At 70.5% G+C, this 56,376-nt stretch carries 48 protein-coding genes and 1 pseudogene (1 of these 49 only partly in view); 25 read left to right on the forward strand and 24 right to left on the reverse strand.

Annotated elements, in window-relative coordinates; translation table 11 throughout:
- Positions 1–136 precede the first annotated feature (136 nt).
- Positions 137–604: an RDD family protein gene (locus ABZ441_RS01680; protein ID WP_358966795.1), complete on the reverse strand. Its 468-nt coding sequence runs from the start codon at positions 602–604 to the stop codon at positions 137–139.
- Between the two features lie 221 nt (positions 605–825).
- Here ABZ441_RS01680 and glnA point away from each other — a divergent pair, with 221 nt between their 5' ends.
- Entirely contained in the window at positions 826–2,235 is a 1,410-nt protein-coding gene (gene glnA / locus ABZ441_RS01685; RefSeq protein ID WP_205019707.1) for a type I glutamate--ammonia ligase, read from the forward strand.
- Positions 2,236–2,322: 87 nt separating this feature from the next.
- Here glnA and ABZ441_RS01690 read toward each other — a convergent pair whose 3' ends face one another.
- From ABZ441_RS01690 to ABZ441_RS01710, 5 genes are all read right to left on the reverse strand, one after another.
- On the reverse strand, positions 2,323–4,134 hold the full coding sequence (locus ABZ441_RS01690) for a choline/carnitine O-acyltransferase (protein ID WP_358966798.1): 1,812 nt from the start codon (positions 4,132–4,134) through the stop codon (positions 2,323–2,325).
- A gap of 37 nt (positions 4,135–4,171) precedes the next feature.
- The gene (locus tag ABZ441_RS01695) at positions 4,172–4,978 is read right to left on the reverse strand and encodes a class I SAM-dependent methyltransferase (RefSeq protein WP_358966801.1); all 807 of its coding nucleotides are present in this window, start codon (positions 4,976–4,978) and stop codon (positions 4,172–4,174) included.
- Positions 4,979–5,036: 58 nt separating this feature from the next.
- Entirely contained in the window at positions 5,037–5,900 is an 864-nt protein-coding gene (locus tag ABZ441_RS01700; protein ID WP_358966804.1) for an arpA protein, read from the reverse strand.
- A gap of 142 nt (positions 5,901–6,042) precedes the next feature.
- Positions 6,043–6,849 carry a hypothetical protein gene (locus tag ABZ441_RS01705; protein WP_358966806.1) on the reverse strand — a complete coding sequence of 269 codons (807 nt, stop codon included), beginning with the start codon at positions 6,847–6,849 and terminating at the stop codon, positions 6,043–6,045.
- Positions 6,850–7,044: 195 nt separating this feature from the next.
- Positions 7,045–7,314 carry a hypothetical protein gene (locus ABZ441_RS01710; protein ID WP_358966809.1) on the reverse strand — a complete coding sequence of 90 codons (270 nt, stop codon included), beginning with the start codon at positions 7,312–7,314 and terminating at the stop codon, positions 7,045–7,047.
- Positions 7,315–7,433: 119 nt separating this feature from the next.
- On the opposite strand from ABZ441_RS01710, the gene ABZ441_RS01715 reads away from it, so the two are divergent.
- Positions 7,434–7,793 carry an arsenate reductase family protein gene (locus ABZ441_RS01715; RefSeq protein ID WP_358966812.1) on the forward strand — a complete coding sequence of 120 codons (360 nt, stop codon included), beginning with the start codon at positions 7,434–7,436 and terminating at the stop codon, positions 7,791–7,793.
- Between the two features lie 136 nt (positions 7,794–7,929).
- On the opposite strand, the gene ABZ441_RS01720 is transcribed toward ABZ441_RS01715, so the two are convergent.
- Positions 7,930–8,853: a Gfo/Idh/MocA family oxidoreductase gene (locus ABZ441_RS01720; protein WP_358966815.1), complete on the reverse strand. Its 924-nt coding sequence runs from the start codon at positions 8,851–8,853 to the stop codon at positions 7,930–7,932.
- Between the two features lie 225 nt (positions 8,854–9,078).
- Between ABZ441_RS01720 and glnII the strand changes: the two genes are divergently transcribed.
- The 4 genes from glnII (at position 9,079) to ABZ441_RS01740 (ending at position 13,196) form a co-directional block, all read left to right on the forward strand.
- The gene (glnII, locus tag ABZ441_RS01725) at positions 9,079–10,113 is read left to right on the forward strand and encodes a glutamine synthetase (protein WP_358966818.1); all 1,035 of its coding nucleotides are present in this window, start codon (positions 9,079–9,081) and stop codon (positions 10,111–10,113) included.
- A gap of 382 nt (positions 10,114–10,495) precedes the next feature.
- Complete coding sequence (locus ABZ441_RS01730) at positions 10,496–11,119, forward strand: winged helix-turn-helix domain-containing protein (RefSeq protein ID WP_358966821.1); 624 nt, start codon at positions 10,496–10,498, stop codon at positions 11,117–11,119.
- Positions 11,120–11,298: 179 nt separating this feature from the next.
- Positions 11,299–12,564 carry a histidine kinase gene (locus tag ABZ441_RS01735; protein ID WP_358966824.1) on the forward strand — a complete coding sequence of 422 codons (1,266 nt, stop codon included), beginning with the start codon at positions 11,299–11,301 and terminating at the stop codon, positions 12,562–12,564.
- Entirely contained in the window at positions 12,549–13,196 is a 648-nt protein-coding gene (locus ABZ441_RS01740) for a response regulator transcription factor (protein WP_358966827.1), read from the forward strand. Before ABZ441_RS01735 ends, ABZ441_RS01740 begins: the two co-directional genes overlap by 16 nt.
- 49 nt (positions 13,197–13,245) lie before the next feature.
- Here the strand turns inward: ABZ441_RS01740 and ABZ441_RS01745 are convergent, their stop codons facing one another.
- Positions 13,246–13,728: a MarR family transcriptional regulator gene (locus tag ABZ441_RS01745; protein WP_358966830.1), complete on the reverse strand. Its 483-nt coding sequence runs from the start codon at positions 13,726–13,728 to the stop codon at positions 13,246–13,248.
- 69 nt (positions 13,729–13,797) lie between these two features.
- On the opposite strand from ABZ441_RS01745, the gene ABZ441_RS01750 reads away from it, so the two are divergent.
- The 4 genes and pseudogenes from ABZ441_RS01750 (at position 13,798) to ABZ441_RS01765 (ending at position 17,772) form a co-directional block, all read left to right on the forward strand.
- Positions 13,798–14,343 carry a carboxymuconolactone decarboxylase family protein gene (locus tag ABZ441_RS01750; protein WP_358966833.1) on the forward strand — a complete coding sequence of 182 codons (546 nt, stop codon included), beginning with the start codon at positions 13,798–13,800 and terminating at the stop codon, positions 14,341–14,343.
- A gap of 112 nt (positions 14,344–14,455) precedes the next feature.
- A pseudogene (locus ABZ441_RS01755) lies at positions 14,456–14,749 on the forward strand (hypothetical protein); the annotation flags it as partial.
- A gap of 305 nt (positions 14,750–15,054) precedes the next feature.
- The gene (locus tag ABZ441_RS01760) at positions 15,055–16,983 is read left to right on the forward strand and encodes a hypothetical protein (protein WP_358966836.1); all 1,929 of its coding nucleotides are present in this window, start codon (positions 15,055–15,057) and stop codon (positions 16,981–16,983) included.
- Between the two features lie 54 nt (positions 16,984–17,037).
- Positions 17,038–17,772, forward strand: a complete 735-nt coding sequence (locus ABZ441_RS01765; protein ID WP_358966839.1) for a TetR/AcrR family transcriptional regulator — start codon at positions 17,038–17,040, stop codon at positions 17,770–17,772.
- Here the strand turns inward: ABZ441_RS01765 and ABZ441_RS01770 are convergent.
- The 3 genes from ABZ441_RS01770 to ABZ441_RS01780 all read right to left on the reverse strand — a co-directional run bounded on the left by ABZ441_RS01770 (position 17,757) and on the right by ABZ441_RS01780 (position 25,402).
- On the reverse strand, positions 17,757–18,107 hold the full coding sequence (locus tag ABZ441_RS01770; RefSeq protein ID WP_358966842.1) for an isomerase: 351 nt from the start codon (positions 18,105–18,107) through the stop codon (positions 17,757–17,759). The genes ABZ441_RS01765 and ABZ441_RS01770 overlap by 16 nt on opposite strands.
- A 167-nt stretch (positions 18,108–18,274) precedes the next feature.
- Complete coding sequence (gene pulA, locus ABZ441_RS01775) at positions 18,275–23,581, reverse strand: pullulanase-type alpha-1,6-glucosidase (RefSeq protein ID WP_358966845.1); 5,307 nt, start codon at positions 23,579–23,581, stop codon at positions 18,275–18,277.
- 96 nt (positions 23,582–23,677) lie between these two features.
- Positions 23,678–25,402, reverse strand: a complete 1,725-nt coding sequence (locus ABZ441_RS01780) for a carbohydrate-binding module family 20 domain-containing protein (RefSeq protein ID WP_358966848.1) — start codon at positions 25,400–25,402, stop codon at positions 23,678–23,680.
- Positions 25,403–26,062: 660 nt separating this feature from the next.
- Between ABZ441_RS01780 and ABZ441_RS01785 the strand changes: the two genes are divergently transcribed.
- Positions 26,063–26,875, forward strand: a complete 813-nt coding sequence (locus ABZ441_RS01785; protein ID WP_358967521.1) for a hypothetical protein — start codon at positions 26,063–26,065, stop codon at positions 26,873–26,875.
- Positions 26,876–26,972: 97 nt separating this feature from the next.
- Positions 26,973–27,746 (forward strand): alpha/beta hydrolase, encoded by a 774-nt coding sequence (locus ABZ441_RS01790; protein WP_358966850.1) that lies wholly within the window; start codon positions 26,973–26,975, stop codon positions 27,744–27,746.
- Between the two features lie 3 nt (positions 27,747–27,749).
- Here the strand turns inward: ABZ441_RS01790 and ABZ441_RS01795 are convergent, their stop codons facing one another.
- From ABZ441_RS01795 to ABZ441_RS01810, 4 genes are all read right to left on the reverse strand, one after another.
- Positions 27,750–28,019, reverse strand: a complete 270-nt coding sequence (locus ABZ441_RS01795) for a hypothetical protein (protein ID WP_358966853.1) — start codon at positions 28,017–28,019, stop codon at positions 27,750–27,752.
- 73 nt (positions 28,020–28,092) lie between these two features.
- Positions 28,093–28,992 carry a hypothetical protein gene (locus ABZ441_RS01800; protein ID WP_358966856.1) on the reverse strand — a complete coding sequence of 300 codons (900 nt, stop codon included), beginning with the start codon at positions 28,990–28,992 and terminating at the stop codon, positions 28,093–28,095.
- A 16-nt stretch (positions 28,993–29,008) separates the two neighbouring features.
- Positions 29,009–29,914, reverse strand: a complete 906-nt coding sequence (locus ABZ441_RS01805) for a helix-turn-helix domain-containing protein (protein WP_358966859.1) — start codon at positions 29,912–29,914, stop codon at positions 29,009–29,011.
- Between the two features lie 281 nt (positions 29,915–30,195).
- Positions 30,196–30,633 carry an ATP-binding protein gene (locus ABZ441_RS01810; RefSeq protein ID WP_358966862.1) on the reverse strand — a complete coding sequence of 146 codons (438 nt, stop codon included), beginning with the start codon at positions 30,631–30,633 and terminating at the stop codon, positions 30,196–30,198.
- Positions 30,634–30,797: 164 nt separating this feature from the next.
- On the opposite strand from ABZ441_RS01810, the gene ABZ441_RS01815 reads away from it, so the two are divergent.
- The 4 genes from ABZ441_RS01815 (at position 30,798) to ABZ441_RS01830 (ending at position 33,845) form a co-directional block, all read left to right on the forward strand.
- Positions 30,798–31,676, forward strand: a complete 879-nt coding sequence (locus ABZ441_RS01815; protein WP_358966864.1) for a helix-turn-helix transcriptional regulator — start codon at positions 30,798–30,800, stop codon at positions 31,674–31,676.
- Complete coding sequence (locus tag ABZ441_RS01820) at positions 31,673–31,882, forward strand: DUF397 domain-containing protein (protein WP_358966866.1); 210 nt, start codon at positions 31,673–31,675, stop codon at positions 31,880–31,882. The genes ABZ441_RS01815 and ABZ441_RS01820 overlap by 4 nt, the downstream gene beginning before the upstream one ends.
- A gap of 137 nt (positions 31,883–32,019) precedes the next feature.
- Positions 32,020–32,403, forward strand: coding sequence for a hypothetical protein (locus ABZ441_RS01825; protein ID WP_358966869.1), 384 nt, complete (start codon positions 32,020–32,022; stop codon positions 32,401–32,403).
- Between the two features lie 164 nt (positions 32,404–32,567).
- Positions 32,568–33,845, forward strand: a complete 1,278-nt coding sequence (locus ABZ441_RS01830) for an MFS transporter (RefSeq protein WP_358966872.1) — start codon at positions 32,568–32,570, stop codon at positions 33,843–33,845.
- A gap of 107 nt (positions 33,846–33,952) precedes the next feature.
- Here the strand turns inward: ABZ441_RS01830 and ABZ441_RS01835 are convergent, their stop codons facing one another.
- Positions 33,953–35,170, reverse strand: a complete 1,218-nt coding sequence (locus ABZ441_RS01835; RefSeq protein ID WP_358966874.1) for a transposase — start codon at positions 35,168–35,170, stop codon at positions 33,953–33,955.
- A 46-nt stretch (positions 35,171–35,216) separates the two neighbouring features.
- On the opposite strand from ABZ441_RS01835, the gene tnpA reads away from it, so the two are divergent.
- Together tnpA and ABZ441_RS01845 are read left to right on the forward strand one after the other, a co-directional pair.
- Positions 35,217–35,645 (forward strand): IS200/IS605 family transposase, encoded by a 429-nt coding sequence (tnpA, locus tag ABZ441_RS01840; protein WP_358966877.1) that lies wholly within the window; start codon positions 35,217–35,219, stop codon positions 35,643–35,645.
- 75 nt (positions 35,646–35,720) lie between these two features.
- Positions 35,721–36,035, forward strand: coding sequence for a hypothetical protein (locus ABZ441_RS01845; RefSeq protein ID WP_358966880.1), 315 nt, complete (start codon positions 35,721–35,723; stop codon positions 36,033–36,035).
- 147 nt (positions 36,036–36,182) lie between these two features.
- Here ABZ441_RS01845 and ABZ441_RS01850 read toward each other — a convergent pair whose 3' ends face one another.
- The 5 genes from ABZ441_RS01850 to ABZ441_RS01870 form a co-directional block, all read right to left on the reverse strand.
- Positions 36,183–37,241 carry a LacI family DNA-binding transcriptional regulator gene (locus tag ABZ441_RS01850; protein ID WP_358966883.1) on the reverse strand — a complete coding sequence of 353 codons (1,059 nt, stop codon included), beginning with the start codon at positions 37,239–37,241 and terminating at the stop codon, positions 36,183–36,185.
- On the reverse strand, positions 37,226–38,899 hold the full coding sequence (locus tag ABZ441_RS01855) for a glycoside hydrolase family 13 protein (protein WP_358966886.1): 1,674 nt from the start codon (positions 38,897–38,899) through the stop codon (positions 37,226–37,228). The genes ABZ441_RS01850 and ABZ441_RS01855 overlap by 16 nt, the downstream gene beginning before the upstream one ends.
- A 101-nt stretch (positions 38,900–39,000) precedes the next feature.
- Entirely contained in the window at positions 39,001–39,891 is an 891-nt protein-coding gene (locus ABZ441_RS01860; RefSeq protein ID WP_358966889.1) for a carbohydrate ABC transporter permease, read from the reverse strand.
- A complete protein-coding gene (locus ABZ441_RS01865; RefSeq protein WP_358966892.1) occupies positions 39,888–40,904 on the reverse strand; it encodes a sugar ABC transporter permease in 1,017 nt (338 codons plus the stop codon). The genes ABZ441_RS01860 and ABZ441_RS01865 overlap by 4 nt, the downstream gene beginning before the upstream one ends.
- A gap of 21 nt (positions 40,905–40,925) precedes the next feature.
- Positions 40,926–42,197 (reverse strand): extracellular solute-binding protein, encoded by a 1,272-nt coding sequence (locus ABZ441_RS01870; RefSeq protein WP_358966895.1) that lies wholly within the window; start codon positions 42,195–42,197, stop codon positions 40,926–40,928.
- A 360-nt stretch (positions 42,198–42,557) separates the two neighbouring features.
- Between ABZ441_RS01870 and ABZ441_RS01875 the strand changes: the two genes are divergently transcribed.
- Together ABZ441_RS01875 and ABZ441_RS01880 are read left to right on the forward strand one after the other, a co-directional pair.
- On the forward strand, positions 42,558–43,595 hold the full coding sequence (locus ABZ441_RS01875; protein ID WP_358966898.1) for a LacI family DNA-binding transcriptional regulator: 1,038 nt from the start codon (positions 42,558–42,560) through the stop codon (positions 43,593–43,595).
- A gap of 76 nt (positions 43,596–43,671) precedes the next feature.
- Positions 43,672–44,679 carry a phosphatase PAP2 family protein gene (locus ABZ441_RS01880; protein ID WP_358966901.1) on the forward strand — a complete coding sequence of 336 codons (1,008 nt, stop codon included), beginning with the start codon at positions 43,672–43,674 and terminating at the stop codon, positions 44,677–44,679.
- Positions 44,680–44,704: 25 nt separating this feature from the next.
- Here the strand turns inward: ABZ441_RS01880 and ABZ441_RS01885 are convergent, their stop codons facing one another.
- Positions 44,705–47,701 carry a bifunctional [glutamine synthetase] adenylyltransferase/[glutamine synthetase]-adenylyl-L-tyrosine phosphorylase gene (locus ABZ441_RS01885; protein ID WP_358966904.1) on the reverse strand — a complete coding sequence of 999 codons (2,997 nt, stop codon included), beginning with the start codon at positions 47,699–47,701 and terminating at the stop codon, positions 44,705–44,707.
- 146 nt (positions 47,702–47,847) lie between these two features.
- Here ABZ441_RS01885 and ABZ441_RS01890 point away from each other — a divergent pair, with 146 nt between their 5' ends.
- Positions 47,848–48,381, forward strand: coding sequence for a pyridoxamine 5'-phosphate oxidase family protein (locus tag ABZ441_RS01890; protein WP_358966907.1), 534 nt, complete (start codon positions 47,848–47,850; stop codon positions 48,379–48,381).
- Between the two features lie 19 nt (positions 48,382–48,400).
- Here ABZ441_RS01890 and ABZ441_RS01895 read toward each other — a convergent pair whose 3' ends face one another.
- Together ABZ441_RS01895 and ABZ441_RS01900 are read right to left on the reverse strand one after the other, a co-directional pair.
- Positions 48,401–49,189, reverse strand: a complete 789-nt coding sequence (locus ABZ441_RS01895; RefSeq protein WP_358966910.1) for a putative protein N(5)-glutamine methyltransferase — start codon at positions 49,187–49,189, stop codon at positions 48,401–48,403.
- A 224-nt stretch (positions 49,190–49,413) separates the two neighbouring features.
- Positions 49,414–50,151: a metallophosphoesterase gene (locus ABZ441_RS01900; protein WP_358967524.1), complete on the reverse strand. Its 738-nt coding sequence runs from the start codon at positions 50,149–50,151 to the stop codon at positions 49,414–49,416.
- 98 nt (positions 50,152–50,249) lie between these two features.
- Here ABZ441_RS01900 and ABZ441_RS01905 point away from each other — a divergent pair, with 98 nt between their 5' ends.
- The 4 genes from ABZ441_RS01905 to ABZ441_RS01920 all read left to right on the forward strand — a co-directional run.
- A complete protein-coding gene (locus ABZ441_RS01905; protein WP_358966912.1) occupies positions 50,250–50,858 on the forward strand; it encodes a CGNR zinc finger domain-containing protein in 609 nt (202 codons plus the stop codon).
- A gap of 143 nt (positions 50,859–51,001) precedes the next feature.
- Positions 51,002–52,252, forward strand: a complete 1,251-nt coding sequence (locus ABZ441_RS01910; RefSeq protein ID WP_358966915.1) for an MFS transporter — start codon at positions 51,002–51,004, stop codon at positions 52,250–52,252.
- Positions 52,253–52,397: 145 nt separating this feature from the next.
- The gene (locus tag ABZ441_RS01915; protein ID WP_358966918.1) at positions 52,398–52,703 is read left to right on the forward strand and encodes a trypco2 family protein; all 306 of its coding nucleotides are present in this window, start codon (positions 52,398–52,400) and stop codon (positions 52,701–52,703) included.
- A gap of 7 nt (positions 52,704–52,710) precedes the next feature.
- On the forward strand, positions 52,711–56,376 hold the 5' portion of the coding sequence (locus ABZ441_RS01920) for a hypothetical protein (RefSeq protein WP_358966921.1). Its footprint extends 798 nt past the window's final position; the window shows 3,666 of its 4,464 coding nt (coding positions 1–3,666); the start codon lies at positions 52,711–52,713; its stop codon lies off the right edge, out of view.

Genomic DNA, 56,376 nt, shown 5'->3' on the forward strand with positions numbered 1-56,376 from the left:
GGACGAATCCGGCCTCGGCGGCGACGGTGTGCTGCCCGAGCCAGGTCAGTGCCGAGGAGACCGCCTGCCGTGCCCGGACGGTGTACTCGTCCGGGGCCGCTCCTCTGCTCGTGTCCGCCGTCTGTGGGTCGTGGCCTCAGATACGGACCTGGACGGCGCGTGGCAGTCGGTCGTGGAGGCCGCGGCTGTCGCGGTCCCAGACGAGGGCCGGGATCACCAGGAGGAGGAGCACGCTCCGCAGGACGACCCGCACGACGCCGAGCCGTCCGCCGTCCTCGGCGATGACCCGCAGGCCCAGGATCCGCTTGCCCGGGGTGGAACCCACGGTGGTGACCGTCAGGAGGCTCATGACGAGGAAGACGGCGAGCGCCCAGTTGCCGGCCGCCTGCTGGTCACCGCGAGCGAGCAGCCCGTATGCGATGACCATGCACACGGCCCAGTCGATGAAGAGTGCCCCGAAGCGCCGGCCGAGCGGGGCGACGGACCCCGGGCCCTCCTGGGGCAGACCGAGGCGTTCGCCCCGGTAACCGAAGTCGGCGCCCATCTGCTCGGCGGCCGCGCGCGGCCCCGAGAGCCACGATCCGATTGCTTGCCTGTTGTCCACCCGTCCACGGTACTGCGCCCACGTTTGCACCTGGCCGGGCGGGGCACGGAACACGTCGCTGAGGTGCCGCCCGCAACCGGGCTGGTTAACTTGTGCGAAACAAATGGGTCATGCTGGAGAAATGCCGTCTGCCTATGGTCGGTCCAGCGTGTGCCACCGCACTGGCCACACAGACGAGCTGCAACCCCGCCCTTTCCCGGGTCGGGAGTAGGAGGAGTTGGATGTTCCAGAACGCCGACGAAGTCCAGAAGTACATCGCCGACAACGACGTCAAGTTCGTCGACGTCCGGTTCTGCGACCTGCCGGGTGTGATGCAGCACTTCACGATCCCGGCAGCGACCTTCGACCCGGCCGAGGAACTGGCTTTCGACGGCTCGTCGATCCGCGGCTTCCAGGCCATCCACGAGTCGGACATGGCGCTCCGCGCGGACCTGTCCACGGCCCGTGTCGACCCGTTCCGCCGTGACAAGACGGTGAACGTCAACTTCTTCATCCACGACCCGATCACCGGCGAGCAGTACAGCCGTGACCCGCGGAACGTGGCCAAGAAGGCCGAGGCCTACCTCGCCTCGACCGGCATCGCCGACACGGCGTACTTCGGTCCCGAGGCCGAGTTCTACGTCTTCGACAACGTCCGCTTCCAGACGTCGGCGAACGAGAGCTTCTACCACATCGACTCCGAGGCCGGCGCCTGGAACACCGGTGCGGTCGAGAACAACCGGGGTTACAAGGTCCGCTACAAGGGCGGCTACTTCCCGACCCCGCCGGTCGACCACTTCGCCGACCTGCGTGCCGAGATCTCCATGGAGCTGGACAAGAACGGCCTCCAGGTCGAGCGCCAGCACCACGAGGTCGGCACGGCCGGCCAGGCCGAGATCAACTACAAGTTCAACACGCTGCTCGCCGCGGCCGACGACCTGATGCTCTTCAAGTACATCGTGAAGAACGTCGCGTGGCGCAACGGCAAGACCGCGACCTTCATGCCGAAGCCCATCTTCGGTGACAACGGTTCGGGCATGCACGTCCACCAGTCCCTGTGGTCCGGCGGCTCCCCGCTGTTCTACGACGAGCAGGGCTACGCGGGCCTCTCGGACATGGCGCGCTACTACATCGGCGGCATCCTGAAGCACGCCCCGTCGCTGCTGGCGTTCACCAACCCGACGGTGAACTCCTACCACCGCCTGGTCCCGGGCTTCGAGGCCCCGGTCAACATGGTGTACTCGCAGCGCAACCGCTCCGCCGCGATGCGTATCCCGATCACGGGCTCCAACCCGAAGGCCAAGCGCGTCGAGTTCCGCGCCCCCGACCCGTCCTCGAACCCGTACCTGGCGTTCTCGGCCCTGCTGATGGCCGGCCTGGACGGCGTCAAGAACAAGATCGAGCCGCCGGAGCCGATCGACAAGGACCTCTACGAGCTGGCTCCCGAGGAGCACGCGGGCGTCCAGCAGGTCCCGACCTCGCTCCCGGCGGTCCTCGACGCGCTCGAGGCCGACCACGAGTACCTCCAGGCCGGCGGCGTCTTCACGCCCGACCTGATCGAGACGTGGATCGACTACAAGCGCACCCACGAGATCGCCCCGATCCAGCTGCGCCCGCACCCGCACGAGTTCGAGCTGTACTTCGACCTCTAGGGATCACGAGCCCACAGCACGCCGAAGGCCGCCGTCCCGTGTGGGGCGTCGGCCTTCGGCGTGCCCGGGGCTGCGGGCCGGTCCCGGTCAGTCCGCCAGCAGTGCGCGCAGTTCGGCGACCGCCTCGCGGAGGTGTTCCGCGAAGGCGTGCATCTGGTCCGCGACCGTGCGCGGGGTGCTCAGGTAGAGGTTGAAGCGGTCCGGCAGCAGGACGTAGGCGACGCCGATGCACTTGCTGCTCGTCGAGCCGAAGCCGAAGTACTGGATGTTCTCGGACGGGGCCGAGCTGGTGCTCAGGTAGTCGTCCCGCATGGTGAGCCAGCCCGGGGAGCGGTAGAGGGCGGGCTGTTCGGTGATGCCGAGCTCGGGGCCGCGGCGGCGCTGGATGAGCTCCAGCTCCCAGAGGTGCTGCTCGGGGGCCTCACCCGTCTGGCATTCCTTCGCGCGGGTCACGTGGGCGGACGCGGCGGCCCGGAAGGCGGCGCGGCGGGTGTCGCGGTCGGCGGCGGGATCGTCCATCGCCGCGACGAAGGCGGGCATCTCGGGGGTGATGACGCGCATCGCCTCGGTACGTCCGTAGCGGTACTGGCGGGTGGCGATGGACTCGTAGGTGGCGCCCAGGTGGCCCTTGGCCCGCTGGTGGGCCAGCTGGTAGGCGGCCTGGACGAAGGCGTCCGGGGACACTCCGAGCGCCTTGGCCGCCGAGCTGCCGAAATCGCCGAACGACACGGTGCGGGTGGCGGTGTCGTTCCCGTACGCGGCGAAGGCCTCGGCGGCGGAGCGCACCTGCGCCCGGAGGGACGCGTCCAGGCCGAAGGCCAGGGGGTGCGGCACCGGCACGCCCTGGGTACGCGCCCCGGACCGGAGGGAGTGCTCGTCGGGCGGGGTGCCGAGCAGGGCGTCGGTGAAGCTGAGGACGGTCGTCCCGTCCAGCTCGCAGTGCTCGACGTTGATGCCGGCCCGGCCGTCGGCGTAGACCACGAAGGAGACGGCCTTGTCGAACCAGCGGTTGCCGCGGTCCCCGTGGAGCAGTTCGTCGCAGGCGGCCTGGGTGTCGCCGGGTGCGAAGTCCTCCAGGCAGACGCAGAAGAGGGCGGTCTCGATGTCGTCCAGGGTCCGGGCGTTGGCGGGGTGGCCGTCGACGAGGGCCGCCCGGGCTGCTGCCCACTCCGCCCTCGCCATGGTGGTGAGGTGTCCCGCCCGGTCCTCCTCCGCCGTGTGGACGTCGGCCTTGGTGACGGCGCGCAGCCCGGCCTCGATCTCGTCGAGACTGTGCGGGACACCGTCCGGGCCGATCACGTCGAGCCGGAACATGGTGCCCCGGAAGAACACCACGATGTGCCGGGCCGTGGACGGTCCGGGCGCCTGCTCGCTGTACGGGGCGCGCACGGTGTCCAGCGGCACACCGGGAATGCGGGTCGTGGAGAAGAGGTACGTGTTCTGCACCATCGACTGGGGTACGCCGCGCTGCTCGACCGGCGCGATCAGCCCCTCGTCGAGCTGTCGCTTGTAGTGCAGCGCGCCCGCGACGAGGCCGGCCGCCCGGTCGAGCTGTCCCTGGCCGGTGTCCTGGAACAGGAAGAAGAAGTTGGCGTTGAGCGCGATGCGGTCCCGGCGGCCGAGGTAGCGGTACGGCCAGAAGGTGTCGAGCCAGCTGTGCACGCCCTCCGTCGCGTCGTACTCCTCCAGCGCCGTGTGCAGGGTCCGGCCGGGGCCGCCGGGCCGCAGGAAGGCGGCGACCTCGGCCTCCGTCGCCGCCAGCTCCTCGGCGTTCAGCAGCGGCGCGCACCAGGCGAGGAACCTCTCGCAGCTCGCTTCCAGCGTGGGCAGCGGCACGCGCGGGAGGCCGCCTTCACGGGCGAAGGTCGCTTCGGCTGCTGCTTCCTGACTGACGTTCAATGCGGCTCTCTTCTCGGTGAGTGGGGATGGGAGGGGGCTACCTGTGCTGCGGCCTGGAGAGATGGAGCTGAGCGTAGAGCCAGCCGTCCTCCTCGAGGCCGCACGCGTCCACACCGGCTGCGGCCAGGCTGTCCAGGACGCCCCGCTGTTCCTGTGGGCCCGCGAACCGCCGCTGCTTGAAGACCTCGTCGACCCGGACCGTCCGGTAGCCCAGCTCGTCCAGGGCGGCCTCGACGGGCTCGAAGGGGAACATCCGCAGCACGAAGTGCGCCATCCAGGGGAGGCGGCCGTCCTGCGCGCGGACGACGCGCGTGAGGGTGCGTTCGGTGACGTAGCCGATGCATCCCGTGGAGACGACCAGGTCCGTCCCGGCGAGCAGGTCCCGCTGCGCGGGGGTGGGGTCGTCCGACTCCAGGTCGGCGTTGACGGTGTCGTCGAGGAATCCGGCTTCGTGCGCGTAGGCCAGGGCGCCGGTGGAGGCGTCCAGGCCGGTGAAGCGGAGCCCGTGCGCGGGGCTGCGGGAGCGGGAGAGGTCCTGGTCGCGTGCCAGCAGTCCGGCACGGGAGGCGGGGCCGGTGCCGTCGTAGCGCGCGTACAGCTCGTCCATGGTGAGGTCGTACTTCAGCAGGGCGGCGTTGATCCCGTAGGAGCAGCCGATGTCCAGCACGCGCGGGACCGGGACCTGTTCGGTCTCCCGGTACTCCTTGATGAGTTTCTCGAAGTAGGGCTTGGCCAGTTGGGGGACGCGGTAGCCGAGCGGGCGGAGCACCTGGAAGTACGTACGCGGGTCGGGCGCGGTGTAGATGTGGTCCAGCGAGACTTTTCCGGACGCGTCGTGACGCAAGGGGGCTGCTCCTTGGTGGGTGGCGTGCGGTGCGGGATCTGTCTGCGCGTGGCCGTCGTCAGTCCAGCAGCCGGTCGCTCCGCACGGCCCGTCCCTCGGCTGCCAGGTGTTCGGGCAGGACACGGCCGAAGAGCTGCCGTGTCCGTGCCACGCTCCCGATGACACCGGGGCGCTCGCTGTAGGCGAAGATCGCGGAGTGGCGTGCGACATCGCCCTGGACGGGGCTGACGCGGTGCAGCGAGTAGCGGCCCTTGAACAGCTGGAGGTCGCCCGGCCTCAGTGGCAGCCGGTCGCCCCGGGTCCTGCCGTCCAGTACGTCGCGGACGTCGTCGAAACGCTCGTCCTCGGCGGACCTGATGTTCGGGCAGTACTCGAACTCGCCGCCCGCCTGTGCCTGCTGGGTGAGCATGCTGACGGTGTACTCGTTGGTGTCGAAGTGCCAGGGGTGTTCCATGCCGGGCCGTACGACGTTGAGCACGAGCCCGGACAGCGGGTCGGCGAGCTCGTGCAGCTGCGGCAGTCCGAAGCACTCGGCGACGAGCCGCTGGAACATCGTGTGCCCGTAGAGCCGGGCGATGAGGGCCCCCTGGGGGATGCGGTCGCGTGCGACGAACGCGTTGCCGCGCTGGAGGGTGCGGCGGCCGGGGTGGTTCTGGGGGAGGTCCGCGTCCACGGGGATGTTGTAGACGTTGACCGTCTCGACGTCGTAGTACGCCTGGGGCGCGAGGGCGGCGCACTCCTCACGCAGCGTCTCGTGGAGCGACGGGCGGACGAAGTCCGGCAGTACGGTGCAGCCGACCGTGGCGAGTTCGTGTCTCGCACGTGCCACCACCGACCGGACGTCGGCGCTTTCGGGGTCCGACAAGGGGTAGCGGTCAGTGTCGACCACCTGGTCGAGCGTGATGGCTTGCAGAGTGCTCATACGACCCTCTCCACGCGCACGTCGGTAACTCAACTGACGAGTAACAGAGTTGAAGTTCCCACAGCGCCGCTGCGTTGTCTGTGACTCGTCACACTTCCGGACCGCTGGGGCGGTGGTCAGGGCCGTTTCCGGCCGCGTCCGGTCAGTCCAGGTCGATGACGGGACGCACGTTGAAGTCCTCGAACATGTCCTCCCCCTCGGGGCCTTCGAGGAACTCGGCGGTGGAGGGATTGCGGTTGGCGGTGGCCAGCGGCAGCCATTCGAGCAGCGTGCCGTAGCCGCCGCAGGCCGCCTCTCCCCCGTCACCGCCGTATACGGAGCCCGGGTCCGAGGTCATCTCGGCGCTGTCGTAGACGTCGAAACCGAGGTGCAGTCCGAAGGCGGTCGGCAGCTGGTGGGGGCCCTTTCCGCCGCCGTAGGGGGACACGTCGGCCGGGAAGGCGTCGCCCCAGCGGAACAGCGTGCGGGCGCCGGCTCCGCAGGCGTGCTCCCACTCGTCGGGGCGGGGCAGGCGCAGGCCGTCCCCTGCGAGCAACTCCGGTACGAGCGCCGGGGCTTCGGGGAGCTTCCTGGGCTCCACCGCCATCAGCACGGCGGGCAGGACCACCGTGCGCGGCGGGGTCATCACCCGCGCGAGATGCGCGCGCGGGTCCGTCTCGAAGCCGAAACCGCCCGCGAGGCTCTCCTCACGGTAGGAGACGAGCTGCTCGGGCAGAGGCTGCCAGGCGTCGACGTCGAAGCCGACGACCACCTCGCCCCCGGGGACCAGGGCGTACAGCTCACCGTTCCGCTCGATGACCGCGGTGTGGCCGACACCGCCGGGGTACGCGGTGGTGTCCAACCGCAGGAGGCGGCCGCCCGCCCGCCGGGCGGCTTCCTCGGCGTGACGCCCGGCGGCGGCGGTGTCCAGGGCGCGCCAGCGGGCGAGGGTCAGGTCGGCGAGAGACATGGCGTGCAGTCTCGCAGGCGTCGCCGACACCCTGGGCGGGAGGGCCGTGCGGTGGCGGACCCGGCCGGAGGGAAACCGGCGCCGGGTGCTACAAGCGAACATCCTCCGGACGGAGGCCCCCGGGCGGGGCGACCGGGCGGGGCGGAGAGGCCGTACCCGTGCCCCCGGGTTTCACCGGGAGCACGGGCGGTCGTGTCAGCGGCCGTGACGGATCAGGGCGCGGACCAGGCGGCAGGTGGTGTCGGACGGCGGGTGGATGGCGAGGCGGTCCGCCGTCGCACGGATACGGCGGTTGTCGGCGCTCGACGGCTGGTACACGCCGGTGTCGAGCAGGGCGATCGCCAGGCGCATGGCCTTCAGGCGGCGGTTGTGGGAGACGTACCACTCGCGGGGCCGGCCCGCGGGGAGCGGCTTCTTCCGCAGCGGCTTGTGGAGCGGCTCGGTCGTGACTGTGGCAACGGCCATCGGCAACCTCCTGGCACGGTGGTGGAACCCTCACGAACTCCCCCTATTCTACTGCCCACCACTGACAATCACCCCTGGCCAGAGGCTATTTCGAGGTTCCCTCCCGTACCCTGGGCCCCATGGAGATCTGGATCAATCCCGCCTGTTCCAAGTGCCGCAGCGCGGTGAGTCTGCTCGACGCCGAGGGCGCCGAATACACCGTCCGCCGTTACCTGGAGGACGTGCCGGCCCCCGCGGAGATCCGGGCCGTGCTCGACCGTCTCGGGCTGGAGCCGTGGGACATCACCCGCACCCAGGAGTCGGAGGCCGGGGAACTCGGGGTCAGGGGCTGGCCGAAGGACGCCGCTTCGCGCGAGCGGTGGATCACGGCGCTGGCGGAGCACCCGAAGCTGATCCAGCGGCCGATCATCACCGCGCAGGACGGTTCGGCGGTGGTGGCGAGGTCGGACGAGGCCGTACGGGACGCGCTGGGGCGCTGAGGCGCGGGGCGGGCTCTGACCGGGCCGTGCCCTGCCGTCGGGGCTCTTCCGCCGACTGGGGCCCCCTCCTCTCCCTGCTCCGGTCGTCGACACCCCTCCGGCTGTTCAGGGGCTGCTCGGCGTGGCTACGTGCGGGTCAGGCCCGCCCGAGCTCGGCCTCGGCCCGCGCGAGCACCTCCGTGAGCCGCAGTCCGAACCGTACGTCGCAGGGGTGCGCCACCCCCGTGCGCGCGGCCTCGGAAAGCGCGTCCACGGCCGCCCGGAACGCGCCGAGCGCGTCACCGCCTCCCTCCGGCAGGGCGGAGACTCCCCGCTCGCCCCGGAACTCGACCTCGGTGCCGACGGCACCCGCCGGTGCGTCCAGGGCGAGCGTCACCGTGCTCGACGCGCCGGAGGTGTGACGCAGCAGCAGTTGTGCGGTGTCGGCGGGGCCGCGCGCCGCCACCACCTCCGTCACGTCGCCGAGCACCGGGATCAGCACCGAGAGCGCGTGCGGGCCCACGTCCCACAGGCCGCCCTTCTCACGGCGCCAGGCCGAGGCGGCGAACTCGTTGTCCGTTCCCGGGGCGAAGAGGGCGCCCATCCACAGCGCACGTGCCGTGAACCAGCCGCCCGCGGCGGCCTGCTCGGCGATCCACCCGGCCCTGCCCTCGGCGAACCGGAGGGTGCAGAAGACCACGGAGGCGACCCGGGCCCTCTCGGCCGCGTCGGCGACCTCGCGCGCCGCCGCCACCGTGGTGGCGACCGGCTTGTCCAGCAGGAGGTGGCATCCGGCTTCCGCGGCTCGCACCGCCAGGGGTGCCTGGACGTCCGGCGGTACGGCGAACGCCACCGCGTCGCTCCCGGCCAGAAGGGCGTCGATGCCCTCCTCCCCCGTCCAGGCGTCGGTGTCGTGGGCGGCGGCGAGTGCCCGCGCGGCTTCGGGACGACGGCCCCACACGCCGCTCAGTACGACGCCGGGGTGAGCGGCGAGGGCGGGGGCGTGGGTGAGGCGGGCCCAGGGGCCGGCGCCGACGAGGCCGACCCGCAGCGGCGCGGCGGGGGCGGGGTGTGTGGTCATGCCACCAGTCTGCCCGGACCGTCACCGTCGCCGGGCCGGGCGCGGGCCGGGCCGGAACGTATCCGGTGCGCCGCAGGGTGAGACGCCCCGGAGCGGCGGGGGCCTGCCGTGCGACATCCTCGGGAAACCTCGGTAACACCGGGTTCACATCCGGGCAACGGTCGGGAAATCGCGTCTTGCGAAGCTGCGCACCATAGACCGCAGCACCCGCAAAGGATGGCGTCCGTGACCTTCAAGGCTGAGTACATCTGGATCGACGGCACCGAGCCGACCGCCAAGCTTCGCTCCAAGACGAAGATCATGGCCGGCAGCCCCTCGCAGCGTGCGGCGGATCTGCCCATCTGGGGCTTCGACGGTTCGAGCACCAACCAGGCCGAGGGTCACGCGTCCGACCGGGTCCTGAAGCCGGTCTTCGCGTGTCCGGACCCGATCCGCGGCGGTGACGACATCCTCGTCCTGTGCGAGGTCTTCAACATCGACATGACTCCGCACGAGTCCAACACCCGTGCCTCGCTGCGCCCGGTCGCCGGGCAGTTCGCGGGCCAGGAGCCGATCTTCGGCATCGAGCAGGAGTACACGTTCTTCGACGGGCACCGTCCGCTCGGCTTCCCCGAGGGCGGCTTCCCCGCCGCGCAGGGCGGCTACTACTGCGGTGTGGGCTCCGACGAGATCTTCGGCCGTGACATCGTCGAGAAGCACCTGGACAACTGCCTCGAGGCGGGCCTCGCCATCTCCGGCATCAACGCCGAGGTCATGCCCGGCCAGTGGGAGTTCCAGGTCGGCCCGGTCTCGCCGCTGGAGGTCTCCGACCACCTGTGGATCGCCCGCTGGCTGCTCTACCGCACCGCCGAGGACTTCAACGTCTCCGCGACCCTGGACCCGAAGCCGGTCAAGGGCGACTGGAACGGCGCGGGCGCGCACACCAACTTCTCCACCAAGGCGATGCGCGAGGGTTACGAGGCGATCATCACCGCGTGCGAGTCCCTCGGCGAGGGCTCGAAGCCGATGGACCACGTCAAGCACTACGGCGCGGGCATCGACGAGCGCCTGACCGGTCTGCACGAGACCGCCCCGTGGAACGAGTACAGCTACGGGGTCTCCGACCGCGGCGCCTCGGTCCGCATCCCGTGGCAGGTGGAGCAGGACCGCAAGGGCTACATCGAGGACCGTCGCCCGAACGCCAACGTCGACCCGTACGTGGTCACGCGGCTGATCGTCGACACCTGCTGCGCCGCGCTGGAGAAGGCCGGCCAGGTCTGATCAGCGGCCGGCTCGTACCGGCCTCGCCGAAGGGGCGTCCGTATCCGGGCGCCCCTTCTGCGTACCCGGCGGGCGCCCCAGGGGCAGGTGCGGGAGGGGACCGTGAGGAACCTGGGGCGGTGGTCCGTATCGACGGGTGAGAGGACCCTGCTGCGCGGCGTCGAACTCTGCTTCAATAGGGACATGGCCAGCTACCAGTACACCGCGTCGGGTCGCAGCGACCTCGAGCCGTTCTGGCCCTCCCGTCAGCATCATGACTTCGACCGGGTGTGTCGCCGCGCGTGGAACGCGCAGGCCCTCTAAAGCCGCCTCACCCCGGCCTTCGGCCCGCGCGTACGACGTACGTCCTCGACGACTCCTCGCGCGAAAGAGCTGACCTCTCATGGCGAACACCCGTTCCTTCTCCACCGCGACCTCCGCCACCGCGGCGACCGCGGTGTCCGCTGCGGCCACCACCACCGCCCGCAACACCCTGTCCCCCAACCGCCACCGGCTGCGTGCCGTCGACCGTGACGAGGTCGTCGCGCTCACGGACGTGGCCGGCTTCCTGCCGCCGGGCGCCACATGGCTTCCCGCACCCCCGCACACGCTGCCCGCCCTGCCGGGCCACCCGCCGATGGTCGGTTACCTGGTCCTCGTGCCCGCCGACCAGCAGCCGGCGGGGGCGGTGGCGTCCGGCCAGCACCGCGCGTTCGTGCCTGAGCCCCTGGCCGACGCCCCGGCGAGCGGTCCCGTGCGGATCGACTCCACCCGGCGCACCGCCGCCGTGGACGGTGTCACCCTCGACCTCACCTACCTCGAATTCGAGCTCCTGGCGCACCTGGTGGCGCACCCACACCGGGTGCACACCCGCGATCAGCTGGTGACGACGGTCTGGGGGTACGGGCATGTGGGCGACGGGCGCACCGTCGACGTCCATGTGGCCCGGCTCCGCCGCAAGCTGGGCGCCGAGCACCGCCGGTCGATCCAGACCGTGCGGCGCGTGGGCTACAAGTACGCGCCCTGATCGCGCACCGCGCACAGGAGGCCCCGGGTCCGGATCCGGGGCCTGCCGGCGTTGCCCGGGGGGGTGGTGCCAGGTACACCCCCGTCGGGTGGTGGAACGGCTGACCACGGCCCTCGTGCGCGGGAGAGACTGGGTGCCGAACGGGATCCACGTGGGGCCCGGTGAGGGGAGTCACCATCATGAGTTCGGCCGAGAGCCGGGTACGGACCGCGCTGCGGAGCGGTGGGCGGGCGTTCGTCCTCTCCTTCGAGGCCCTCGCAGGCTCGGCCACCCTCTTCATCCTGTGGCTGCTCTCCTTCACCCTCATCCCGCTGGGCACGGGCCTGGTCACGACACCGTGGCTCACGGAGGCGGTGCGCAATCACGCGAACCGGCGCCGACTGCTCGCGGCCCAGTGGTCGGACATCCGCATCCCGGTCCCCTACCGGCCGCTCCCGAAGGGCGTGGGCGACGGCTTCACCGGGCAGATCGAGCGCACCACGCACATCCTGAAGGACCCGGCGACCTGGCGGGACCTGCGGTGGCTGCTGCTCGACATGACCGCGGGCTACGTGCTGCTGGCCTTCTGCTGGGGGCTGCTGGTGTATCCGGTGGAAGGGCTCGTCCTGGCGGCGGGGCTGTGGCGGGTGTTCGAGGACAACACGTACTGGTACGCGTTCGTGCCGGTCGACAGCCAGCTGACGGGGCTGGCCGCGGCGGCCCTCGGAGTCGTCCTCTTCCATGTGGGTGTGCGGGTGAGCCGGCCCCTGCTGCGCCTGCACTTCGTGCTCGCCCGGTCGGCGCTGGCGCCCGCCCCGGAGGAACTCGCGCAGCGCATCGACCGGCTCACCGAGACCCGGCACGAGGCTGTGGACACGGCCGCCTCCGAACTGCGGCGCATCGAAAGGGATCTGCACGACGGGGCGCAGGCCCGGCTGGTGGCGATGGGCATGAACCTCGGCACCATCGAGGCGCTCATCGAGAAGGATCCTGCGCAGGCGAAGAAGATGCTGGCGATGGCGCGTACCTCCTCCGCTGAGGCACTGACCGAACTGCGTGATCTCGTACGGGGCATCCACCCGCCGGTGCTCGCCGAACGCGGTCTCGGCGACGCGGTGAAGGCACTGGCCCTTCGGCTGCCGGTCCCCTCGGAGGTGACCGTGGAGCTCTCCGGCCGCGCCGAGGCCCCGGTCGAGTCGGCGGCGTACTTCGCCGTCAGTGAGGCGCTGACGAACACGGTGAAGCACGCGGGCGCGGACCGTGTGTGGGTGGACGTCCACCACAGCGAGCGCATGCTGCGGATCTCGGTCACGGACAACGGCAAGGGCGGCGCGGCGATCGGCGCGGGCTCGGGGCTCAGCGGAATCGAACGCCGGCTGGGTACATTCGACGGCGTACTGGCCGTCAGCAGTCCTGCGGGCGGCCCCACCATGGTGACCATGGAGATCCCTTGCGCGTTGTCCTAGCCGAAGATCTCTTCCTGCTCCGTGACGGCCTCGTGCGGATGCTGGAGGCCTACGATTTCGAGATCGCGGCGGCAGTCGAGAGCGGGCCCGAACTGACGAAGGCCCTGTCGGAGTTGAAGCCGGACGTCGCCGTCGTCGACGTCCGGCTCCCGCCGTCGCACACGGACGAGGGCCTGCAGTGCGCGCTCGCCGCCCGCCGCGACCGGCCGGGGCTGCCGGTGCTGGTCCTGTCGCAGCACGTGGAGCAGCTGTACGCCCGGGAGCTGCTGGCCGACGGCAACGGCGGCATCGGCTACCTGCTGAAGGACCGGGTGTTCGACGCCGACCAGTTCATCGACGCGGTGCGCCGGGTGGCGGCGGGCGGCACGGCGATGGATCCGCAGGTCATCTCGCAGCTGCTGTCGCGGCGGTCGGTGGACGAGCCGATGGGTGCGCTGACGCCCCGGGAGCGCGAGGTCATGGAGCTGATGGCGCAGGGCCGTTCGAACGGGGCGATCGCCGCGCAGATGGTGGTCACGGAGCGGGCGGTGGCCAAGCACACCTCGAACATCTTCAGCAAGCTCGGCCTGCCCGTGTCGGACGACGACAACCGCCGCGTGCTCGCGGTCCTCGCCTACCTCGACCGGGGCTGAACGCCCGCCCGCGGCCCGGGCCGGGAGCGCGCCCCCCGGCCCGGGACCCTCAGCCCGCGAACCAGCGTTCGGCGTCCAGCCGGAACGCGGCCGCGGGCGCCATCCTCCGGAGGTCCGCCTCCATCGCCCCGACCCGCTCGGCGCCCAGCTCCGCGACCCATTCGGCGCGGAGCCGGTCGAAGCCCTCGGCGGATCTGGCCAGCATGTCGACGCCTCGCGCGGTGAGCCGGACCAGCTTGCGCCGGCCGTCCTCGGGGTCGTCGACGCGTTCCACGTATCCGAGACCCTCCAGCTTGTCGACCGTCTTCCCCGCCGCCTGCTTGGACACCCCCAGCCGCCGGCCGATCTCGCTGGCACTCGCCCCCTCCCACCCGACGGCCTGGAGTGCGAAGCCGTAGGCCGGGCGTACGTCCTGGTGTCCGTGGGCGGCAAGGTCGCGGTGCATCGCGTCGATGATCGACCGGAAGCCCGCGAACAGCAGCAGCGGCAGCTCGAACCCCGCCTCCTCCGCGCCGTTACTCTCCTCAGCCATTGCGCACCTCGACAACCTGGTTTACCTTTTCGACAATCACGTTGTCGAGTTTACCGCGAGGGGACCGCCATGTCCGCAACGTACTTCCCCGATCACACCTTTGACTCCGCGCCGCCCACCGCCCGCCGCACCATGGAGGCCACGGCCAGGAAGCAAGGCGGTCGGCTGCCATCGGCCGTGGCCCGGATGGCCACGTCCCCGGAGACGCTGGACGGCTTCCTCCGGGCGAGCGCCACCTTCGAGTCGAGCACCCTGGACCCGCTGTCGCGCGAGGTCGTCGTCATGACGATGGCCACCCGCAACGAGTGCCACGTCTGCGTGGAGATGCACACGCCGAGGCTCCGGTCGCTGGGCGCCTCACCGGAGCTCGTCGCGGCGCTGCGGGCCCCGGACGAGCGGCCGCTGCCGGACGAACGACTGGAGGGCGTACGCGGGTTCACGCTCGCCGTCCTGGAGTCGGCCGGCGCGGTCGGCGACGACCGGCTCCGGGAATTCCTGTCCCTGGGCTACACCGCCCGCAACGCCCTGGAGGTGGTTCTCGGTATCGGCGTCTACACGGTCTCCACGCTGGCCAACCGTATGACCGGGGCGCCCGTGGGCGCCGTACCCGCCTGAGCCCTCGGCGCCCGGACGAATTCCTGGGCGTGCTGAACGGGCCTGGCCTCCGTCGCGTATGGGACGTCGCGCTTCTGACTCGAAGCCTCGAAGCGGAGGAGTCGGTGGACATCTGGCGGGCCGCGTCCTGGAACCGCCCCGGGCACGGCCGGCGGTGGACCGCGAGCCGGCCGCGATGGACACGCAGATCACCGAGGCCTACCGGCAGTTCGCGGACCTGAAGGAGCGGATCGCCCGGGACGCGGATCTCGCCGAGAACGCCGTACTCGGCCCGTTACGAGCGACCCGGGCGGCCAGTCTCGACCGGATCAAGAACGCCGTCGGCCGGGTGTCGGGCAACCAGCCGCAGGGCTTGGACGGGCTCGCGGGGTGCGGGCTCCGCGCCGACGACCGAAGCGCCGGCGACGTCCTTCGCCTTCCGGAGCCGCTGGGACCGCAGGAACACCGACAGCGCCAACCACCGCACCCATGTGGCGTTCGCGCAGGACGGCGGGCGCTGTCCGGCCGGCTTCAGGGCCGTCCCGCAGCCGGCACGGCCACCGGTGTCCGGCGGGCCCGTCCTCGTCGCCATTCCAGCCGCTCGGCCATGGGGCCATCGTGCGCGGTGCTCCCGGCTCCCGGCTCCCGGCTCCCGCATGGAAACCGCGCAACCCGCCATCCGTGGCGCGCACGCCGGAGTGACCATCGCATCATTCGCTCGTTCAGCTGAACATGCCCCCACTGCGAGCAGTACCGCCGTCCGCCGGCCCCCCGTTCGCGGAGCAGGCAGCCGGGGGGCGGGCCGAGGCCGCGCCCCCCGACGAGCACTACGCCAGGCTCGTGCGGATCGCGTACCTCGTCCTGACGCCCTCGCTCGGCCGCAACCGCCGGGTGCTGTCGGCCCACTGGCTGACCCAGCGGGCTCTGGCCGGCGGGCGACGGGTGGACCCGGGGGGCGCGTACGCGTACGTGCGGCTGCGGGTGCTGAGCGGCGCGTTGGAGGCGGGGCTGCCACTGTTCCGGTTCGCCCGGCCGCGCCGGGCGCAGTTCCCTTCGCTGGTGCCGCAGGTGTGGGGGCTCCGGCTGCTTCCGCATTCCTGCGGCGCGGACGAGCTGGCCCTGGAGCAGGCCCTGGCCGGGGTGTCGGGGCCGTGCCGGGCCGCGCACGTGCTGCGCGGGCTCGAAGGACTGGACGACGCCGAGGTGTGCCGGGTCCTCGAATCGGCGGGGGTCGTCGACCCCCGGGCGGCGCTGCTGGAGGCCGGCGTGCTCCGCGCGCCCCACGCACTGTTGTGCTCACCGGAGTTCGACCCGTGCTCGCTGCAGGTCAGGCCGACCGATCCGGTGGGCCGCAGGCGGCGCGGGCGTACCCTGCTGGCCGGCGCCTGCGCACTGCTGGTCTGCGGGACGCTGCTGCTGATGCCGGGGGACGGCCTGGGCGGCCCGAGCGCCGCCTCCGCGCCGCTCTACGCTCGCCATGAAACGGCGCAGCGGGCACTGGATCCGGCCGCGTTGCGCCGGGTGCCGGACAGGCTCTGGCGGAGCTCCACGCGGAGGGACTTCACCGTCTGGCCCACGCGCGGCGACCGGGCCGGTGACACCGGCCTGCTGGGCCGTGCCCTCGCCGCGTGGGCACGGCCCGGACCGGCGGTGGCCACGTCGGCGACGCCCGGGACGCCCGACGGGCCGCCGATGGGGCCGCCGCAACTGCTGTACGCGGGTGAGGCCGGCGTGGCCGCCGTGGTCCTGTTCCACGACGGCCTGCGCGTCGTGCGGTACGCGGAGCCTCGCAACGCCCACCCGTCCAGGGGCGCCGCCCTGGACTTCGCCCGGGTGGACGGTGCGGACGCGGTGGCGGCGAGCGCGCTGGTGGTGCAGCGCCGCGCCGGCCGGATCCGCTATCTGACCGCGCCCTGGGTGCGGGAGGCCGGTGTACGGGACCTGCTCGCACCGCGCGCGGCGGCCCGGCCGTTGGCCCGCGACAGGCACGGGGTGACGGACCCCCTGACGGAGCCGGAGACGGAAGCGGGGGGCCGGGCGGACTGCCGTTCCTGGCAGGCCCTCGAGCTGCGGGACGGCGCCACGGCCCGCCTGATGACGGATCTCGGTGAACTCACGCCCGTGCGCCTCACCTCCGGCGCGCCGCGGTCTCCGCACGACGTGTCGGGCGGGTCCGAGCGGGAGGGCTGGGCGCGCACCGCCTGCCTCCTGCCCGCGCTGCGGTCCAACGGCGTCCGGACGGTGAACTCCTGGCCGTACGCGAGACAGCGGCTGCCGGAGGGCGCGGGGGACGCCCTGTGGTTCTGCACCAGGGCGGACACCTGGCGGGGTACGGGCAGCAGGGTGCTGGCACAGTTCCAGGCGCCGCCCGAACTGTCGGGTGGCACCGGGGCGCCGGGGGCGGTCGCCGCCCGTTCCGAGGACTCGCCGGACTGCGGGATACGCAGACCGCGCGTGCTGGCGGGTGTGCTGTGGAAGTCGGACGGCGGTCGGTGGTACGTACTGGCCGCCGGTTCAAGCCAGTTCGTGTCCCTGACCGCGACCGGAGGCGTGAGGGGCCGGGCGAGCGGGCGTCTGCTGGCGCTGCCGGCCAGGGAGGGTGACCGGCCCCGGCTCGACGGGCTGCTGAGAGACGGCGGCCGGGCGGGCACACTGCGCTGAGCACGGGGCGGGGGGTAACCGGGCCGTCCGACCGGCCCGGTTAGGCTGTCCGGCATGACGACCGGGGTGCGGCGCCGGATGGGTGTCGATGAGCGCAGGGCCCAGTTGATCGCCGTGGCACTGGAGTTGTTCGGTCACCGCTCGCCCGACGAGGTGTCGATCGACGAGATCGCGGCGGCCGCCGGTATCTCCCGTCCGCTCGTCTACCACTACTTCCCGGGGAAGCGCAGTCTGTACGAAGCCGCGCTGAAGCGGGCCTCCGACGAGCTGTCCGGCCTCTTCCTGGAGGCGCACGAAGGGCCTCTGGGCGCCCGGCTGATCCGGGTCGTGCACCGGTTCTTCGACTTCGTCGAGGAACACGGTCAGGGCTTCGCCGCGCTGATGCGGGGCGGTCCCGCACGGGGTGCGTCCACGGCCGGCGCCCTCGTCGACGGGGTACGGCAGGCGGCGTACGAGCAGATCCTCGCGCATCTCCGCATCCCGTCGCCCTCCGCCCGGCTGGAACTCCTGGTGCGGTCCTGGGTGTCGCTGGCCGAGTCGACGGCGCTGCTCTGGCTCGACGGGAAGCGCGTTCCGCGTGCGGAGCTGGAGCTGCAGCTGGTGCACGACTTCGCGGCGCTGGCGTCGGTGAGCGCGGCCTACGACCAGGAGGTGGCAGGCGTGATGATGCGGGTCTTCGCGCAGGAGCCGGCGGACGGCCCGTTCGGCGAACTGCTCGCCAGGCTCTCGGCGCTGGCGCCCGCCGCACCGGCCGTTCCGCCGCAGCGGCTGCCTCAGTTCTTGCGGTAGGACGCGTCGAGGTCCCTGATCTCGGCCGAGGCGTGGACGGTGAGGCCGTCGACCGGCTTCAGATGCCCGGCCAGCAGCTCCAGCACCGCTTCCGTCAGCAGCGCCTTGGTCTCGGGGGTCCGGCCGGGCAGCATCGCGATCGAGACGTTGACGATGGAGTCGCCCTCCGCGGCGTCCCCGACGACGGAGTCCTCGGTACGGCGGAACCGGGTCTTGCAGGCGGGGATCCTGGTGGACACGGCCTCGGCGACGAGGGGGTGCAGGGCCAGCGCGAAGCCGCGGCGGTCGAAGCTGTCGTCGAGCTCGGCGGAGTAGTCGACGGTGATCTGCGGCATCAAGCGCTCCTGTGTGCGGATACGGGTATGCATACGTGTACGGCGTGCATGCACGTGTACGCCTTCAGCTTCGCGTGATCGCGCCGCCCGCACAAGGCAGCACGAAGCGGCCGGTCCCGCCTCCCGCCCGAGGGCAGGGAGCCGGGACCGGCCGGTGGGGCGGGGCGTCAGCGCTGGGAGAAGACGGCGACCGTGCGCCCCGGCACGGTGAAGCCGCCCGACTTCCGTTCGTACGAGGACTTCTTGACCGTGCCGTCCGCGCCTGCCGTCTGGACGGGGTGGAGGGCGTACTCCTTGCCCGCCAGCCCGGGGACGTCCTGGGTCTGCGTGCCAGGGGTGGCGTTCATGACGACGACCAGCTTGCCCAGGCGCATCGTGATGACTCCGGGCGTCTCCTCCTTGCCGGAGAGCGGGAAGGACAGGGTGTCCTGGACCTGCCCGGCTGTGGCGAGACCGAATTCCTTCTCGGTGGTGCGGATCGTGAGCAGGTCCTGGTACGCGGCGGACGCGCCGGTGATCTGCGCGCACCCGGGGTTGAGCGCGGCGGAGGCCAGCAGCGGCTTCCCGTACGACCACTTGTCCTTGTTGTCGGCGGCGGGCGGCAGTCCCCGGCCGAAGCCGTTGCCCTTGCGGCAGTCCCAGTGCAGCGCGTTGAACCAGTCACCGCTGTCGTAGGAGTTGCGGTCCAGCGACTTGGAGCGCAGGAGGTCGGTGCCGGCCTGGGAGAGCGCCGGTCCCTGGGAGAGCGCGGCGGTCGCCATGGCCAGGACCTGCATGCGGGCCCGGTCGGCCGCCGTGGTGTCCGCCGGGAGCTTGAACGCGAGGGCGTCGTAGAGGGTTTCGTTGTCGTGGGCGTCGGCGTAGGCGAGCGCGTCACCGGGCACCGCCGCGTATCCGGCGGGGGCGCCGTTGTAGTCGACGGCCGATCCCTTGAGCGTGCGGCCCTGGGTGTCGGTGAAGGTGTAGTCGGCGAGGTTGCCGGTGAGGCCGACCTTGATCAGGTCCTGGTAGTGGAGCAGCCGGGCCTTCTGTTCGGCCTCGGTGCCGTTGTCGGCGGAGGTGTTGGGGTCGGTGTAGAGGCCGGAGGCGAAGCCCTGGACGCCGGGGTCCTCGTCGAAGGGGCCGCCGCCGCGCACGGCGTCGCGGGCCCGGTCCGAGAACGTGGCGATGCCGGTGCCGGCCATGTTCTTCTGGGTGGCCTGGACGAAGCGGGCGTCGTCGGCGATCTCGCCGAAGTTCCAGCCCTCGCCGTACAGGATGATCTTCTTGCCGTCGACACCGTCCTCGGCGACGGTGAGCTCGTCGAGGGCCTTGCGGACCGCGAGGATGTTGGCCTTGGGGTGGTGCCCCATGAGGTCGAAGCGGAAGCCGTCGACCTTGTACTCCTTGGCCCACGTCACGACGGAGTCCACGACGAGCTTGCCCATCATGGTGTTCTCGGTCGCGGTGTTGGCGCAGCAGGTCGAGGTGGCGACGGTGCCGTCCTCCAGGAGCCGCTGGTAGTAGCCGGGAACGATCTTGTCGAGGACGGACTTGTCGTCCTGGCCGGAGGCGACGGTGTGGTTGTAGACGACGTCCATGACCGTCCGCAGCCCGGCGCCGTTGAGTCCCTGGACCATCTGCCGGAACTCGGTGGTGCGCTTCGTGCCGTCGGGGTCGGAGGCGTAGGAGCCCTCGGGGACGGTGTAGTGCAGCGGGTCGTAGCCCCAGTTGAAGCCGTCCTTCGCGGCGGCTTCGGTGACGCAGCTCTGCTGCTCCTCGGAGTCGGGGGCGTGTGCGGACGGGTCGCAGGCCGGCTTCTGCTGGTCGGACTTCTTCTCCGGGATGGTCCCGATGTCGAAGACGGGCAGCAGGTGCACGTAGCTGGTGCCGGAGTCCGCGAGCTCCTTGAGGTGCTTCATCCCGTCGGAGCGGGTGTCGGTGAAGGCGAGGTACTCGCCGGGGTGCTTCGACGTGCTGTCCGTGACGGAGAAGTCCCGGACGTGCAGCTCCTGGATCTGGGCGTCCCGCAGCGGCACGGCGGCGGGCTTCTTCAGTGCGGACCAGCCGCGGGGCGCGAGCTTCGGGTCCTCGAGGTCGACGGCGAGGCTGCGGGCGGAGTCGGCTGTCAGCGCGGTGGAGTAGGGGTCGGTCACCTTGTTGGTGACCATCTTCTGGACGGTGGGCGCCCAGACCTGGACGGCGTAGCGGTAGGGCTTGCCGTTCCAGCTCTTCTTTCCCGTGACCGACCAGACGCCGGTGCGGTCGTCGCGTCGCATCGGGACGGTCTTCCCGTCGAGTTCGAGCGAGACGGCGCGGGCGGTGGGTGCCCAGACGGAGAGCGTCGGGCTGCCCTTACGGAAGACGGGCCCGAGGGCGGCGGTGCTCGCGGCCTTCCCGTACAGCGTGTCCAGGGCACCCGCGGTCTGTACGCCGGTGGCGGCGAGCAGGGCGCCGTTGGCGGCGCGCTGGGTGGCGATCAGCTGGCCGCGGAGGGACTCACGGACGCGGTCCCGGTCGCGGGTGTCGACGGTGAACGCGGGATAGTCCTTGAGGTGCGGGTACTTCGCCTTCTGCGCGTCGGTGAGCTCGGTGGAGCCGAGCCGCAGCCACTGCCCCTCGTCGGACAGCGCGCCGTCCACGACGGAGATACCGCCGTTCTTCGCGTACACGAGCTGCTGGCTGGTGGCGTCGGTCGCCTTGACCTTCCAGACGACGGTGTTCGCGTCGATCCACTGGGCCTCGGCCTTGGTGAGGTCGGGCGTGGGCACCCCGCCGGCCTGCGGCAGCAGGTAGCCGGACTCGCCGCCGAGCATCCAGACCTCGTGCCCGTGCGAGGCGATGTCGAGGGACTGGTCGCCCGGGAGGTCCTTCTCGTCGCCCTTGTGGAGGATGTAGCTGAGGGAGGTGGCACCGTCGGTGAGCGGGACCTCGTAGGTGACGCCGTAGGCGTCGGTCCTCACGGGCTGCAGGGGCTTCGCCCAGTCCGTCGGGGCGGCGGCACCGGTCCAGGTGTGCAGGCCCCAGCCGTCGTAGTCGCCGTCGGCGCGGTGATAGTGCAGGACGGCCTTGGAGGTGTCCTGCGCCGGGGCCTCGGGAGCCTCGGTGGCCTGCTCGTCCTTGCCCTGCTCGACCCAGACCTGTCCGGTCCTCGCGAGGTCGACGGTGCGCTCGGGACCGTCGGCCGTGCCGTTCTTCTCGACCGTGTACGGGACCGAGGACGCGCCCTCGTCGAGGTCGATCCAGGCGAAGGCGCCGTAGGCGTCACGGCCGACGAAGTCGACGCTCCTGTCACCGGACTTCAGCTGCCAGCCCTCGTAGTCGCCGTCCGCACGCTTGTAGTGGACGACGGCGTGGTCGCGTTCGACGGCGACGGGCTTAGGGGTGGGCGGGGCCTGGCCCGCGGTGGTGGAGGCCAGGGCGCTCGCGGTCCGCCCTGCGCGGTCGACGACGACGGCCTTGTAGCGCAGCGCGGTACCGGCCTTCACCGACTCGTCGAGGTGCTGGGTGACCTTGTACGGGGCGTGGTCGGCGGAGCCGAGGGTGACCCACTTCCCGTTGCCTGTCTGCGCGGCGAACACGACGCGGTTCAGGTCCCCGCCGTCCACGTCGGCGCTGATCTCGACGGTGCCGGTGGCTCCTGCGGCCGGGGCCTGAACGGTGACCGAGGGATTGGCTGCGGGGGCACCGAGCGGCTTGTCGGCGCGGAGCACGATGCTGGAGAGGGCGGGCACCGTGACCTTGACCGTCTTGTCCGCTCCACTTCGCACGGTGCCGGAACCGCCGTACAGAGTCCGGAAGTTCATGGCGGCCGACGCGGTGGGCAGCTCGACGGTCCTCGCCTCGGAGAAGTTGTTCGAGGCGACGACGTATTCGTACGGGCGCTTGGTGTCCGTACGCGAGACGGCGTAGACGGAGTCCTTTGAGTAGCGCTCGGTCTGGGTTCCGTCGCGCAGGGCCGGGTGCTCCCGGGTGAGCTTCGACAGGGCCGCTATGGAGCGGTAGAGCGGGTGGGCGGTGTCGTACGCGTCGGAGGCGTGCGTGCGGTCGGTGCCCAGCTGGTCGTCGTCGAGGTAGTCGGCGGTCTTCGACGCGAAGAGCGTCTGGCGGGAGTCCTTGTCGCCGCCCGCTCCCGTGTAGCCCTGCTCGTCGCCGTAGTAGATCACCGGGTTGCCGCGGCCGAGGAACATCAGCTCGTTGGCGAGGCGGGCGCGGTCCATGAGCTCGGCGTCGCCGGCCTGCGGGTTGTCCTGCTTCAGGAAGGTGCCGAACCGGCCCATGTCGTGGTTGCCGAGGAAGGTCACCTGCTCGTAGGCGTTGGCCTTGTCGGTGGTGTACCGGTAGTCGTCACCGTAGACCGCGGCGAGTTTCGAGGCGGGGGCGCCCTGGGATGCGTACTGCCGGGCGGCTTCCTGGAAGGGGAAGTCGAGCGTCGCGTCGAGCCTGCCCCGCGTCACGTAGGGGGAGGTGACCGCGGTGTCGGCGGAGTAGACCTCGCCGAACATGAAGAAGTCGTCGCGGCCGCGCTTCGCCGCGTAGTCGTCGAGGACGGTGGCCCACTGGGTCCAGAAGTCCATGTCGACGTGCTTGACGGTGTCGATACGGAAGCCGTCGATGCCGAAGTCGCGGACCCACTTCTCGTAGATCTTCTCCATGCCGGAGACGACCTCGGGGCGCTCGGTCCACAGGTCGTCGAGCCCGGAGAAGTCGCCGTACTCGGTGGACTCGCCCGCGTAGGTCGAATCGCCCCTGTTGTGGTACATCGTGGTGTCGTTGAGCCAGGCCGGGACCTTCTTGCCCGTGTTCACCGGGGTGTACGGGAAGGAGTCGGCGTCCACCTTGCCGACGCCCCGGGTGTCGTCGAACGGCCGGCCGTCCTCGTCGAGGTACGGGAAGGCGCCCTTGGGCTTGTAGCCGTACTTCTTCTCGGCGTAGTCGACGGTGTCGGCGGTGTGGTTGGTGATGACGTCGAAGAAGACCTTCATGCCCTTGCCGTGGGCCTTGTCGATCAGCTTCGTCAGGTCGGCGTTGGTCCCGAAGTGCGGGTCGACCTGGGTGAAGTCGGTGATCCAGTAGCCGTGGTAGCCGGCCGACGCGTTGTCCCCCGTGCCCTGGACCGGCCGGTTCTTGAAGATCGGGGCGAGCCAGATCGCGGTGGTGCCGAGGCCCTTGATGTAGTCGAGCCGCTGGGTGAGGCCCTTGAGGTCGCCGCCCTGGTAGAAACCCTTGTCCGTGGGGTCGAAGCCCGTCTCCATCCGCGAACCGGTCAGTCCGCCGCGGTCGTTGGAGGTGTCGCCGTTGGCGAAGCGGTCGGGCAGCACGAAGTAGAACTGCTCGCGGGTCAGGTCGTGCCTGGCCGGCTCCTTCGCGAGCTTCGCGTCCGAGGGAGGGGACGGAGGTCTGGGCGCGGCGGACGCGGAGGCCGCCGGCACGACGGGGAGAAGCGCCGCGCACAGTGCGGCTACGGCTCCCCGCCGGAGGGTGGTTCGGGACACGGGCGGGTACTCCTCGGCTTTCGGGGTTCTGGCGATGTGGAGCGGGTGCGGGCCGGGGACGCACACCCTCGCGCCCCCGGCCCGCGACGAACGGGGTCAGCTGCGCCAGACGTCGGCGGTCAGCGCGGCCTTGCCGGAGGACGGCACGGTGGCGGTGCGGTTGGCGCCGCCCTCCCACGTGACGTTGCCCGCGGCGTCCTTGCGGAGGTACTTGTACTCGAACACCGTGCCCGCGGGCAGGCCGACGTCGAGCTTCCAGACGGGGTACGTCGCCGGGTCCAGCTTCAGCGCGCTGCCCGGGGCCCAGTTGCCGAGGGCGGCCTGGTTGCCGGTGACGTAGATGTTCTGGCCGGACTGGGTGGTGGCGTTGACGCCGAAGGAGGCGCCGGACTGACCGGTACCCGGGTCGGGGGTGGTTCCGCCGCCGGTGCAGGTACGAGCGTTGACGTGCAGGGCCACGGCGGTGTTCGCACCGAGGGTGGCGGTGAACTGCCCGGAGCCGTTGACGGTGACGCCCTTGCCGGACTGGACGTCGCAGTAGTCACCGGAGGGCAGCGACGTCTGGAAGGTCCGGGTCAGCGAGGAGCCCTCGTGGTTGATGGCGACGTACGCCTTGGAGCCACGGCCGAAGGCGATCTGGTCGCCGCCGTTGTCCCACCAGTTCGAGACGGCCTGGCCGCGGGCGGCGTTACGGAAGCCGACCATGGAGGAGATCTCGCGCCAGGCGTGCTGGCACTTCCAGCCGTCGCTGTAGCAGGCGTTCACCTGACCGCCGTTGGGCGGGCCGGCGTCCTTGTCGGTCCACTCGTAGCCGGAGTGGACGTCCGGGGAGCCGTAGGGGTAGGCCAGCATGAAGACGCTCGCCAGCGTGTAGTTGGCGCCGTCCTTGTAGTTCAGGGTGTCGCCGCCGCGCTCGGTGTCGTGGTTGTCGACGAAGACCGCCGACTTGCCCGACTCCATGAAGCCCCAGCCCTCACCGAAGTTCTTGAGGTAGGCGAGGTTCTCGTTGTTGAAGACCTGCTTGAGACCGCGGCCGTAGCGGAACTCCTGGACGTCGCCGCTGCCGAGGTACTCCGAGGGGGAGACGGCCTCTCCGGCCCCGTGGATGGCCTCGTGCTTCCAGTACACGCCGGGCTTGCTGAGCCGGGACTTGATGTTCGTGAGGTCGGCGGCCGGCATGTGCTTGGCCGCGTCGATGCGGAAGCCGTCGACACCTAGGGAGAGCAGGTCGTTGAGGTAGCCGGCGATCTTGCCGCGTACGTAGTCCTCGCCGGTGTCCAGGTCGGCGAGCCCGACCAGCTCGCAGTTCTGGACGTTGACCCGGTCGCCGTAGTTGCTGATCTGCGACTGGCAGTCGTTCATGTCGTTGACCGAATAGATGCCCGGGTAGTTGTACTTGGAGTACGACGAGCCGCCCGTGCCGGTGCCCGAACCGGCCGACATGTGGTTGATCACGGAGTCGGCTATGACCTTGACGCCTGCGGTGTGACACGTGTTCACCATGCTCGCGAAGGCCGTTCGGTCGCCGAGACGGCCGGCGATCTTGTAGCTGACGGGCTGGTACGAGGTCCACCACTGGCCGCCCTGGATGTGTTCCTGGGGCGGCGAGACCTGGACGTAGCCGTAACCGGCCGGCCCGAGGCTGTCGGTGCATGCCTTGGCGACCGAGGCGAACTTCCACTCGAACATCACCGCGGTGACGTCCTTCTCGCCGGGCGGTGCGGCCTGGGCCGCGCCGGCGGTGCCGAGCCCGGCGGGGATGGCGAGCACGGCGGCGCTCATGGTGAGGGCGAGCGCGCCGGACAAGGGCCTGCGTGCCATGACGTTCCTCCTGCGGTGGGGGAAGTGCGGGGATGGCGGAGCAGCCTCCATGGCAACGCGCCGTGCCCTCAAGGCTTGTGAAGGTTCTTGCAGCAAGGATGCAAAACCCTGTGTGCGGCAGACCGTACGAGTCTGACCTGCCCTGGTCAACCCCCCGGACATCACGCGATCACGTCCCGCTCACATCCTCGAAATCCCGGAGATTTCTTCCTGCAAGGCCTTACGCAAAATATTGCGGTGCTGTTAAGTTCATCCCGACTCCGGCCCGGCCGGCCGGGGGTCCGGTCCGCCGGATCCCACGCGCCCGTCCGGCCGGGCCGGTCACGCCACGGAGAGGCCCGGACGTCGCTTCCCCGCCGGCCCATCCCGGGCCGACTTCCGGGCCTCTCCCGCGCGTGCCGCCCATGCCGAGGGGTCGTCCTGCGCGCCTTTCCCCAACTCACCTGGCGCAGGCGCGATTCCGTCGGCGGCACCTCCCCTCGAGCCATGCCGGACCAACAGGAAACGCGCCTCCGGTGCGGGCCTGACCGGGCATTACACTCACCACCTATGTGGCCAGGACAGCAGTCGCCCTCCGGACAGCCGAACCCGCAGGACGGATACCCCCGTCCGGATTCCACGCAGCCTGCCCCGGGCCTGCACTACGCACCTACGGTCGGCATGGGCGCGCCCGAACCGCCCCGTCGCCGCCGGAACCGGACCGCTGTCGCCGCCGTGGCCGCTGCCACGGCCGTCGTCGTGGCGTGCGGAGTGACCGGCTTCCTGGTGCTCCGCGGTAACGGGGACGACGCGGCCGACGCGAAGCCGGGGGCGACGGACTCGGCGAGCACCGGGGACAAGGACAGGCGTTCGACCGAAGGCGGTTCCGGTCCTCTCGTCCCCGGCTGGAACACAGTGGTCAACGCCAAGCGCGGCATCACCTTCGATGTACCGGCCACCTGGGCGCGGCAGTCCGCGGACTGGGTCAGCTACGTCGCGGAGGACAGCGACCCGGAGGAGAAGCCGCTGGTCGCGATGATGGCCCCGGCGGTCCTCAAGGAGAAGTGGTGCACGTCCGACGACGACAAGGACGGTGCCGAGGACGACACCCCGCTCGCGTCGACGGGCACCACCGGGGAAAAGGGCGCGCGGAGCGCCGCCGAGGCTGCCGAGGACACGGCGAAGAAGTGGGTCTACGGCGGCTACACCCAGCCCGACAGCACACACCTGGAGATCGGTGAGGCCGAGTCGTACCGGACGAAGTCGGGTGTCGAGGGCAGCCTCGTGACCGTCACGTCCGACGGAGCGCCGGCGAAGGGCAAGTGCGGCACCGACGGCAAGGCGGTGACGTTCGCCTTCAAGAACGCGGAGGGCAAGTTCGTGTCGTGGACCTATGTCGGGGCGCACGGGGTGTCCGACGAGGTGTCCGACGCCACGATCCGCGAGATCCTCAGCACGGTACGGCTCTTCGAAGAGGGCGACGGTCAGGGCTGAGGGGGCCGTGCCCTGCGGTGAAGTGGCGCACGGCGTCGGAGGGGCCCCGGGGGGCGGCTACGCTCTTGCCGGTCAGTGACGAGCCGAGGAGTGAAGAGTGCGCGACGCCGCCGTGACGCCCGGAGGGGACAGGATCCGCTGGGTGGAGCTGCCCGGACAGGAGCCGGCCCGTGTCTATGTGCACGGCCTCGGCGCGACCTCTCCCGCCTACTTCGCACAGTCGGCCGCCCACCCGCTGCTCACCGGCCGCAGGTCGCTGCTCGTCGACCTGCTGGGGCACGGCATCAGCGACCGGCCGGCCGACTTCGACTACAGCCTCGAATCACACGCCGACACGCTGGCCGCCGCCCTGACGTACGCGGGCGTCACGGGCGCGGAGTTGGTCGCGCACAGCATGGGTGGTTCGGTCGCCGTGGTCCTGGCGTCCCGTCACCCGCGCCTGGTGTCACGCCTCGTTCTGGTGGACGCGAATCTCGACCCTTTGACGCCGGTACCCGGCGCCCCGGGGAGCAGCGGGATCGCCGCCCTCTCCGAACCCGACTTCCTGGCGGGCGGCTGGCAGGACATCCGCGACCTGGCGGGCCCGCACTGGTGGTCCACGATGCGCCTGACCGGCCTGGAGGCCCTCCACCGCAGCGCCGTACACCTCACCCGGGGGACCACTCCCATGATGCGTGAGCTGCTGGTGGAGCTGGGCATTCCGCGAACGTTCCTGTACCCGCAGCCCGACGGCCCACCCGCCGGGACCGACGCGCTCACCGGAGCCGGTGTGCGCGTGGTCCCGGTCCCGGACTGCGGGCACAACATCATGCTGGACCAGCCGGACGCGTTCGCAAGGGAGACCGCTGCGGCGCTCTCGGCGGACGGCTGAGGGTCAGCGGCCTGTTGGTTCCTCCGCGCCGAAGATCTCTTCGGCGGTGGTGGCATGAACCGCACGGATCAGCCACGTGCGGGCCAGTTCCGAGTCGGTGCAGGTGGTGAGCTTCTCGCGAGTGGCGTCGGTGATGTCGATGCCACGTGCACCGAGGAGGATCAGGATGCTCTCGCCGCGAGCTTGGGCGCGGCCCTGGGCGCGGCCCTGGGCGCGGCCCTCCTCCCGGATCTCCTCGGAGAGTGGCGAGATGTAGAAGGAAAGATCAGCCACCAGGTTCCTCCATCGTTGTCCGAGCGGAACCGATGCCGGCAGCCCGCGAAGGGCAACCGGCATCGGAACGACGTCATCGATCGGCGGAAGTCGCCTCGCCGAAGATCTCGTCAGAGGTGGTGACGATCGCTGCGCGCAACAGCCATCGACGGAGGCGCTCCGGGTCATCGCAGGTGGTGACCTTGTCGCGGGTGGCGTCGGTGATCTCGATGCCACGTGCGCCGAGGATGAGCAGGACGTCCTCGGCGCGACTCTCGACGCGGCCCTCGACGCGGCCCTCATCCCGGATTTCTTCGGAGAGCGGCGAGGTGTAGAAGGAGAGATCCACGGCCACCAGGTTCCTCCACTGTTGTGCGGCGGGGCGGTTGCCCAGGCCTTGTGCGATGAGTTCGACGAAGGGTTCGGCGATCGATTCCGGTGTGTCGCGCAGGGCGACCGACATCGTCTTCAGTATGGCATCGACGTCCGGATTGTCTGCGTGTGTAATCGCGGAGAGTGTGGCGAGCGCGAGGTCCTTCCGGGCTTCGGCCACGTTCGTGATGACGGGCATGTTGTGGGGGCCCGCCACCAGGGGGCGAGTGGTGACGGTCGGCCATTGGGGCAGGCCGATCGTGAGGGGCCGGGCCGCCCACGCGGCGGTCGCGTGATCCTGGCAGATCACGAGGAGCAGCACGGGGAGCCGGTACTTGTTGTTGAGGTAGGTGACGTAGTAGGGCCAGCTGGCTGTTTTGCCGGGGTCCTTCTTGCCCTGGGCTTCGACGATGAGGAGGAAGGGCCCGTCGTGCTGCGTCTCGATGCGCAGGAGGGTGTCGACACGTCGTTCGAGCGGCTCGTTCTCGGTGAGGTCGACGGTCAGTGGCGCTGCCGACGCGAGGGGCGGGAGTTCGAGCCCGAGGACTTCGGGAAGCCTGGAGAACAGGCCCGGCTCTTTTTGAAAGATGCGGTGCATCGCTTCGTGCGGTGCGCTGACCATGGGTTTCCGTTCGGGATTAGGCGGCTGTGGACAGGTCGGTGCGGCAGTCCCGGCAGTGGCCGGGGTGCCGCGAGCGGAAGGCGCGGTCGCAGTGGTCGCAGTTCTGGAGCGGGATCACGATCGCGCCGGGGCGTGTGGGCGGTACGAGGTCCTGGGCACCGGGGAGCGGCGGTGGCAGAAGGGCGGTGATGCGGTGCCGCAGGAGCTTGGCGGGGTGGTTGAGCGGCACGGGGAGGTCGGCGGTGAGGGCGTGCCGGACGGTGTCGGGGTGGGCATCGCGCTCGAGCCAGGTGACGACGCCCGGGACGAGTACGCGGATGTCGGTCTCGGACAGCACCAGTCGGGGCGCGTGACGTCGCAGGTCGGAGAGGAGTGCGGCGGCAGTGCGCTGGAGCTCAGGGGTGCACGCCTGCGGCTGCGGGAGCGGTACGGGTGCTGCTGTGCGGGCGGTAGGGGGCGGGACGAGGACGGCGGCGGGCTGTGGTGGGGGTGGGGCGGGCGGCGAGATCACCGGGGCGGGCTCGGCCGTACTGCGCGCGGACCGAGGCCGAGGGGCCCTGGCGGCGAGGGCGTCCGCGCCCGGCTGGTTGTACGAGACCGTGCGCGTCACGATCCGCCCGTCACCGAGGCGTACGCGGCTGCGGTGCAGGTAACCGGCCGCCTCCAACTCCCTCAGGGCGGCGGCAATCCGGGTCTCGCTCTCCGGGAAGCGTTCGGCGAGGCGCTTGATGCCGATCCTCGCTCCGGCCGGCAGCGACTGGATGTGCACGGCCAGGCCGATCGCGACGAGGGAGAGGCCGCGGCGCTGGGCGAGGTGGTTGCCGATGACGGTGAAGCCTGCAGTGTGCCGGACATTGACGTGGATGACGCCCGATCCGGCGGGCTGAGCGCCCGGAGGCGCGCTAATCTGCTGGGTACCCATCAGGAAGCTCCGAACTTCCTCGGTGGTCAGGCCCTCGCTCGGGATGTCAGTCCCGGCGGGGGCCGTCTCATGTCTGTGGTGGTCGAGGCGAGCATATGCCCGACAACATGTGCCAAATCCAGTTCAGTTGCTCTTTGTCACCCGAGTGAGTGACGAAGCATGAACTACGGCGGGTTGGGTGGGGAGGGGTGATTTCCCCACGTTCTTAAAAGCTTTAGACATCGTGGGCAGCCGCGTCGCGGCTCACCGGGTCGTGGGTCCCCGCGACCCGGTGGCGACGGTCACGGTGCGAGGTCGACCTCAGCCCAGACCGTCTTGCGCGGGGCGGGCCCGACGTCGATGCCCCAGCGGTCCGCGAGCGCCCCGACGATCAGCAGGCCGCGCCCCGACTCGGCTTCACCGCCGGGCAGATCGAGGGTTCCGGGCGCGGGAGGCAGCCGGTCGCCCCGGGCGTCGGTCACTTCGATACGGAGGAGCGCATCGCGGAGGACTGCGAGGCGCAGCCGGAAGTCCCGGCCTGCTACACGGCCGTGAACGGTGGCGTTGGTGGCCAGCTCGGCGACGATGTGCGCGGCCGACTCCATGGGGAGTCCCCAGTGGGTCAGATGCGCCGTGGTGAGCAGGCGAGCGAGCCGGGCGCCCCGGCGGGTGGGAGAGAGCAGCACGGTGAACTGCCGGGTCGGAACGGAATGTTCGGTTCGGGTGATTTCTTGGGTCACGTCACTCAGCGTGGCCTTTTTTGCTTACCGTGAAGAGGGGAAAGCCGGTTACGTACGGTGATTGTCCCGTCCTTGTCCAGTGCTGTCCCGGCTGTCCTGGGTGACTGCCCGGGGATTACAGAGGTTGATGCAAGAACGGCAGGCACGTCGGAAGTGGGGCACGAATGAGCGTGGATGAGGCCGGGACGGACTGCGGTAACGCCGGAGCGGACGAGCCCGGTTGGGAGGTCGATCCCGAGGACGAGTCGGGCTCGGCACTGGTCGCCTCCGTGGGCCGTCAGATCAAGGCATGGCGGGAGTCGGCGGGCATGCGGGCCGGTGAGTTCGGGGCCGCGATCGGGTACGGGGAGGATCTCGTCTTCAAGGTGGAGGGCGGCCGTCGTATCCCTCGCCCTGAGTTCCTGGACAGGGCGGACGAAGTGCTCGGGGCAGGCGGCAAGCTCGCGCTGATGAAGCGGGAGTTGGCCGAGGCGCGGTACCCGAAAAAGGTCCGGGACCTGGCCAGACTGGAAGCACGAGCAGTCGAACTCTCGGCGTATGGAGATCACAACCTGCACGGGCTGCTACAGACCGCCGACTATGCACGGGCACTCTTCGAAATGCGACTGCCCGCCTATGAGCCGGATGAGGTCGAGCAGGCAGTGGTTGCACGCATGGCCAGACAGTCGATCTTCGAGCGATCCCCGTCCCCCGCGATTAGCTTCGTACAGGAGGAAGCAACGTTGAGGCGTCCACTCGGAGGCACAATGGTGCTGCGTCGGCAGCTCGAACGCCTGCTGCTGGTCGGTCAGTTGCGGCACGTCTCCATCCAGGTCATGCCGATTTCCCGCGAGGAACACGCCGGAATGCAGGGAGAGACGCAGGTGCTGAAATTCAAGGACGGAACAGCGCTGGGACGCTCGGAGGGTGCGTTCAACGGACGGCCGGTATCCGACCCGAAACAGCTTCGAATCCTTGAACTGCGGTATGGAATGATCCGGGCCCAGGCTCTCACCCCTCGGGAGTCGCTGGCCTTCATCGAGCAACTTCTGGGAGAGACATGATCAGCGAGCTGCCCGCCGGGGGCGTCGACAGACTGAAGTGGTTCAAGAGCAGCTACAGCAGCAACAGCAGCGAAGCGGACTGCGTAGAGCTCGCGACCACCCCCCGCACCGTGCACGTCCGCGACTCCAAGGACGCACCCGGACCGCGCCTCGGGTTCACCCCGGCGGCATGGGAAGCCTTCGTGGCGTACGCCTCCGAGAGCTGACACCTCGAGTGAGGGGCGTAGGCAGCTACGCGTAACGGGCGCTCCGACCAGGGCCCTTGATCCAGACCGTCAAGCTCGCAGGTACATGGCGGCAAGGTTCTGCCCGGCGGGCCTTTGATCAGTATGGTCATAGGATCATGCATGCCTGGATCTTGTTACTCGCCGCGTTTGTCGTTTTCATCCTGCCGACCACCCTGGTCTGGCTGCTGGGACGGCGAGCAAAAGTCCCCAGCTGGATACTGACCGTGTTCTTGCTGGCCGGGTGGCTGACAGTGGTCGTCAGCGGGTTCCTGTCGCAGCGCGCGCAGCCCTACCTGTTTCCCGAAACGTCGCCCTGCTACGGCACGCGCAGCACTCCCGTCTCGCAGTATTTCCCGCCCGATTCCTTCTGCCGCCACGCTGACGGGGACGTGCGGCCGGTCAACGGGCCGGACGCCAAGCTGGTGTTCTGGACAGCCGCCGGCACCACTGTGGCCATGGCGGTTGCCGCCGCCCGTGCACGGCGTCGTCAACGAGGCTGATCGCACTCGCCTCGTCCAAGGCGACCGGCTCTCGACCACCCCCTGCGGACCCGGCCTCATCGCCACGCGCGCGGCCTGTCTCACACACGGGCACTGCGGGCACAATGCTCTCCGTACGCCGGGCGGGGGGCCTGGGTCACCGTGGCGACCGAAGGGGCTCGGGGATGGGCTGGGGCGGCGGGCGCGTCCTGCGCGACCGCAATGTGGTGTTCTACCTGAGTGGTGTGGTGGTCTCGGGCTTCGGCAGTTCCGCCATGGCCCTCGCAGCCGGCGTCTGGGCCAAGTCACTCACCGGGTCGGACAGTCTGGCCGCACTGACGACCTTCTGCGTATGGGCGCCCGTCCTGCTCGGTCCGCTGATCGGCACGCTGGCCGACCGCACGCGTCGGCGGCCGTTGCTGATCTGGACCAATCTGGGCATGGCCGTGGTACTGCTGCCGCTTCTCGCCGTCCACTCCAGCGATCAGATCTGGGTCCTGTTCGCCGTGCTGACGGTGTACGGCACCAGTTCGGTGCTGCTGGACGCTGCGGAGGCCGCATTGGTGGCGGCCGCAGTTCCGGAAACCCTGCGCGGTGACTTCAACGGGCTGCGGATGACGGCCAACGAGGGGATGAAACTGGTCGCGCCGCTTCTGGGCGCGCTTCTCTTCGTACAGTTCGGCGGCCGTGCGGTGGCCCTGCTGGACGCCGTCACCTTCATGCTTGCCGCCTTGGCCTTCACCCTCATACGCGTATCCGAACCTGCGCCCCGCCCGGAGAAGGCCCAGCGGTGGAGCGCCCAGGCCGCCGGGGGAATCCGTTACCTGCGACATCAACCGGTCCTGTGGCGCCTGGTGCTGGCCGGGGCCGGGACCATGGGCGTGGCCGGGCTGAACGGGGCGTCGGTGTATGCCGTGGTCGACGCGGGTCTCCACCGTCCGCCGGCCTTCGCCGGGGTCCTCTACGCCGTGCAGGGCGTCGGCTCCGTAGTCATCGGGCTGTTCGCCGGTGCTCTGCTGCGGCGGATGCCCGAGCGGGTCTTCGCCGCGGCTGGAATCATGCTGTTCGCGCTGGGTGTCGCCCTGCGCGTCATCCCCTCGGTGCCCGTGGTCCTGCTGGCCAGTGCGATGATCGGCGCGGGGCTGCCCTGTGTGCTGATCGCGGCCATGACCGCCGTTCAGCGCGAGACCCCGGGCAACCTCCTCGGCAGAGTGGCGGCAACCGCCAACACCCTCCTCTTCGCCCCCAACGCCGTTGCCCTGGCTGCGGGGGCGGGCCTGCTCGCCCTCGTGGACCACCGCGCCCTGCTGGTCGTGGCAGGAGCCTCGGCAGCCGCCGCTGCGGTCGGCTGCCTCCTCGGTAGCGGCGCCCGGACACACGGAGCGGTCCTCGCGCCGGAAGGACCGTTGCGTGTCGACGAGCCGGGCGCCGAACGGACGGAGGCCGCCCACGAACCCCGCTGAGCCGGTCTCGGAGGTCCCGGCCGAGGAAATGCCTTGAGTCTCCAGTGAGTGGAGACAGCAGAGTGGGGTCCGTGACTCCTCCCCCTCATGGATGAGGGGGCTTCTCGCTATGCCGGGTTGGCGTCGCGACGGACCAGCCCGGCCCGTAGAACGTTGACAGCTCCGACTGTGTCGGCGTGCGCGCTGTGGCCGCACGAGACGCAGTGGAACTTGTCCTGTGTGGGCCGGTTCTCCTTGGCGGTGTGCCCGCATTCGGGGCACTGCCTAGAGGTGTTGCGGGGGTCCACCGCGATCACCTCCCTACCGGCGCTTTCAGCCTTGCTGGTGAGGATCGTCAGGAACACCCCCCACCCGGCGTCGGAGATCGAGCGGTTCAAGCCGGTCTTCGCGGCTGCCCCGTTGGGCAGGAAGACGCCCACGTTCTCGGGGTCAGGCTTCGGCTCAACGGACTTGACCATGTTGCGGATCTTGAGGTCTTCGTGCGCGATGAAGTCGTGTTCGCGCACGAGGTCGAGCGCGGTCTTGTGTGCGTGGTCGAGACGCTGACGCCGTACCTTCCCGTGCAGCCCGGCAACCTTCTCGACGGCGCGGCGGTGGTTGGCGGTGCGCTTGTCGCGGCGGACCCGGGGGAAGCGGGCCAGGGCGCGCTGTGCGGCTTCGAGCTTCGCTGCGGCCCTGCGGCCGTGGCGCGGGTTGGGCACGAACTCGCCATGGGAGTCGGCGAGAAAGTTCGCGATTCCCATGTCGATGCCGACCACGGACCCGCCGGCCGGGGGCAGCGGTTCGGGCTGGTCCTGCTCTGCGGTCAGGACGACAAACCACTTACGGCCCTCGCGCTTGACCGAGACGGTCTTGACCTTGCCGACCACGGCACGGTGCTGGTTGACCCTGATATGTCCGACACCCTGGAAGCGGACGCGGGTGACGGGGCCGTGCGGGGTGGAATCCCAGCGGCAGCCGTCGCCGTCCTTGGGAAAGTCCACCGTATCGAACCAGCTCACTCCGCGAAAACGCGGATATCCGGGCGTCTCACCAGACTTGATGCGCCGGAAGAACGCGGTGAACGCCCTGTCGAGACGGCGAAGCGTGGCCTGCTGCGAGGAGAACGACCATCGGCCGTGTCGCTCGGGGTCGAATGCCCGGATGTCCTTGAGCTGTGCGGACTGCATCCCGTACTTGACGCTCGTCTTCGAGGGATGCCGGTAGGCGTCGCAGCGTTCCTGCAACGCTCCGTTGTAGAGGCCGCAGTGATCGCGGAGCATCTCGGAGAGGGCCTGGTCCTGACGGGCGGTGGGCCGCATGAGGAACTTGTACGCACGGATCACCCGGCCCGCCCCCTTTTCGGTTCGATCACCATACTACGCTTGGTGTATGTCACCACGCTGGGAACCAAATCCCAATATTCGTACGGGCCGTCACGTCGCCTCCAACCTTCACGCGCACCTGGTGTTCATCACCAAGTACCGGCGCGGGATCTTCGACGACGAGATGCTGAAGCGCTGCGAAGAGATCATGCGGGAGGTGTGCGAGGGCTTCGAGACCGAGCTGAGGCAGTTCAACGGCGAGGCTGATCACGTGCATCTGCTGGTGCACTACCCGCCGAAGGTCGCACTCTCGAAGCTGATCAACAGTCTCAAGGGCGTCAGCTCCCGGTACCTGCGCACCGAGTACACCGGCCGCATCAACCGGACCGGTACGGGATCGGTGGTCTGGTCCCGCTCGTACTTCGCTTCTTCGTGCGGCGGAGCACCGTTGGAGATCGTCCGCCAATACATCGAGCAGCAAAAACGTCCGCTGTGACCTGCGGGTCAGAGCAACCCTGAGATGCGTCTCCCTCCCCAGCTAAAGCAGGGGATACCCACGCAAGATCAAGGGATGGAGTTCACCCGTCGGACGGTGACGGAGGCCATGGACGCGGGCGTCAACCCGCTCAGCCACGCGGCCACACCCGTCATCGACGACCTGGTGCGCCGCTTCGCCGAGGCGTTCGCGCGCACCCCCGACGCGGAGTTCCGGGACTGGCTGGCCCAGCAGCTCGAAGAGGCGCACGATCCCAAGGTGGACCGGTACTGGCAGCTGGTGTGGATCGTCAACGGCTGGCAGGTGGTGCCGAACCTGGTCCCGGTGCACCCCTGGATCGTGAAAGCCCTGCGAGCGGGACCTGTACAGCGGGACGGGGGACCACGTTGACGTCGAACGCGTGGGCACCAGGCTGCCCGCGATACCCGTGAGGAGCAGCTCGAAGTGCTCGTGCGGGGAGGACTTCCTGGCCGGTACGCGAAAGGGGGCCGGGTCCCCCCTCCGGACCCGGCCCCCTCCTCGTGTTCCCGCGCCGCCTCAGGCGCCCCGCACCGCCGCCGTGGACCCCCGCACCACCAGTTCCGGCTGGAACACGTACTCCGTGCGCTGTACGGGGCTCCCGCCGATCTCCTCCAGCAGGGCCCCCACCGCGGCCGAGGCCATCGCCTGTACCGGCTGGCGCACCGTCGTGAGCGGCGGGTCGGTGAAGGCGATCAGCTGCGAGTCGTCGAAGCCGACGACGGAGACGTCACGCGGCACGTCGAAGCCCCTCCCCCGGGCCGCCCGCACCACGCCGAGCGCCATCAGGTCGCTGCCGCAGACGATGCCGGTGCAGCCCTGGTCGAGCAGGGCGCCGGCCGCGACCTGCCCGCCCTCGACGCTGAACAGCGTGGAGCAGACGAGGAGTTCGGCCTCGTCCCGGTCCATGTCGAGCAGCGAGACGGCCGCGTCGACGAAGCCGTCGCGCTTGCGCCGGGAGGGCACGTAGCGCTGCGGCCCGATCGCCAGACCGATCCGCCGGTGCCCGAGCTCGGCGAGGTGGCTGACGGCCATGCGTACGGCGGCCTGGTCGTCGGGCGAGACGAACGGGGCACTGATGCGCTCGTTGTAGCCGTTGATCAGTACGAACGGCACGCCGCGTTCGGTGAGCGCGGCGTAGCGCGCCGGGTCGGCCGAGGTGTCGGCGTGCAGCCCGGACAGGAACACGATGCCGCCGACGCCACGCTCGACGAGCTGTTCGACCAGCTCGTCCTCGGTGGCGCCACCGGGGAGCTGCGTGCAGAGCACCGGCGTGTAGCCGTGCCCCGCGAGCACCTGTTCCACGGACTGCGCGAACGCCGGGAAGATCGGGTTGACGAGTTCGGGTGTCACCAGTCCGATCAGTCCGGCGCTGCGCTGCCGCAGCCGCACGGGGCGTTCGTAGCCGAGGATGTCGAGCGCCGCGAGCACCCGCTGGCGCGTGGTGTCCGCGACGCCCGGCTTCCCGTTGAGCACCCGGCTGACGGTGGCCTCGCTGACCGCGGCCTGACCGGCGATGTCGGAGAGCCGCAGCGCCGGTCCGGTCCTGGGTGCGGGGACGGTCACACCGTCCACCACACCGTGGTGTCGGCGGGCAGCTCGGCCGTGTCGCCGTCGACGGCGACCGGGCCGTTGGCGAGCAGCAGCGTGCCGGGGGCGGCGATCCGCACCGGCGCGCCCGTCGTGTTGACGGTGCAGACGAAGCCGGGGCGGCCGAGCGCGAGCACGCCCTCGGGGGCGTCCAGCCACTCGACGTCCGTGCCGGCGCCGAGACCCGGGTGCTCGCGGCGGGCGGCGATCGCGGCGCGGTACAGCTCCAGGGTCGAGCCCTCCGCACCGGCCTGCGCCTCGACGGAGAGCTCGCCCCAGGTGTCGGGCTGCGGCAGCCAGCTGCCGCCGCCGAAGCCGTACGAACTGCCCTCGCGGGTCCACGGGATCGGCACCCGGCAGCCGTCGCGGAAGCCGTCCTGGCCCTCGGCGCGGAAGAAGGACGGGTCCTGGCGGGCCTCGTCGGGCAGGTCGGTGACGTCCGGGAGGCCGAGCTCCTCGCCCTGGTAGACGTAGGCGGAGCCGGGCAGTGCCAGCATCAGCAGGGTGGCCGCGCGTGCCCGGCGCAGACCGAGCTCGCGGTCTCCGGGGGTACGGATCTGGGTGCCCAGGCCCGGCGGGTTGCCGAAGCGGGTGGCGTGCCGGGTGACGTCGTGGTTGGAGAGCACCCAGGTGGTGGGCGCGCCCACCGGGCGCATCGCGTCGAGCGACGAGTCGATGACGGTGCGCAGCTCGGCGGCGTCCCAGGCGGTCGACAGGTACTGGAAGTTGAAGGCCTGGTGCATCTCGTCGGGACGCACGTAGTTGGCGGTCCGCTCGACGGTCGGGGTCCATGCCTCGGCGACGAGGACTCGGTCGCCGGAGTACTCGTCGAGGACGGTGCGCCAGCTGCGGTAGATCTCGTGCACACCGTCCTGGTCGAAGAACGGCATGACGTCGTTGCCCAGCAGTTTCAGCTGGTCGTGCGAGCCGAGGTCGGGCAGTCCCTCCGCCTTGACGAGGCCGTGGGCGACGTCGACGCGGAAGCCGTCGACGCCCATGTCGAGCCAGAAGCGCAGGATGGAACGGAACTCGTCGGCGACGGCCGGGTGTTCCCAGTTGAAGTCGGGCTGCTCGGGCGCGAAGAGGTGCAGGTACCACTCGCCGGGGGTGCCGTCCGGGTTCGTGGTCCGGGTCCAGGCGGGGCCTCCGAAGATGGACTCCCAGTCGTTGGGCGGGAGTTCGCCGTCGGAGCCCTTGCCGGGGCGGAAGTGGTAGCGCTCACGCAGGGCCGATCCGGGGCCCTCGGCGAGGGCGCGCTTGAACCACTCGTGCTGGTCGGAGGAGTGGTTGGGCACCAGGTCGACGATGATGCGCAGATCCAGACCGTGGGCCTCACGGATCAGCGCGTCGGCGTCGTGGAGCGTGCCGAACATCGGGTCGATCGCCCGGTAGTCGGCGACGTCGTAGCCCGCGTCGGCCTGCGGCGAGGCGTAGAAGGGGCTGAGCCACACGGCGTCCACACCGAGGTCCCTCAGGTACGGGAGCCGCGCGGTGACACCCGCGAGGTCCCCCATGCCGTCGCCGTTGCCGTCGGCGAAACTGCGTGGGTACACCTGGTAGATCACCGCGTCCTGCCACCAGCCGGTGCGGTGGCCCGGGGCGTCGTCGGACGTGCCGGTGGAGGGGGCAGCGAGGTGCTGGGTCATGTCGTCCCTGGGGTGTCTGGGTGGGGAGCGGCGCCGGGACCGGGTCGGGGGGCCGGCGCCGCCGTGACGGGCGCGGTGGTGCGGTCGAGCGGGACTGTGCGTCAGCCCTTGACGGCTCCGGCGGACATGCCGGTGACCAGGTGCTTCTGCGCGAAGAGGAAGACCAGTGCCGCGGGGATCGCGATGAGCACGGACGCCGCGGTCATCGGGCCCCACTGGGCTCCGTACTGGTTGACGAACTTCTGCAGCCCGCCGGCCAGCGTGAGGTTCTCGTCACCCACCATGAAGGCGGAGGCGTAGGCGACTTCGCCCCAGGCGGTGATGAAGGAGTAGAAGGCGGTGACGGCGAGGCCGGGCTTGGCGAGCGGCAGGATCAGCCGCCAGAACGTGCCGAACGGGGTGAGTCCGTCGACCTGTCCCGACTCGTCGATCTCACGCGGGATCGTGTCGAAGAAGCCTTTCATCATCCAGGCGCAGAAGGGCACCGAGATGGTGAGGTAGGTGATGACGAGCCCGGCCGGCTGGTTGAGCAGGCCCATCGTCGACATGATGTTGTAGATCGGCACGATGAGGACGGCCACCGGGAACATCTGGGTGACCAGCAGCGTCCACATCAGCCCGCGCTTGCCGGGGAAGCGGAAGCGGCTGACGGCGTAGCCGGTGGTGGCGGAGACGAAGACGCCGATGACGGTCGAGAGTCCCGCGACGATCACGGAGTTGCCGAACCAGCTCAGGAACTCGGTGTCCCTGATCAGGTTCGTGTAGTTCTCGAACGTCGTCTCTTTGAAGAAGTCCGTGGTCGACGCGAACTTCGCGGGCTTCAGCGAGGTCAGCAGGACCCACAGCACCGGGAAGACCGCGATCACCGACGTGATGATCAGGGTGAGGTGCAGGGCCAGGGACGCGGCCGGCGAGCGGTCGCCGCGCTTGCGGACCTTGCGGGCGCCGTGCTTGGCGGGGGTGGCGACGGGGGTCGCCGTGACAGTGGTCACCAGTTGTCTCCCTGCGTGCGGAGCACTCGCCGGTACACCATGGCGAAGAGCATCAGGAGTACGAGGATCAGGACGCCCCAGGTGGAGGACTGCGCGAAGTCGCGCGGGCTGATCTCGAAGGAGAATTTGTACGCCTGGGTGACCAGGATCTGGGTGGCCTCACCAGGTCCGCCGCGGGTCAGCAGGAAGATCACCGGGAACATGTTGAAGGTCCAGATGGTGGAGAGCAGGACCACCGTGGTGGACACCGGGCGCAGTCCGGGGAGCGTGACGTGGCGGAAGCGCTGCCAGGCGGTGGCGCCGTCCATCTCCGCGGCCTCGTACTGCTCCGAGGGGATCGACTGCAGTCCGCCGAGCAGGGCGACCATCATGAAGGGCACACCGAGCCAGACGTTCACGGCGATGACGGAGAACTTGGCCCAGGTGGGGTCGTTCAGCCAGGGTATGCCGTCGATGCCGGCGCCGCCGAGGATCTTGTTGAGCAGGCCGTTGTTCTCGTTGTAGAGGAAGCGCCAGGCGAAGACCGAGACGAAGCCGGGGATCGCCCAGGGCAGGATCAGCGCCATGCGGTAGGCGGAGCGGCCGACGATCCTGCGGTTGAGGATGTTGGCGAGGGCCATGCCCAGGCAGAAGGTGATGGTCACACAGGAGACCGTCCACACCAGCGTCCAGCCCAGCGTCCCGAGGAACTGGTTGCCGGTCAGGGCGTCGGCGTAGTTGTCCAGACCCACGAACTCGTAGGTGGCGGGCATCTCGTTGACGCCGATGGACCGGGCGACGTTGCGCTCGTCGGCATCGGTCAGCGAGAGCCAGATCCCGCGGACCAGCGGGTAGCCGATGATCACGCCGATCACGAGCACGACCGGGGCGACCATGGTCCAGGCGTACCAGTGGACCGACAGGGCGCGCCGCAACCTGCTCGGCGGCGGGGGGTTACCAGTACCGCGGCTCCGGCCGCGGGCGACGTCGTCGCCCGCGGCCTTCGCCACCGACTGGCTGGTGTGGACAGCCATCAGTCGGCCTGCCTTCCTGGGTTACTTCCAGCCCTCGAGGAGCTTGCGGTAGGAGTCGCCGGTCGACTTGGCCGCCTTCTCCGGCGTGGTCTGGCCGGTGAGGACCTTGGTGTACTCGACGTTCAGCGGGGCGAAGAGGCTGCCGGTCTCCGGGATCCAGGGCCGCTCGACCGAGGTCTCGACGACGGGCTTGAAGAACTGGACGATCTCGCTGTCCACGGCCTCCTTCTTGGAGTACGCGGAGGTGCGGGTCGGCAGCAGGTTCAGCTCACCGGCGGTCTGTGCCTGGGACTCGACCGACGTCATGTACTCGACGAAGGCGTAGGAGGCGTCGATGTTCTTGGAGCCCGCGTAGACGCCGAGGTTGTGGCCGCCCTGCGGGGCGCCCTGCCCGGCGGAGCCGGCCGGCACCGTGGAGATGCCCAGGTTCGCCTTGTCGGTGAACTGCTTGCCGGTGAGGGTGTCGGCCACGGCCCAGGGGCCGTTGATCATCATCGCGACGTCGCCGTTCTTGAACGACTGCATCATGTTCTCCCAGCCGTCCGTGGCGTCGGTCCTGGCCGCCCCGGAGTCGACGAGGTCCTTCACGACGCCGAAGGCCTTGACGCCCTCGGCGCTGTCCACGGTGACCTTCTTCGAGTCGGCGTCGACCAGGTCGCCGCCCTCGCCGTAGAGGAAGGAGAGGAAGTAGTAGGAGTCGTCGCCGCGCAGGTAGAGACCGGTCTTGCCGGTCTTGTCCTTGATCTTCTTGGCGATGGTCTTGAGGTCGGCGATCTTCGCGGGCGGCTCGACGCCGGCGTCCTTGAACATCTTCTTGTTGTAGAAGATGCCCATGGAGTCGATCACCTGCGGGACGGCGAAGGTCTTGCCCTCGTACTTGGTCGACGCGGCGGCCTGCTTGAGGAAGTCGTCCTGGTCCTTGAGCGCCGTGGTGCCGTCCAGCGGGGCCAGGTAGCCGAGGCTCGCGAACTCGGGGGTCCAGGCGACCTCGGAGCGGATGACGTCGGGGGCGCCGGAACCGGCCTGGGCCGCGTTCTTGAACTTGTTCTGCGCCTCACCGAACGGGACGTTGACGTACTTGACGTCGACCTTGGGGTGCTTCTTCTCGAAGCCCTCGGCGATCTTCTTGAAGACCTTGTCCTCGCTGCCGACGTTCGAGGTGTCCCACCAGGTCACCGTGCCGGAGAGCTCGCCCGAGCTCTTGCTGCCGCCGGACTCGTCGTCGCTTCCGCAAGCGGTCGCCGCGAGCGCCAGGGTCGCGACCAGGGCGGTGGCCGTTATGCCACGTCGCATCTGAACTCCTTCAACTGCCGTACCGCTCCGTCGCGGCGCCGGGTCGACGTGAACGTAACAAGGATGAAAGACGACCGAAAGACCTTGCGGAAGATTTCTGCAAGCGCTGCTGATCGTTACATTGGCGTGTCCTCAAGGTTGCCGTCAAGCCTCTTGACGGAAGCTCGCACACCCTGCCCATACCTGGCCAGGGCCGCCGTAGCGGCGGTACGACGATCGGACCGCACCGGCCCTACAGGGTCCGCAAAGTCTTGCAAGATGTTGCTACGCGGCAGCCCCCGGCCGGTGCCCGCAGGGGCGGACCGTCCGGATCCCGTACATGGTGGGCAATCCGGTACGCGCCCGGTACAGTCCAGTGCCATGACCGCACGGCTTGCCGATATCGCAACTCAGGCGGGGGTCAGCGAAGCTACGGTCAGCCGTGTACTGAACGGCAAGCCCGGTGTTGCAGCGGCCACCCGCGAATCCGTCCTCGCGGCGCTCGACGTCCTCGGCTACGAACGCCCCGTCCGGCTGCGCCGGCGCAGTGCGGGCCTCGTCGGCCTGATCACGCCCGAGCTGGAGAACCCGATCTTCCCCGCGCTGGCCCAGGTCATCGGCCAGGCGCTCACCCGCCAGGGCTACACGCCCGTGCTGGCGACACAGACGCCCGGCGGCTCCACCGAGGACGAGCTGACCGAGATGCTCGTCGACCGCGGGGTCTCGGGGATCATCTTCGTCTCGGGGCTGCACGCCGACACCTCCGCCGACATGCAGCGCTACGAGCAACTGCGTGCCCAGGGTGTTCCGTTCGTCCTGGTCAACGGCTTCTCCCCCAAGGTGCAGGCCCCGTTCATCTCCCCCGACGACCGGGCGGCGATGCGGCTCGCGGTGACACACCTGGTGGCACTGGGACATCAGCGCATCGGACTGGCGGTCGGTCCCAAGCGTTTCGTCCCGGTGCTCCGCAAGATAGAGGGATTCCACGCCACCATGCGGGAACAGCTGGACCTCACCGCCGACGCGGTGGAGGAACTGGTCCAGCACTCCCTGTACACGCTGGAGGGCGGCCAGGCGGCCGCCTCGGCACTGATGGAACGCGGCTGCACCGCGGTGGTGTGCGCGAGCGACATGATGGCGCTCGGCGCGATCCGGGCGGCCCGCAGGCTGTCGATGGAGGTGCCGCGCGACCTCTCGGTGGTGGGCTACGACGACTCGCCCCTCATAGCGTTCACCGATCCGCCGCTGACCACGATCCGGCAGCCGGTGACGGCGATGGGCCAGGCCGCCGTACGCACGCTGCTGGAGGAGATCGGCGGCACGCCCGCTCCGCACAGCGAGTTCGTGTTCATGCCCGAGCTGGTCGTACGCGGTTCAACCGCCTCGGGCCCCTCCCCGGCGGCTCGGGGCCCTCGGTAAATTACTGGATGTGCGACCGCGCCCCGACCGTAGGATCATCGGGCAGAGGGGGGCGTATCTGGCAGACTCTGCGCCTATGGGTGAATCGCACGTGACAACGCAGGAAGACCGCACGGCGGCCACCCCGTCACCCGTCACGGACGGGACGACGGTGTCGGGCTCCACGAGGGCCCGCGTCCTGCCGCGCATGCGCACCCGCCTTTCGATCCGCTCCCTGCGCGCACCGCGCCGGCCCCGCCTGTGGTTCGAGATCCTGCTGATCGCGGTCAGTTACTGGCTCTACTCGCTGGTGCGCAACGCCGTTCCCGAGCAGAAGGCCGCGGCCCTGAGCAACGCCGACTGGATCTGGTCCCTGGAGCACACCATGGGTCTCGCCTTCGAGGAGGCGGTCAACCAGGCCGTCAATTCGGTTACATGGCTGATCGTGGCGATGAACTACTACTACGCGACACTGCACTTCGTCGTGACCATCGGCGTGCTGATCTGGCTGTTCCGCCGTCATCCGGGCCGCTACGCGGCCGCCCGTCTGGCCCTCTTCGCCACCACGGCGGTGGCCCTGCTCGGTTATTACGTCTTCCCGCTGGCACCGCCCCGGCTCATGAACGGCGGCGGCTTCGTCGACACGGTGTTGCTGCACCAGACATGGGGCTCGATGGCCTCGGGCAACTTCAAGCACATGTCGAACCAGTACGCGGCGATGCCGTCCATGCACATCGGCTGGTCCCTGTGGTGCGGTCTGACCATCTGCGCCCTGGCCTCCGCCCCCTGGGCCCGGATCCTCGGCGCGCTGTACCCGGTGGCGACCCTCGTCGTGATCGTGGCGACGGCGAACCACTTCTGGCTGGACGCGGTGGGCGGGATGGCCTGCCTCGCCTTCGGGGTGTCGGTCTCCTACGCCTGGTACGGAGCGCTGCCGCACCGCCTGGCGAAGCGGGTGCAGCATCCCGGCACGGGCCGCCCGCGCATCCTGCGCCTGCGCCTGCGGCGTCCGCCGGCACCGAAGCCGGAGCCGGGGGCACAGCCCGGGGTGGCCGCCGTGGCGGTCGTACCGGACGTCCGGGAACCGAGCCCACCGGGCCGGTGATTCCGCCGGAGCACCCCGTGCGGTCTCACCCCGCGGCGCCGTAGAACCGCTCCTCCACCACCGCCCGGGCCCGCCGGGTGATCCTCCGGTAGTCCTCCAGCATGTCCCCGACGTGCCCCGGCTCGTAGCCCAGGTAGCGCCCCACCGCCGCCAGCTCTCGCGGGTTCGAGGGGAACGTGTCGCCCGGCCGTCCCCGCACCAGCATCACGGCGTTGCGCACCCGCGAGGCCAGCACCCACGCCTCGTCCAGCGTCTGGGCCTCCTCCGCGGGGATCAGGTCCGCGGCGCACGCCGCCGCCAGTGCCTGCCGTGTACGGGTGGTGCGCAGCCCCGGCTCGGCCCAGCCGTGCTGCATCTGCATCAGCTGGACCGTCCACTCGACGTCGCTCAGTCCGCCGCGCCCCAGCTTGGTGTGGAGCGTGGGGTCGGCGCCGCGCGGCATGCGTTCGGACTCCATCCGCGCCTTGAGCCGGCGGATCTCGCGGACCGCGTCGTCGCCCAGCCCTTCCACCGGGTAGCGCAGCGGGTCGACGAGCTCGACGAAGGCGCGGCCCACCTCCGGGTCGCCCGCCATGGGCTCGGCGCGCAGGAGTGCCTGGCTCTCCCACACCAGCGACCAGCGCCGGTAGTAGACCTCGTACGACTTCAGGGTGCGCGCGAGGGGTCCGGTCCTGCCCTCCGGCCGCAGGTCGGCGTCGATGAGGAGTGGCGGGTCGGCCGTCGGCAGCTCCAGCAGCCTGCGCATCTCCGTGACGACGGTGTTGGCGGCCCGGGCCGCCTCCTCGTCGCTGACCCCTTCCCGGGGCTGGTGGACGAACAGGACGTCCGCGTCCGATCCGTAGCCCAGCTCGTGCCCGCCGAAGCGGCCCATGCCGATGACGGCGAACCGGGTCGGCAGGGTGTCGCCCCAGCGCTCGCGCACGGCGGCGCGCAGGGCCCCGGAGAGCGTGGCCGCGTTCAGGTCGGTGACCGCGGAGCCGACACGGTCGGCGAGCGCCCCCGGGTCCGTCGCCGCAGGGTGGTCCTCGGTGCCGTACGAGCTGATGAGGTCGGCCGCCGTCGTACGGAACAGCTCCCGCCGCCGCACCCCGCGTGCCACGGCGACGGCCGCTTCGGCTCCCGGCGCACGGCCCACCGCGGCCAGGACCTCCTGCTCGAGGTGTTCCCGGCTGCGCGGCTTCAGCCCTTCCGGGGCGCCGAGGATGGCGACGGCCTCCGGGGCGCGCATCAGCAGGTCGGGGGCGAGTCGGCCGGCGGACAGGACCCGGGCGAGGTTCTCTGCCGCGGCACCCTCGTCGCGCAGGAGCCGCAGGTACCACGGGGTCTTGCCCAGGGCGTCGGACACCTGGCGGAAGCCGAGGAGGCCCGCGTCCGGGTCGGCGGAGTCCGCGAACCAGCCGAGCAGCACCGGCAGCAGCGTGCGCTGGATGGCCGCCTTGCGGGAGACGCCCGACGACAGGGCCTCCAGATGACGGAGCGCGGCCGTGGGGTCGGCGTAGCCGAGGGCCTCCAGCCGGACGACGGCGGCCTTGGCGCTGAGCCTGCTCTCGCCGGGCGCGAGCTGGGCGACGGCGTCCAGGAGCGGCCGGTAGAAGAGCTTCTCGTGCAGCCGCCGCACGACGGAGGCGTGCCGCCGCCACGCCCTGTTGAGGTCGGCGACGGGGTCGGTACGCAGTCCGAGGGAGCGTCCGAGCCTGCGCAGGTCGGCCTCGTCGTCGGGGACCAGATGGGTGCGGCGCAGCCGGTAGAGCTGGATGCGGTGCTCCATGGCGCGCAGGAAGCGGTATGCCTCGTCCAGCTGCGCGGCGTCCGCCCTCCCGACGTATCCGCCGTCGGCGAGGGCCTTCAGGGCCTCCAGCGTGGAGCCGGAGTGCAGGGTGCTGTCGCTGCGGCCGTGGACGAGCTGGAGCAGCTGAACGGCGAATTCGACGTCCCTGAGCCCGCCGGGGCCGAGTTTGAGTTCGCGGTCGACGCGGTCGACGGGGATGTTGTCGACGACGCGGCGGCGCATCTTCTGTACGTCGCCGACGAAGTTCTCCCGGTCGGCGGCCTGCCACACCAGCGGCGACACGGCCTCGGTGTACTCCGCTCCGAGCGCGGGGTCACCGGCGACCGGGCGGGCCTTGAGCAGCGCCTGGAACTCCCAGGTCTTGGCCCAGCGCTGGTAGTAGGCGAGGTGCGAGGACAGGGTCCGCACCAGTGGTCCGTTGCGGCCCTCGGGGCGCAGGTTGGCGTCGACGGGCCAGATGGTGCCTTCGACGGTGGTGTCGGAGCAGATCCGCATCATGTGGGCGGCGAGCCGGGTGGCGGCCTGCATCGCGCCGTTCTCCTCCGCACCGTCGACGGGCTCGCCCACGAAGATCACGTCGACGTCGGACACGTAGTTCAGCTCGTGTCCGCCGCATTTGCCCATCGCGATGACGGCGAGGCGGCACTGGGCGGCGTCCGAGGGCTCGGCGGCGCGCGCGATGGCGAGCGCGGCACGCAGGGTGGCCGTCGCGAGGTCGGCCAGCTCGGCGGCCACCTGGGCGACATCCGTCGTCCCGCACACGTCACGGGCCGCGATCGACAGCAGTGACCTGCGGTAGGCGACGCGCAGCGCGTCCGGGTCCACGGCGTCCATGAGCATGAGCTCGAACTCGGGAACCCCGGGGTGCAGGTCGGTGGCCTCGTACGTGACCAGCACCTGCCAGTCACGCGGATGCCGGGCCAGATGGTCCCCGAGCGCCTCGGAAGCGCCGAGGGCCCCGAGGAGCCGGTCCCGCAGCGGCTTGGCGGTGACGAGGGTGTCCAGCAGGATCTGCCGCTCCTCGGCCTCCTCCGCCTCGACGAGCCGTACGAGGCTGTGCAGGGCCAGGTCGGGGTCGGCGGTCGCCCCGAGGGCGTCGAAGAGGACGGGGTCCGCCCGCACGGAGGAGAGCTCGGGCAGATCCAGCAGCCTCTCGGCAGCGGACGGATCGGTGAAACCGTGCCGCAGCAGTCGGGTGAACGTACTGCTCCTGCGTCCCGGCACCGTCGTCATCCGTGTCTCCTGCCAGCCGACCTCACATATCCGCCCTTCGAGCCTAGCCCCGCACCGATGAATCCGGAGCGGGGGCGCAGTCTTCACATCACGTGGACGATCGGGAGAAGGCCGCACACGCCGCTGTACCGCTACGGGAGGCCCGCATGTCAGTCACACCGGACAAGCACACCACCGCCCCTGAGACCGTGCTCGACCCGCACTACAGCGGCGAGGACGCCACCGCCCATCCGTGGACGGAGGCGGTCTCGCTGCTGCAGGACGCCGAACTGTACTGGCTGTCCACCGTCCGCCCCGACGGCCGACCGCACGTCACCCCGCTGATCGGCCTCTGGTCAAACGGCGCGCTCCACTTCTGCACGGGCCCCTCGGAACGCAAGGCGCGCAATCTGGCAGCCAACCCGGAGGTCGTCCTGACCACGGGCGCCAACACGCTGCGCGAGGGCTTCGACGTGGTGGTCGAGGGCCGGGCCTCCCGGGTGACGGACGAACAGCGGCTGATCGCGCTGGCCGAGGCCTGGGAGGCGAAGTACGGCGCCGAGTGGCACTTCGGTGTCACCGACCAGATGTTCTCCAACGGCGCGGGCGGCCGTGCGGAGGTCTACGCGGTGAGCCCCCGCACGGCCTTCGGCTTCGCCAAGGGCGACCCGTACGGCCAGACGCGCTGGCGCTTCGCCTGAACCGCGCCCCGGCCCCCGGCTACCGGGGACGCGTCCCGACGACGACGGTGGCGTACAGCTCCTCGGAGACGACGACGCGCGCGGCCAGTCCCGCGCTCCCCACCGTCTCCCGGGCGCGTTCCGCCTGCCGTTCGCTCGTCTCGACCAGCAGACTGCCGCCCGGGGCGAGCCAGTCGGTGGCCTCCGCGACGACGCGCCTCATCACGTCGAGCCCGTCGCCGCCCCCGTCGAGCGCGACGCGCGGCTCGTGGACGCGCGCCTCGGCGGGCAGCAGTTCGACGTCGTCGGTGGGTACGTACGGCACGTTGGCCAGCAGGACGTCGACCCGTCCGCGCAGCGAGCGGGGCAGGGGCTCGAAGAGGTCGCCCTCGTAGACCGTCCCCAGTGCACCCACGTTGCGCCGGGCGCAGCGCACGGCGGCGGGTTCCACGTCGGCGGCGTGCAGTTCGACCTCACGCAGCGACGAGGCGAGTGCCCTGCCGAGGGCGCCGGTACCGCAGCAGAGGTCGACGACGACCGCCCGGCCCGGTGCGAGCGCCACGGCCTGCCGGACGAGGAACTCCGTACGCCGTCGGGGCACGAACACCCCGGGGTCCACGGCGATCCGCAGCCCGCAGAACTCGGCCCAGCCGAGTACGTGTTCGAGCGGCAGGCCGGATACGCGGCGTTCCAGCAGGGAGGCGAGTGAGGCGGGGTCGGCCGCCGTGGAGAGGAGGAGTTCCGCCTCGTCCTCGGCGAAGACGCAGCCGGCGGAACGGAGCACGGTGACGAGCGCGGAGAAGGTGAGCGGCGGAGGGAATTCCTGCATGGTGCGGAGCCTTTCGGGATGACCGATGGGCGCTCCGCGATCGCTCAGGCCCGGTCGGCCGTACGACGGCGGGGAGTGAGCGCCCAGCCTGCTGAAGCGGTAATGGGTCTCACCTCCTTGGTCGGTCCCGGTCTCGGGAGCGGCCACACTACCCGACCGGCGCCGGACGGACCGGCGTCCCGCGCCTTCCGGCCGGGGCGCGCGGAAGCCGGGTGACGACCGGCTCAGATCACGACGCGGTAGTGGGTGGTCAGCCGGCCGTCGTCGTCCAGGACGTGGAAGGCGAGGCCCGGAGGCTGATCGCGGTCGGCGGCGTCGTCGCCCTCCCACGGCATCCGCAGCGTCCAGGTGACGGCGGGTCCCACAATCAGGGGGCGCCCCGCGAAGGTGGAGGCCGCCGCGGTGTGGGCGTGCCCCGTGAGGACGGCGGCGACCCGCGGATGCGCGTCGAGCAGGGCGGCCAGGTCACCGGGGCGTTCGAGCATGTCGGAGTCGGGCAGCGGGTGGTGGAGCTCGACGGGCGGCTGGTGAAAGGCGATCAGGGCCAGGGTCTCTTGCGGCAGTTCGCTGAGAGTCGAGTCGATCCAGGCGAGGGTCCGCTCGTCGAGGCGTCCTTCGTCGCGTCCCGGGACCGTGGAGTCACACATGAGGATCGCGACCCCCGCGATGCGGTGCACGCGGTTGACGGGTCCGGTGTCGGGGGCCTCACCCAGCAGTGCCTTCCGGTACGCGGGGCGGACGTCGTGGTTCCCGGGGCACGGGAGGACCGGGAAGGGCGCGGCCAGGATCCGCGCGGCCTCCTCGTACTCCGCCTCCGTGCCGTGGTCCGCGATGTCGCCGGTGACCAGCAGGGCGTCGACGGGGCGGGGCAGGGCCCGCAGGTGGTCCATGACGCGTACGGCGCGACGGGTCGCCCTCCGGCTGCCGTCCAGGTGCAGGTCACTGATCTGCGCGAGCAGCACGGCCACGTCTCCCCCTAATGGTTTTTTCCAGTTATCCATTAGAGACCCTAGGCTGTGCGTACCGGGCAATCAACCGGTACGGACGGGAGCGGAACCTCATGGAGCGGTGGGCGGCACTGGAGCTGGCGAGCACGATCCGCCACGACGGCGAAGGCGGCGTGGCGGACGAACTGGCCACCGTCCAGGGCCTGAAGGACTGGATCCACCGGCAGCGGGCCCTGCTCGGCGGGCACGACCTCGCGGCCGTGGACGAGAGGCTCAGGCTCCGCGTCGTCGAAGTACGGCGCGCGGTGCGCGCGCTGTTCGCCCGCGCGGTCAGCCCCACACGCCCCAGCCCTCCGGACGCCCACCGGCTGATGCCCACCGACAGTGCGGCCGCCCACCTGAACGCGGCCGCCGCGCTGGTCCCTGTCACCCCACAGCTGGACTGGCCGCACGACGGCTCCCCGGCGGTGCGCCTGTCCGCCACGCGGGACGACCCGCACGCCGTGCTCCTCGCCGCCCTCGCGCGGGCCGCCGTCGAGTTCCTCGGCGGCCCCCAGCGCGAGCGCTTGCGGGCCTGTACGGCCCCTCGCTGCGTCCGCTACTTCGTCAAGGCCCACGGCCGCCAGGAGTGGTGCAAGCCCTCCTGCGGCAACCGCGCCCGGGCGGCGCGCCACTACGAACGCCACCACCGGGCACAGGACGGGGCACCGGCCGCGCCCTGATGCCGCGTCAATCGCGCGGGTGCGTCACTCCCGATCACCGCCCCCGTGGGCCACTTCCACTCCCCCACCCAGGAGTGTACGTTCGTACATATCAGCCCCGGGGTGCCGTCCGCCCCGCCGTGTTCTCGTGAAAGTCGTGCCTGATGGACCTGGCCACCCGCCGCCGCCGAACCGCGCTCTTCCTCTTCTTCCTCATGCCCGGCTTGTCGATCTCCTCCTGGGTGACCCGCACGCCTGACATCAGGGATCAACTGGGCGCTTCCACAGCCCAGATGGGCCTCGTCCTGTTCGGTCTGTCCGTCGGCTCCATGCTGGGCATCCTCAGCTCAGGGGCCCTGGTGGCACGGTTCGGCACCAGGCCGGTCATGGGCGTGGGCACGGTGCTGATCATCATCAGCATGGCGGTCATCGGAAGCGGGGCCATGCTCTCCTCCACCCCCGCCGTCACAGCAGGGCTGTTCCTCTTCGGCGCCGGCATGGGGGGCGGAGAGGTCGCGGTCAACATCGACGGCGCCGAGGTCGAGCGGATCACCGGCCGGACGGTGCTGCCCACCCTGCACGGCTTCTTCAGCCTCGGCACGGTCGTCGGCGCCGTCGTCGGCATCCTGTGCACCGCCGTCGAGTTCCCGGTGCAGTGGCATCTGGGCGCCGTGGCCTTCATCGCGGCGGGAATGTTCCTGTACGCCTTCCGCTCCATCCCCGCCTCTGTCGGCAGGACCAGGGGACCACGGTCCGCCGACGACGGCACGGCACCGGCCCGGGCCGCGGTGTGGAAGGACGGGCGGCTGCTGCTGATCGGCGGGATCATCCTCGCCATGGCGCTGGCGGAGGGCGCGGCCAACGACTGGCTGCCGCTGCTCATGGTCGACGGCCACGGCGTGGACCCCGCCCTGGGATCGGCCGTATACGCGGGCTTCGCCGCCGCCATGACGCTAGGGCGCTTCGGCGGCGGCTTCTTCATCGACCGCTTCGGCCGCGCCCCCGTGGTCCGGGCCAGCGCCCTGTCCGCGGCCCTCGGGCTCACGCTCGTCATCTTCGCCGACTCCCCCGTACTCGCGGGCGCCGCAGTGCTGTTCTGGGGGCTGGGGGCCTCGCTCGGCTTCCCGGTCGCGCTGTCGGCGGCCGGCGACTCGGGCCCCGACCCGGCCGCTCGCGTCAGCCTGGTGGCGATGATCGGCTACATCGCCTTCCTCGTGGGACCGCCCGGGCTCGGCTTCCTCGGCGACCACTACGGGCTGCGCTCCGCCATGATCGTCGTCCTGGCGTTCGTCGCGGTGGCGGTCTTCCTCGCCCCGGCCATCGGCACGCGCGCCAAGCGGCCGGAGGCGCACACCGCGCAGGTACCCGCCTCCGATCCGGCGCTGGACGGCTCGCAGACAGCGCGGCGCGACTGACAGGGCTTCGGGCCGGCGATCTGGACGGGACGAACGTGCACTGCGTGCATTTGAGTGTGCGACGTCGCACCGTCTGTCACACTTCTGGCCATACGTCGTACACAGGAGTGCTCGTCGAGCTCTGCTCCTTCGTCGGGGGGACCGTATGAACATTGAACTGGCCGAGCTGCTCGCGTCGTTGCGTTCCGAGATTAGCCGGGCCCGGCTCGACGCCGACGGCAAGGATGTGCGGTTCCGTATCAACTCCATCGACCTGGAGCTCCAGGTCGCGGTGGAGAAGTCGGCGGAAGCCAAGGCGGGGGTGCGCTTCTGGGTGGTCTCGCTGGGCGGTGGCGGCAGCGCGAAATCGGCGCAGACGCACACGGTCAAGCTCAGTCTGGACGCCGAAACAGGCGAAGGCGATCCCGTGCTGACCGGTGACGACGTCTCGGATCTGCTGTCCGCGGGCTGACCGCCCGATGAAGTCGTTCGACAAGGCGCGCGTAGCCGAGGTGGTCGTCCGGCACGGAGACCGCACGGAATACGGATCCGGCTACCGGATCAGCTCCACCCTGATTCTCACCGTGGGCCATCTTCTCGGGCCCCGGGGAGGAACCCCCTCCTGCACCGTCCTGCTCGGCGGCAACGACGCCGAGCACCCCGCCTCACCGGTGTGGCGGGCCACCGGGCGGGATCTCGCGCTGCTGCGGCTGAACGCACCCGCGGGGACCGGCGCGGCCACCGACGGGAACCCGGCGGTCGTACCACCGGTCGGGCTGGGCCGCCTGCCGGACGGCACGGGCAGCGTGCCGTTCACCGGCATCGGTTTCCCGGCGTACGCGCAGCGGGCCAGGACGGACCTCTTACGAGGGCTCCGCCGACGGGACAGCAGGCTGGTCAGCGGCTTCGTGCAACTGGGCTCCAACATGAAGTCCGGGTACCTGGACCTGAGTTTCACCACGGCACCGCCCGACGTCAGGGGCCCTGACGGGCAGGATCCCTGGCAGGGGATCTCCGGTACGGCACTCTTCACCCAGGACGGCGCGCTGCTGGTCGGAGTGCAGTCACAGCGGCTGCCCGCAGCAGGCACCGGCAGTGCCGAGGCCGAGCCGGTCACCGCCGCACTGGAGGACCCGGAGTTCAGGAACTGTCTCGCACTCGACGGCATCCGGCCGGAGACGATGGCCGTCGACCTCCCCGGTAGCGACCGGAGCGGGAAGCTTCCGTCGGTGGTCCCGCAACAGGAACTCATCGAGGGGTTCGGGGACTTCAAGAAGAACCTGACGCCCGAACATCTGCCGTTCGTCTCACCCGGCAGCAAGCACGACGCCGACCCGCAGAACCTGTTCAAGACCCTGGTCACTTCCTCCGACCGGGGTGTCCTGCTGGTGGGTGCGGCGGGCACCGGCAAGACACGCACCGGCTTGGAGGTGGGGCGGTGGGCGTTGCAGGCGGGCTGGCGGGTGCTTCACGTCCTGCCCGGCGAGAATCTGGCGCTCAACGACCAGGTTGCCGAGCAGGTGCTCGCGGATCCCAGCCCCGTGCTCGTGGTGATCGACTACCTCAACGAGGCACAGCTCGATCTTCCGGCGCTGCGTCACCGCCTCATCCCCGCCGCCCACCGCAAGCGCATTCCGATGGCTCTGCTCGCCTCGGTGCGTCCCGGGTGGCTGCAGAAGGCGGACCGGTCGCTGCTGCACGAGCTGTTCGACGAGGTGGAGTTGCGGCAGGACGACGACTTCCAGCGGCAGGTCATCGGCAATGCGCTGACCAGGCTGGCGCCCAGGGCGTTCCACGATCTCGGCGAGGACCGCATGATGGCGATCTGCGGCAACCGGCCCATCGTCGCTCTGCTTGTAGCGCGCGAGATCGAGCGTCGGGTGGAAGCCGGACTTTCCTTGCCCCTCACAGCCGGACTCCGGTCCGGTGGGGAACTACCCGGATGGCTGGAGCGGCGGCTCAACGAGGACGGTCTGACGGTTCCCGGCCGCAGGGACACCTTCACGCCCGTTCACGCCTCGTACAGCCTGGTGGCTGCCGCCGCCGCCGCGGCCGCCTGCCCGCAGTCACGCGCCCAGGTGACGTCGGCCGCACACGCCGCTCTCGCTCAGGCGTCCGATGAGGTGCCGGACGCCGAGGACATCGTCGCGACGCTCATCTCTCTCGGCTGGCTGGAACCGGAGAACGACGTACTGTCGGTCGCTCACGATGTGGTGGCCGACCAACTCATCGAGACCGTCGTCCTGCCCGAGCGCAGCGGTGCCCCGGACAGGACCCGCACCCGGGCCCTGCTGGCCGGCTGTCTCACCAGCCCGCGCACCATCGGCCGTTACGCCGTCAACATCGGCCGTCTCGTCAACGACCTCTCGCTCGCCGACCGCGCGGATCCGGTGGCCCCCGTGTTCGACGAGTGGTTCACGGACAACGCGGCGCCCATCGGCCGCGTCATGCGTCAGGACGCCGACATGGGCAGTTTCGCCCTCGGCGCGGTCTGCTCCGGGCCGCCCTGGTACGCCGCCGCCGTCCAGTGCTGGGAGCGGATCGTCAGTCCGTGGCTCACGGAGTTCGGCGCCGGCGCCAACGCCCGCCACCTCCTCTACCGCGGCCTGCGCTACCTGCCCGCCGACGGGGCCCTGCTCCTCGTACCGGCAGCTCTCGACTGGCTCGGGACCCACATGCGGAGAGGGGACGCCAGTTACGTTCTCAGTTCCCTGCTCTACCGGACGGACCTGCCGCCAGGCGCTCTGGAGCAGACCGTGCACAGCACCCTTCGCTGGCTGGAGCGTCACGTCACCGTCGCCCACGCCGACTTCGTCCTGCGCTCCCTGCTTTCCCGTGGTGATCTCAAACCGGATGAGGTACGGCAGGCCGTCTCCTTCAGGCTCACCTGGCTGGGCCAGCACGCCGCGAGCGACGAGGCCGACTTCGCCTTGCGCTCCTTGCTCTCCCGTGGTGACCTCAGCCCGGCCGAGACGCGGCAGACGGTCTCCTCGGCACTGACCTGGCTCGGGCAGCACGCGGCGCGTGCTGAGGCTCGCTTCATGCTGCACCGCCTGCTGTCCCATGACGGCCTCCGGCCGACTGAGGTGCGGCAGGCGACCTCCTCGGCCCTGACCTGGCTGGGAGAGCACGCCGCGAGCTACGACGCCAGCTTCGTCCTCCGCTCGATGCTCTCCCGTGGTGACCTCAGCCCGGCCGAGGCACGGCTGGCGGTCTCCTCGGCACTGACCTGGCTCGGACAGCACACCGATGCCGCCGACGCCGACTTCGTCCTGCGCTCACTGCTCTCCCGCCGCGACCTCGGCGACGAGATGCGGCGGGCGGCCTCCTCGGCACTGACCTGGCTCGGACAGCACACCGACGCCGCCGAGGCCGGATTCGTCCTCGCACCGCTCCTTGTCTACAGCGGCCTCCGGCCGGACGAGGTGCGGCAGGTGGCTTCTTCCGCGCTGACCTGGCTGGGAGAGCACGCCGCGAGCGACGACGCCGACTTCGTCCTGCGCTCACTGCTCTCCCGCCGCGACCTCAGCCCCGACGAAGCACGGCAGGCGGTCTCCTCGGCACTGACCTGGCTGCCGCAGCACGCCACCGCGGCTGAGGCCGGATTCGTCCTGGACCGGCTACTCTCCCGCCGCGACCTCGGCCCCGACGACGTACGGCAGGCGGTCTCCTCGGCACTGACCTGGCTGCCGCAGCACGCCACCACCGCAGAGACCGGATTCGTCCTCGCACCACTGCTCACCCGCCGCGACCTCAGCCCCGACGAAGCACGGCAGGCGGTCTCCTCGGCACTGACCTGGCTCGGGCAGCACACCGTCGCCGCCGACGCCGGATTCGTCCTGGACCGGCTGCTCACCCGCCGCGACCTCAGCCCCGACGACGTACGGCCGGCAGCCTCCTCGGCACTGACCTGGCTGCGGCAGCACACCGTCGCCGCCGACGCCGACTTCGTCCTGCGCTCACTGCTCTCCCGCCACGACCTCAGGCCCGACGAAGCACGGCAGGCGGTCTCCTCGGCACTGACCTGGCTCGGGCAGCACACCGTCGCCGCCGAGGCCGGATTCGTCCTGCGCGCGTTGCTCTCCCGCCGCGACCTCAGCCCCGACGAAGCACGGCAGGCGGTCTCCTCGGCACTGACCTGGCTG

The organism is Streptomyces sp. NPDC005752 (genome assembly GCF_040630715.1).
Lineage (GTDB): Bacteria > Actinomycetota > Actinomycetes > Streptomycetales > Streptomycetaceae > Streptomyces.

Bases quoted from the DNA above. Each gene is read 5' to 3' on its own strand.
- glnA (WP_205019707.1), top strand. From the start codon at position 826: ATGTTCCAGAACGCCGACGAAGTCCAGAAGTACATCGCCGACAACGAC.
- ABZ441_RS01700 (WP_358966804.1), bottom strand. From the start codon at position 5,900: ATGAGCACTCTGCAAGCCATCACGCTCGACCAGGTGGTCGACACTGAC.
- ABZ441_RS01705 (WP_358966806.1), bottom strand. From the start codon at position 6,849: ATGTCTCTCGCCGACCTGACCCTCGCCCGCTGGCGCGCCCTGGACACC.
- ABZ441_RS01710 (WP_358966809.1), bottom strand. From the start codon at position 7,314: ATGGCCGTTGCCACAGTCACGACCGAGCCGCTCCACAAGCCGCTGCGG.
- ABZ441_RS01715 (WP_358966812.1), top strand. From the start codon at position 7,434: ATGGAGATCTGGATCAATCCCGCCTGTTCCAAGTGCCGCAGCGCGGTG.
- ABZ441_RS01720 (WP_358966815.1), bottom strand. From the start codon at position 8,853: ATGACCACACACCCCGCCCCCGCCGCGCCGCTGCGGGTCGGCCTCGTC.
- ABZ441_RS01730 (WP_358966821.1), top strand. From the start codon at position 10,496: ATGGCGAACACCCGTTCCTTCTCCACCGCGACCTCCGCCACCGCGGCG.
- ABZ441_RS01735 (WP_358966824.1), top strand. From the start codon at position 11,299: ATGAGTTCGGCCGAGAGCCGGGTACGGACCGCGCTGCGGAGCGGTGGG.
- ABZ441_RS01745 (WP_358966830.1), bottom strand. From the start codon at position 13,728: ATGGCTGAGGAGAGTAACGGCGCGGAGGAGGCGGGGTTCGAGCTGCCG.
- ABZ441_RS01750 (WP_358966833.1), top strand. From the start codon at position 13,798: ATGTCCGCAACGTACTTCCCCGATCACACCTTTGACTCCGCGCCGCCC.
- ABZ441_RS01760 (WP_358966836.1), top strand. From the start codon at position 15,055: ATGCCCCCACTGCGAGCAGTACCGCCGTCCGCCGGCCCCCCGTTCGCG.
- ABZ441_RS01765 (WP_358966839.1), top strand. From the start codon at position 17,038: ATGACGACCGGGGTGCGGCGCCGGATGGGTGTCGATGAGCGCAGGGCC.
- ABZ441_RS01770 (WP_358966842.1), bottom strand. From the start codon at position 18,107: ATGCCGCAGATCACCGTCGACTACTCCGCCGAGCTCGACGACAGCTTC.
- ABZ441_RS01780 (WP_358966848.1), bottom strand. From the start codon at position 25,402: ATGGCACGCAGGCCCTTGTCCGGCGCGCTCGCCCTCACCATGAGCGCC.
- ABZ441_RS01785 (WP_358967521.1), top strand. From the start codon at position 26,063: ATGGGCGCGCCCGAACCGCCCCGTCGCCGCCGGAACCGGACCGCTGTC.
- ABZ441_RS01800 (WP_358966856.1), bottom strand. From the start codon at position 28,992: ATGGTCAGCGCACCGCACGAAGCGATGCACCGCATCTTTCAAAAAGAG.
- ABZ441_RS01805 (WP_358966859.1), bottom strand. From the start codon at position 29,914: ATGGGTACCCAGCAGATTAGCGCGCCTCCGGGCGCTCAGCCCGCCGGA.
- ABZ441_RS01815 (WP_358966864.1), top strand. From the start codon at position 30,798: ATGAGCGTGGATGAGGCCGGGACGGACTGCGGTAACGCCGGAGCGGAC.
- ABZ441_RS01820 (WP_358966866.1), top strand. From the start codon at position 31,673: ATGATCAGCGAGCTGCCCGCCGGGGGCGTCGACAGACTGAAGTGGTTC.
- ABZ441_RS01825 (WP_358966869.1), top strand. From the start codon at position 32,020: ATGCATGCCTGGATCTTGTTACTCGCCGCGTTTGTCGTTTTCATCCTG.
- ABZ441_RS01830 (WP_358966872.1), top strand. From the start codon at position 32,568: ATGGGCTGGGGCGGCGGGCGCGTCCTGCGCGACCGCAATGTGGTGTTC.
- tnpA (WP_358966877.1), top strand. From the start codon at position 35,217: ATGTCACCACGCTGGGAACCAAATCCCAATATTCGTACGGGCCGTCAC.
- ABZ441_RS01845 (WP_358966880.1), top strand. From the start codon at position 35,721: ATGGAGTTCACCCGTCGGACGGTGACGGAGGCCATGGACGCGGGCGTC.
- ABZ441_RS01855 (WP_358966886.1), bottom strand. From the start codon at position 38,899: ATGACCCAGCACCTCGCTGCCCCCTCCACCGGCACGTCCGACGACGCC.
- ABZ441_RS01865 (WP_358966892.1), bottom strand. From the start codon at position 40,904: ATGGCTGTCCACACCAGCCAGTCGGTGGCGAAGGCCGCGGGCGACGAC.
- ABZ441_RS01870 (WP_358966895.1), bottom strand. From the start codon at position 42,197: ATGCGACGTGGCATAACGGCCACCGCCCTGGTCGCGACCCTGGCGCTC.
- ABZ441_RS01875 (WP_358966898.1), top strand. From the start codon at position 42,558: ATGACCGCACGGCTTGCCGATATCGCAACTCAGGCGGGGGTCAGCGAA.
- ABZ441_RS01880 (WP_358966901.1), top strand. From the start codon at position 43,672: ATGGGTGAATCGCACGTGACAACGCAGGAAGACCGCACGGCGGCCACC.
- ABZ441_RS01885 (WP_358966904.1), bottom strand. From the start codon at position 47,701: ATGACGACGGTGCCGGGACGCAGGAGCAGTACGTTCACCCGACTGCTG.
- ABZ441_RS01890 (WP_358966907.1), top strand. From the start codon at position 47,848: ATGTCAGTCACACCGGACAAGCACACCACCGCCCCTGAGACCGTGCTC.
- ABZ441_RS01895 (WP_358966910.1), bottom strand. From the start codon at position 49,189: ATGCAGGAATTCCCTCCGCCGCTCACCTTCTCCGCGCTCGTCACCGTG.
- ABZ441_RS01905 (WP_358966912.1), top strand. From the start codon at position 50,250: ATGGAGCGGTGGGCGGCACTGGAGCTGGCGAGCACGATCCGCCACGAC.
- ABZ441_RS01910 (WP_358966915.1), top strand. From the start codon at position 51,002: ATGGACCTGGCCACCCGCCGCCGCCGAACCGCGCTCTTCCTCTTCTTC.
- ABZ441_RS01915 (WP_358966918.1), top strand. From the start codon at position 52,398: ATGAACATTGAACTGGCCGAGCTGCTCGCGTCGTTGCGTTCCGAGATT.